The sequence below is a fragment of the Roseomonas alba genome (assembly GCF_019430885.1).
Lineage (GTDB): Bacteria > Pseudomonadota > Alphaproteobacteria > Acetobacterales > Acetobacteraceae > Neoroseomonas > Neoroseomonas alba.
Genome location: NZ_JAHYBZ010000002.1, coordinates 56,867 through 111,787, shown reverse-complemented (window position 1 = coordinate 111,787; position 54,921 = coordinate 56,867). Strand labels below are relative to the sequence as shown.

The following is a 54,921-nucleotide window of genomic DNA, read 5'->3' as shown; positions in this document are numbered from 1 at the left end:
GACCCGGATCGGCGATGCGGTGCTGTCCACCGGGGTCATCGACCATCTGATGCGCGCGCATCCCGACGCGCGCTTCACCATTGCCGTCGGCCGCGTCGCCGAGGGCGTCTTCGCCCGCATGCCCGCCCTCGACCGCCTGATCCCCATCGAGAAGAAGAAATACGGCCTGCACTGGCTCGGCCTGTGGCGCCAGGTCGCCTTCACCCGCTGGGACCTGGTGGTGGATCTGCGCGGATCCGCCATCGCCTGGCTGCTGCTCGCGCGGCGCCGCGCCGTGATGCGCGGCGGCCGCCGCCCCGGCCACCGCCTGCTGCACATCGCGCAGACCCTCGGCATCAGCCCCGCCCCGCGCCCGGTCGCCTGGTTCGGCCCCGAGGAATCCGCGAAGGCCGAGGCCCTGATCCCACCCGGCCCGCCCGTTCTCGCCCTCGGCCCGACCGCGAACTGGGTGCGCAAGGTCTGGCCGGCGGATCGCTTCCTCACCCTCGCCCGCCTCCTCACCGGCCCCGGCGGCGCGCTGGAAGGCGCCCGCATCGCGGTGCTCGGCGGCCCCGGCGCGCAGGAGCACGCCATGGCCGAACCCGTCCTGCACGGCCTGCCCGGCGCGATCGACCTGGTCGGCCAGCTCGATCTGCCCGAGGTCGCGGCCGTGATGAGCCGCTGCGCGCTGTTCGTCGGCAACGATTCCGGGCTGATGCACCTCTCCGCCGCCACCGGCACGCCCACGGTCGGGCTGTTCGGCCCGACGCCGGCCTCGGAATACGCTCCGATCGGGGCGCGCGCCCTCGCCGTGCTGGCGAAGGGTCCGCCGGGCAATGCGCCGATGGGCGCGCTGTCCGCGACACGGGTGGCCGAGGAAGCGACGGCCCTGCTGGCACGGCCGGCGGTAGAGGTGGCGGTCTGATGCCGGCGATGTTGCTGTTGGATGGGCGCTGCCTCGGCAAATCACCCCGGCAAAGGCTCGAAACCTCCGCTGGCGGACATCGGAGGGGCTCTGCCCCTCCGAACCACCCCGCCAAGTGCTTGGAGCACTTGGAACGCAGGAACTTGGCGCCGGGCAGAGCGGTCACCCCGTTCCCCTCGCAGCGACCTGCGGGCGCAAAGGCGGGTTTCGATGCTTTTCCTGCCGGCGGCGCACGGCGCCAGGTGATGGTTTCCAAAGGCCCTGTGGCCTTTGGCGGGGTGAGGTCTGGAGAGGGGCAGAGCCCCTCTCCATGTCCGTCACTGCGTCATCCCGGCGCCCGCCCATGACCCGCCTCTCCGCCCTCATCGTCGCCCGCAACGAGGAGCAGCGCCTCCCCGATTGCCTGGCTTCGGTGGCCTTCGCCGACGAGATCGTGGTGGTCCTCGACCGCAGCACCGACGCGTCCGCCGCCATCGCGACGGCGGCCGGCGCGACGATCATCGAGGGCGCCTGGGAACTGGAAGGCGACCGCCGCAACGCCGGCCTCGACGCCTGCACTGGCGACTGGATCATCGAAGTGGACGCCGACGAACGGGTGAACGAACCGCTCGCCCGCGCCATCCGCGCCACCATCGCGACCAGCACCCATGCCTGGCACCAGGTGCCGGTCGATAACTACGTCGGCGACCGGCTGCTCCGGTATGGCTGGGCGGGGTCCTTCGGGACGACCTCGGTGCCGCGGCTGTCGCGTAAGGGGGCGAAGCGCTGGCGCGCGCAGCGCGTGCATCCGGGGCTCGACTGGACGGGGAAGGAGGGCCCGAAGATCACCGAGGGCGCGCTGATCCACCTGGTGGATCGCGACATCTCCGACATGCTGCGCCGGCTCGACAAATACTCGAGTGCGAAGGCGGCGGATCTGCTGGCCTCGGGCAATATCGGCACGCTGCGGTCGAATGTGCGGCGCTTCTTCTCCCGCGGGTTCAAATCCTACGTCTCGCGCAAGGGGTATCGGGAGGGCGGCTGGGGCGTGCTGCTCGCCCTCTGCACCGGCGCCTTTCCGCTGCTGTCCTACCTGAAGGCGTCGCTGGAACCGGACCGGCACCGATGAGAATCGCCCAGGTCATGGCGGGCGCGCATCACGGCGGGGCCGAGGCTTTCTACGAACGGCTCTGCCTGTCCCTGCATGGTGCGGGCGAACAGGTGCTGCCCATCATCCGCCGCGATGCGGAACGCGCGGACCGGCTGCGGGCCGGTGGGCTCGCGCCGGTGGAACTCGGCTTCGGCGGCGTGCTCGACCTGCTGACCGGCCCGCGGCTGCGCGGTGTTCTGCGCGGCTTCGCGCCGGCCGTGGCGGTGGCCTGGATGAACCGCGCGGCGCGCTTCACGCCGAAGGGCGACTGGACGCTGGTGGGACGGCTCGGCGGCTATTACGACCTCAAATACTACCAGCGCTGCGATCACCTGGTGGGCAATACGCGCGACCTCGTCCGCTGGATCGTCGCGCAGGGCTGGCCGGAGGCGCGCGCGCACTACGTCCCGAATTTCGCGGCAGACCTGGCCGGTGCCACGCCAGCGGAGCTGCCGGGCACGACGCGCCTGCTCGCCATGGGGCGCCTGCATCGCAACAAGGGCTTCGACGTCGCGATCCGCGCTCTGGCGCGGCTCCCCGGCGCGCATCTGTCCGTCGCCGGCGAGGGACCGGATCGCGCGGCCCTGGAATCCGTGGCCCGCGATGCGGGCGTCGCGGATCGCGTCACCTTCCTCGGCTGGCGCAGCGACATCGGGGCGCTGCTCGCCGGCGCCGACATCTTCGTGTGTTCCTCCCGGCATGAACCCTTGGGCAATATTGTCCTCGAATCCTGGTCGGCGGGTCGCCCCGTGGTCGCCGCCGCCGCCCAGGGACCGAGTGAACTGATCGAGGACGGAGAGACCGGCCTGCTGGTGCCCATCGACGACGCAGACGCCCTGGCGCGCAACATCGCCGCCCTGATCGCCGACCCCCAGCGTGCCGCACGCATCGCGCAGCAGGGCCGCGCCGCCTTCGAACGCGACTTCACCGAGGCCGCCGTCACCGCGCGCTGGCAGGAATTCCTCGCCATCGTCGCGACGCCGCACAAGGTGGGCTGACGCCATGTGCGGCATCGCCGGACTCGCGCTGAAGCCCGGGGCGCGCCCCGATCCATCCGTGCTGGATGCGATGACGCGCGCCCTCGCCCATCGCGGGCCGGATGGGCACGGCCATCACGTGCAGGGCAATGTCGCGCTGTCGCACACGCGGCTCGCCATCATCGACCTCGTCACCGGCGACCAGCCGCTGCATGCGGGTCCGGCGAGCCTCGTCGGCAATGGCGAGGTCTACAATTACCGCGAGCTGCGCACCGACAACGTGCTGGCCTGCGCGACCGGGTCGGATTGCGAGCCCCCGCTGCATCTGTTCCGCCGCGACGGCGCCGCCTTCGCGGAGTCGCTGCGCGGCATGTATGCCCTGGCGATCCACGACCGAGCCTCGCGCCAGGTGGTGCTGGCGCGCGACCCCTTCGGTATCAAGCCGCTCTATCTCGCCGAGACCGAGCATGGCATCGCCTTCGCCTCCGAGGCGCAGGCGCTGATCGCTGCCGGCCTGGTCACGCCGAGGCTGCGCGAGACGGCCCTGCACGAACTGCTCCAACTGCAATTCACCACCGGCGCCGAGACCATCTTCGAAGGCATCAGCCGCCTGCTGCCCGGCGAGACGGTCGTGATCGCCGATGGCTGCATCGTCGAACGCCACCGCCGTACCGCCCTGCCCGAGGGCGGGCCGGAGACCATCACCGAACGCGACGCGCTGGCGCGGCTGGATGCGGCGCTGGAACAGTCGGTGGACCTGCACCAGCGATCCGACGTGCCTTACGGCATGTTCCTCTCGGGCGGCACGGATTCCGCGGTGGTGCTGGCGATGATGGCGCGGCTGAACGACCGGCCGGTGCTGGCCTTCACGGCCGGCTTCGACGTGGCGAGTGCCGCCGACGAGCGCGATGCCGCCGCGAGGGCCGCCGCCGCGGCCGGCGCGAAGCACGTCACTATCACCGTCAACCGCGACGACGTCTTCCGCCACCTGCCCGAGATCGTCGCCTGCATGGACGATCCGGCCGCCGACTACGCCATCATCCCGACCTGGTTCCTCGCCCGCCGCGCGGTGCAGGAGGTGAAGGTCGTGCTGTCCGGCGAGGGCGGCGACGAGATCTTCGGCGGCTATGGCCGCTACCGTTCCGCCATGAAGCCCTGGTGGCTCGGCGGCAAGGCGATGCGCGCCCATGGCGCCTTCGACCGCCTCGACGTGCTGCGCACCCCGCCCCGCTACTGGCGCGATGGCATCGAGGCCGCCTCCGCCGCCGCCGCGACCCCCGGCCGCACCCGGTTGCAGGCGGCCCAGGCGCTGGATGTCGCGGATTGGCTGCCCAACGACCTGCTGACCAAGCTCGACCGCTGCCTGATGGCCCATGCGGTGGAAGGCCGCACGCCCTTCCTCGACACCGGCATCGCGGCCGCCGCCTTCCGCCTGCCGGATGCGATGAAGGTGCGCGACGGCCAGGGCAAGTGGATCCTGCGGCAGTGGCTCGCCCAGCACTTCCCGGCCAGCGAGCCCTTCCGCAAGAAGCAGGGCTTCACCGTGCCGGTCGGCGCCTGGATCGCGGATGCCGCCGACAGGCTGGCGCCGCTGGTCGCCGCCCAGCCTGGCGTCGCTGCCATCGCCAAGCCCGACCGCATCCTGCCCCTGTTCCGCGCCGCGGCGAGCAAGCGGGAGGGTTTCGCCGCCTGGCACCTGCTGTTCCATGCGCTGTGGCACCGCCGACATGTGGAAGGGGTGAAGGCGGAAGGCGACGTCTTCGCCTTTCTGGCGGAACGCTGATGGCCAAGGACAAGACCCGTTTCGTCTGCCAGGCCTGCGGGGCCGTCTATCCGAAATGGCAGGGCCGCTGCGATGCCTGCGGCGAATGGAGCACCCTGGTCGAGGAAGCCCCCGTCCCGCGCGGCCCTGGCCCGGCGGGCAAGGCCGGCGGCGGGCGGCGCGTCGAATTCGTGGGTCTCAAGGGCGAATCCGCCCCGCCGCCGCGCATCCCGACCGGCATCGCGGAACTGGACCGCGTCCTCGGCGGCGGGCTGGTCGCGGCCTCCGCCGTGCTGGTGGGCGGCGATCCGGGCATCGGCAAATCCACCATCCTGCTCCAGGCCGCCGCGCGCATCGCCAAGGCCGGGCGCCGGGTTCTCTACATCAGCGGCGAGGAAGCGGTGGAGCAGGTCCGCCTACGCGCCGCCCGGCTCGGCCTGACCGACAGCCCGATGGCGCTCGCCGCGGCCACCGCCCTGCGCGACATCGTCGCCTCGCTGGAGGGCGAGTCCGACGCCGCGCTGGTGGTCATGGATTCCATCCAGACCGTCTGGCTAGACGCGCTTGATTCCGCCCCCGGCACGGTCGCCCAGGTGCGCGCCTGCGCCGCCGAGCTCATCCGCCTCGCCAAGGCGCGCGGTTTCGCGATCGTCCTGGTCGGCCATGTCACCAAGGAAGGCACGCTGGCGGGCCCCCGCGTGCTGGAGCACATGGTGGACGCGACGCTCTATTTCGAAGGCGATCGCGGCCACCAGTTCCGCATCCTGCGCGCGGTGAAGAACCGCTTCGGCGCCACCGACGAGATCGGCGTCTTCGAGATGACCGGCACCGGCCTGGTCGAGGTCGCCAACCCCTCCGCCCTCTTCCTTGCCGAACGGCGCGGCAATGTCTCAGGCTCCGCCGTCTTCGCCGGCATCGAGGGCACGCGGCCCGTGCTGGTCGAAATCCAGGCGCTGCTCTCGCCTTCCTCCGGCGGATCGCCCCGCCGGCAGGTGGTGGGGTGGGACTCCGGGCGGCTGTCCATGCTGCTGGCCGTGCTGGAATCCCGCTGCGGACTCAGCCTCGGGCAGAACGACGTCTATCTGAACATCGCGGGCGGGCTGCGCATCGCCGAACCGGCGGCGGATCTGGCCGTCGCCGCCGCGCTGGTTTCGGCCGCGACCGACCGCCCGACCGACCCCGACCGCGTCTATTTCGGGGAAGTCGGCCTCTCGGGCGAGGTCCGCCAGGTCTCCCAGGCCGAAGGCCGGCTGCGCGAGGCCGCCAAGCTCGGCTTCGCCGCGGCCACCCTGCCGCGCCGGGTCGCCCGCGGCGGCAAGGCGCCTGGCGCGCCCGACGGCATGGCCCTGACCGAGACGGGGCACCTTGCCGATCTCGTCGCCGTTTTCGCCGAACAGACCGTCAAGTCGAAGCGCTCGGGCGGGTGACGCGGCCGTGACCCGCCGCTATAGGGGGCAGCCATGAACTGGGTAGATGCCGTCCTCATCGGCGTGATCGTGGTCTCGGCCGCGGTCGCCTATTTCCGTGGACTGGTGCGGGAAGTGCTGAGCCTCGGTGCCTGGATCGGCGCGGCGGCGGCCGCCTTCTTCGCCCGGCCCGCCATCGTCCCGCATGTCCAGACCTGGATCGAACCACCCGTCGTCGCCGACATCGTCGGCACCGGCACGGTCTTCCTGGTCGTGCTGATCATCCTCAAGATCATCACCAATATGATCGCCGACCGGGTGCAGGATTCCATGCTCGGTGGCGTGGATCGCGTCCTAGGCCTGCTCTTCGGCGCCGCACGGGGTGCAGTCGTGCTGGTGGTTGCCTATATCCTCGCCGGGATGTTCGCACCGGATTCCAGCGCCTGGCCCGAGCCTGTGAAGCAGGCCCGCGGTATCGGCATTGTTGCCGAGACCGCAAGACAGGTGGTGGAGAATGTGCCCGCGGCCTATAGGCCGCGGCTTGTGGACGCCCCGGGGCCGGAAGGCCTGACCGTCGACGACCTGCTGCGTCCCCCCGCGCGCAGCCGAAACTGAGGACCGCAATGCTCCCCACCATCGACCAGGACGACGACAAGCCGCATGAGGAATGCGGCGTGTTCGGTGTGTGGAACGGGGGTGATGCCGCCGCGCTGACCGCCCTCGGCCTGCACGCCCTCCAGCATCGCGGGCAGGAAGCGGCCGGCATCGTCACCCTCGACGAATCCGGGCACTTCCACGCCCATAAGGGCCTCGGCCTGGTCGGCGACAATTTCGGCGAGGCCAAGGTCATCGCTTCCCTGCGCGGCGGGGCCGCGGTCGGTCACAACCGCTACGCCACCACCGGCGAGACGGCGCTGCGCAACGTCCAGCCGCTCTACGCCGATTTCGAGTTCGGCGGTTTCGCGGTGGGCCACAACGGCAACCTGACCAATGCCGCCGCGCTGAAGCGCGCCCTGGTCCGCCGCGGCTGCCTGTTCCAGTCCACCACGGACTCCGAGGTGTTCATCCACCTCATCGCCATCAGCCTCTACTCGACGGTGCTCGACCGGCTGATCGACGCGCTCAAGCAGGTCCAGGGCGCCTATTCGCTGGTCGCGCTCCACAACGGCGCGCTGATCGGGGCACGCGATCCGCTGGGCGTGCGGCCGCTGGTGCTCGGGCGCATGGCCAATGGCGGCTATGTCCTGGCGTCGGAAACCTGCGCGCTCGACATCGTCTCGGCCGAATTCGTCCGCGATATCGAGGCCGGTGAGATCATCGTCATCGACGACACCGGCGTGCGCAGCGTGAAGCCCTTCGGCAAGCACGCCAGCCGCTTCTGCATCTTCGAATACATCTACTTCGCGCGTCCCGATTCCGTGATGGAAGGCACGCCCGTCTACGAGACCCGCAAGCGCATCGGCGTGGAACTCGCCCGCGAATCCGGCGTCGAGGCCGATGTCGTGGTGCCGGTGCCCGATTCCGGCGTGCCCTCCGCCATGGGCTATGCTGCCGAGGCCGGCATCCCCTTCGAGCTCGGCATCATCCGCAACCATTATGTCGGCCGCACCTTCATCGAGCCGACCGACCAGATCCGCAATCTCGGCGTGAAGCTGAAGCATTCGGCGAACCGGCCGATGCTGGAAGGCAAGCGCGTCATCCTGGTGGATGATTCGATCGTGCGCGGCACCACCTCCCGCAAGATCGTGGAAATGGTCCGCGCCGCGGGGGCCAAGGAGGTGCACATGCGCATCTCCTCCCCACCCACGACCCACTCCTGCTACTACGGCATCGACACGCCGGAACGCGCGCAACTCATGGCCGCGAAGCACGATGTCGCCGAGATGGCGCGCATCATCGGGGCGGACAGCCTAGCGTTCATCTCGCTGGACGGTCTGTACCGGGCGCTGGGGCGGCCGGCGCGCGATGCCGCCAAGCCGGAATTCTGCGACGCCTGCTTTACCGGGGACTACGCCATTCCGCTGACGGACTGGCAGGACAACGCCGAGAAGCAACTCTCGCTGCTGCAGCCCGCCGGGCAGTGACGGACGGAGGGGCTCCGCCCCTCCAAGCCACCCCGCTACGGGATCCGGCGGACGTGGCCTGGCGCGGTCCTTAGGGCCCCACCGGCCACAGGGCCTTCGGAAACCGGGACTTGCTGCCGGCCGGATCGGTCTTCGCCCCGCATTCTGCCCAGCGAAACCGCCTCGCCCGGCCAGCCGCGCGGACGGTCAGCGCGCCCTGTCCCCGCCGCGGCACGACTCACGGCCTCCGAGAACCGCCGACCTCTGGCCGGGTGAGGTTCGGGGCGGCGCGGCGCTCCTCACCGATCTCCTTCGCCACCTCCAGCCATGCCCGCGCCGCGTGCGACAGAAACGCGCCGCGCCGCCAGATCATCGCCATGTCCCAGTCGATCGCCGGATCGTCCAGCATCAGCCGCGCGACCTGCGCCTGCGGCCGCTGCTCCGAGATGAGCTTCGGCAGGAAGGCCACGCCCAGCCCTGCCGCCGCCAGTTCGATGATGAAGTCGATCTGGCTGCTGCGCACCGCCACGGCCGGGTCGAACCCGATACGCCGGCAGGCGGCGAGGATGATGCGGTTCAGCGCGAAGCCGGCCTCGAACAGGATGAAGGGCTCCTCGCGCAGCGCGGCGAGGCCGATCCGCCCCCGGCCCGCCAGCGCGTGGTCCTGCGGCAGCAGGGCGACTAGCGGTTCGCAGCGCAGGGGTTGCGATTCGAAATCCTCCACGACTGGCAGCAGCGACGCGGCGAGTTCGATGTCGCCGGCGCGCAGCACCTCCTCGAGCCGGTCGGAGCCGTGCTCGACCAGGCGGATCTCGATGCCCGGATAGCGGCGGCGATAGGCGGCGAAGATCGGCGCGAAAACCGTCGCCGCCCCGATCGGCGGCAGGCCCAGGCGCAGCACGCCCCGCTGCAGCCCGCGAATCTCGGCGATCTCCGCGCCCAGGTCGTCGCGCTCGGCCAGCAGGCGCACGGCGCGGCGATATACCGCCTCCCCCGCCGCGGTCATGGTGCTGCGATGCCCGATGCGGTCGAGCAGCGGGACGCCGACCTCTTCCTCGAGCTGCTTCACCGCCTTGCTGACGGCCGATTGCGTCGCGAAGAGCGTCTTGGCGGCCTGCGAGAAGCCGCCCTGGCGGACGACCTCGACGAAGGCGCGCAGGGTACGGAATTCCATTCGATATTCCATACAGGAATGGAATTCAGTCGAACAAGTCGCTCACGGGATGCTGCGCTGCGGCATTAGGCTGCGTCCCGGAGCCACAGCCCATGTCCATCCCTGCCCTAACCATCCCCACCCGCCGCCTGCTCCATCGCAGCCGCATCGCGCAGATCGGCGTGATCACCCTGTTCTGGCTGGCCGGCGAGGCGGTGGTGCGGATCACCGGCCTCGCCCTGCCCGGCGGCATCGTGGGCCTGGCACTCGCCGTCGCCCTGCTGGCCTCGGGCCTTCTGTCCCTGCCGAGCCTGCGGCGCGGGTCCGACTGGCTGCTGGCGCAGATGCTGCTGTTCTTCGTCCCGGCCGTGCCGGCGGTGATGGACCATCGGGAGCTGTTCGGCCTGGTCGGCCTGAAGATCCTGGTGGTGATCCTGGCCGGCACCGCGGCGGTGATGGGCAGCACGGCACTGACCGTCGAAGTGTTCCACCGCTTCGCGGCGCGGCAGGCGCAGGGCCATGGTCATACGGCTTGAATCGGCCGGCTCGGCGCTGCTCTGGTCGGCCGCGACGATCGGCTTCTATGTCCTGGCGCGCAGCCTGTACCGGCGCTGGCCGCGCTGGTGGCTGATGCCGATCGGCCTGGCGCCGGCCCTGCTGATCCTGCTGGTCGTGACGCTGCACGCCTCCTATCGCGACTATATCAGCGGGGCGGGCTGGCTGTTGGCGGCGCTGGGGCCGGTCACCGTGGCCTTCGCCGTGCCGATCTGGGAACAGCGCGCCATGATCCGCCGGCACTGGCCGGTGCTGGTCGCCGGCATGGCAGCGGGCAGCATGACGGCCATCCTCACCGGATGGTTCTTCGCGACGCTGCTCGGGCTGGATGGCTCGCTGCGGCTATCGCTGCTGCCGCGCTCGCTCAGTACACCCTTCGCCATGGAGGTCTCGGGCGATATCGGCGGCGTGCCGGACCTCACGGCGGTCTTCGTCGTCCTCACCGGCCTGCTCGGCGCGGTGATCGGGGATGCGATGCTGGCCTGGCTGCCGATCCGGTCGTCGATGGCGCGGGGCGCGCTCTATGGCATGGCCGCGCATGGCATGGGGACCGCCAAGGCCCATGCGATCGGGCGCGAGGAGGGAACGGTCGCCGGCCTCGTCATGGTGCTGGTCGGCCTGCTGAACGTGCTTGTCGCGCCCGTGGTGGCGTACGTGCTGCGCTAACGCCGGCCGGGAGCCCCCTACGCCAGCCCCGCGTCGTTCTGCCCGGCCGGCGGCGGCGCCTCCAGCCCATGGTCCTCGCGCCCATCGTCACGGATCGGGGGATGCTCCCCGACCGGGATGGCTCCCTTCCCGACGGGCGATCGCCCGCCCCCCCCTGACATCGCGCCGACCCAGCCCCCGATGGGCGCCGGGCTGCGCCTTCCCGCCCCGCCGCCCCATGCCCGCGCAGCACCAGACGAAGGATTCCCCAGGCCATTCCGCCTGTGGCGGGTGGGTCCGGGGAGGCGGAGCCCATCCTCCCCACTCCCCTTCCACTCCCATCCGGCCCCGGTTGCGCAATCCGTCATTCGGGGGCAGAGCCGTCCCCCCATACCGCATCGCACCTTGAGGCTTCGATGACCCAGCACCCCACCCGCGTCGCCCTGATCACCGGCGCCTCCCGCGGCATCGGTGCCGCCGTTGCCGTGGAACTCGGCCGCCGCGGTGTGCATTGCGTGCTGGTCGCGCGGACCCAGGGCGCCCTTGAGGAAGTCGACGACGCCATCCGCGCCGCGGGCGGGGAGGCAGCGACGCTGCTACCGCTCGACCTCCAGCGCCGGGCGCAGGACATCGACATGCTGGGCCCGTCCATCGTGGCACGCTTCGGGCGGCTCGACATCCTGGTCCATGCCGCGGGCGCGCTGTCGAAGCTGACGCCGGTCGCGCATATCGAACCGCGCGACATGGAGGAATCCATCGCGGTGAACTTCTCCGCCTGCTGGCGGCTGATCCGCACCTGCGATCCGCCGCTGCGCGCCGCGCCGGCCGGCCGGGCGGTGATCCTGACGGATGCCGTGGTGCAGGCGCCGGCGGCCTATTGGGGCCTTTACGGCGCCGCCAAGGCGGGCATGGAGCACCTGGTCCGCACCTGGGCGCAGGAGACCGGCGATTCCCCTCTGCGGGTCAACCTGGTCGATCCGGGGGCGGTCGCGACGCAGCTACGCGCCACCGCCTTCCCGGGCGAGGACCGGTCGCTGCTGGCCGAACCCGCCGACGTCGCCCCCGCAATCGCCGCGCTGTGCGAGGAGGCGGAGACCCGGCAGGGCGCCCTAATCCACGCGTACAGCCGCGCCCATTGACGCCCCGGGATCGGGGATCAGCGCCCGCGCGGCGGCCTCGGCCGCGGCGGCACCGGCCTGGGGTGGCGCGGGAATGGGCGGCGCCGGGATGATGACCTCGACCGTCCCGGCCGGGGGTGCCGGTGGCGTGGGCGGTTCCGCCGCGCGCTCGATCGCCCGGCCGATGCGCCGCGCCCAACCGATGCGGTTGTTCTCCTGCGCCTCGGTCAGGGTGGACGGCCCGTCCGCGACGCCGCGATAGGGCGGATAGGCCCGCGGCGGCACCGTCCAGCAATCCACCGCCCCCAGGCTGCGGGTACACATGGGCGGCGCCGCCGGGGCCGGGTCCTGGCCGCAATAGGCCTCCCCTCGCCCGATGCGGGCGATGGAACAATCCTCCCCCGTAACCAGGGAAACGATCGAATCGCCCGTGGTCCGGCCGAAGGCGCGCAGGGACAGTCCTTCCACCGCCGCCGGGATGGCGAGCAGGGGCGCGCCGGGCGCGCCGATGGCCTCGCACCCGGCCAGAACCAGCAACAGGGGCAGCAGGAACCGGCGCATGCATGCAGGAAAGCCCGGACGGGCTTAACGCACCGCCAACGGGCGGCTATGGTCCGCCCCCTTTCAGAGGCCGGTCGAGCCGGCCCGCCAGCCAGGGGTGCTGCACTTTGCCCGACATCTTCGACGAGGTGGAGGAGGATCTCCGCGCCGAACGCGCCGCCCGCCTGTGGCGGCGCTTTGGCACGCCGGTCTTCGTCCTGCTGCTGCTGGCGCTCGCCGGCGTGGGCGGCTGGCAGGGCTGGACGTGGTACCAGACCCGCGAACGCGAAGCCTCCGCCACCACCTTCATGGAAGCCCACCGCGCTACCGAACAGCAGGGTGCCGACCTCGCCGCCATGGCGAACCGCTTCGAAGCCCTGGTCGCCAATGCGCCGGAAGGCTACCGCATCGTCGCCCGGCTCCGCGCCGCGGCGCTGAAGGCCGAGACCGGCGACATGCCCGCCGCCCTCGCTCTCTATGACCAGGTCGCGAATGACAGCGCGGCGGACCCGCTCTATCGCGGCCTCGCCTCGCTGATGTGGGTGTTGCGCTCGATGGATACCGCCGAACCCGCCGCGCTGCTCGCGCGCCTCGCCCCGCTCACCCAGCCCGGGCAACCCTGGCGCGCTTCGGCGCGCGAACTGCAGGGCTTGGTCGAACTGAAGGCCGGCCAGCGCGACATTGCGAAGCAGACGCTGGAGGCGCTGGCCAACGACGTCACCGCGCCGCAATCCATCCGCGACCGCGCCGGGCGCATCGCCTCGGGGCTCGCCTCCTGATGGCCGGCGGGATGACGCGCCGGGGCGCGCTGCTCGGGGCCGCCACGCTGCTCGGCGGCTGCGAGACCTTCGAGAACTGGTTCGGCGAGCGCCGGGAGAGCTTCCCCGGCGAGCGCCATTCGGTGATGGATCTGCCCGAGCGGAGCCTGCAGGCCGATCCCGCGGCCCAGGGCACGACCGTCGTGCTGCCGCCCGCCGATGCGCGGCCCGACTGGCCGGTCTCGGGCGGTGATCCTGCCCATGCGGGTGGCAACCTCGCCTTCGGCCCCGGCCTCGCCCGGGCCTGGAGCAGCAGCTTCGGCAGCGGCAGCGCCTATCGCCGGCGCCTGCTGAACGGCCCGATCGCCGCCGGCGGGACGGTCTATGTCTCGGATGCGCTGGGCACGGTCTCGGCCTTCGACGCCGCGACCGGCAGCCGCCGGTGGCGGCGCGAGACCGACCGGACCGACGAGGATCCCGCCACCATGGCGAGCGGCGTCGGCGTGTCCGGCGAGACGCTCTACGTCGCCTCGGGCCTCGCCGAGCTGATCGCGCTCAACATCGCCGACGGGTCGGTGCGCTGGCGCGTGGATCTGCCCGCCCCGGCGCGCGGCGCTCCGACGGTCGCCGGCGGGTCGGTCTTCGTGCCGACCGTGAACAGCCAGCTCGTCGCGCTGGCGGCCGATGACGGGCGCCGCATCTGGACCCATCGCGCCACGGCCATTCCCACCATCCCGCTCGGCCTCGGCAGTCCGGCGGTGGAGGGCGATGTCGTGATCGCCGGCTTCCCCTCAGGCGAACTGCTGGCCCTGCGCGCGGGCGACGGGCGGGTGATCTGGAGCGAAAGCCTTGCCGCCGCCGGCACCGGCACCTTGTCGGATATCGCCGCCGTGCGCGCACGCCCAGCGGTGGGCGGCGGGCGGGTCATCGCGATCGGCATGGGTGGGCTGACCATCTGCGTCGACCTGCGTTCCGGCCGCCGCCTGTGGGAACAGGAGGCCGGAGGCACCGAAGGCGCCTGGCTGGCCGGCGAATGGGTATTCATGAGCACCGATGCCGGCCAGGTCGCGGCGATCGGGCGCGACAGCGGGCAGGTGCGCTGGGCGACATCCCTGCGTCCGGCACCGCGCGGCAACCGCCGGCCGGATCCGGTGAACCTGTCAGGGCCGGTGCTGGCGGGCGGGCGCCTCCTCGTCGGCACCTCCCTGTCCGAACTCGTCGCCATCGACCCGGCGACTGGCGCGGTGCTGTCGCGCACGGAACTGCCCGCGGGCCTGACGCTGCAGCCGGCGGTGGCCGGCGGCCTGCTGCTGGCAGCGACGGACGACGCGACGCTCACCGCCTTTTCGGGCGGCTGAGATGCCGCGCAGCGTCGTCATTCTCGGCCGGCCGAATGTCGGCAAATCCACGCTGTTCAACCGGCTTGCGCAGCGCAAGATCGCGATCGTGGACGACACGCCCGGGGTGACGCGCGACCGCAAGGAAGTGCTCGCGCAGATCGGCGGCCACGAGGTGCTGCTGGTGGACACGGCGGGGCTGGAGGAAGCGCCGCCCGACACCGTGGCGGGCCGCATGCGCGCGAGCTCCGAGGCCGCGCTGCGCGCCGCCGACCTCGTGATCTTCGTGGTCGATGTGCGGGCCGGGCTGACGCCCGCCGACCGCGCCTTCGCGACCTGGCTGCGGCGCGCCAACCTGCCGGTGCTGCTGGTCGCCAACAAGGCCGAGGGACGCGGCGGCGCCGCGGCCGCGATGGAGACCTATGAGCTCGGCCTCGGCGATCCCATCGCCATCAGCGCCGAGCACAACGAGGGCGTCGGCGTGCTGCACGAGGCAGTGGCAGAGGCGCTCGGCGAGGCGCCCGAGGATGACGGCGAGCCGGTCGAGGACGATCCCGAGCGTCCGCTGCGCCTTGCCATCGTCGGCCGTCCCAATGCGGGCAAGTCCACGCTGCTGAACGCGCTGCTCGGCGAGGAGCGCATGATCACCGGCCCCGAGCCCGGCCTGACGCGCGATTCCATCGCCGTCGAATGGCGCGATGCGACGGGCGGGCGCGTGCGGCTGGTGGACACCGCGGGCATGCGCAAGAAGGCGCGCATCGAGGAACGGCTGGAGCAGATGTCGGTCGCCGCGACGCTCGGCGCGCTGAAGGAGGCCGAGGTCGTCATCCTGGTGGTCGATGCGCTGCTCGGGATGGACGAACAGGACCTGCGCATCGCGCGCCTCGCCGAGCGCGAGGGCCGCGCCGTCGTCATCGCCTTCAACAAGTGGGATGCGGTCGAGGATCGCGCGGCAGCGCGGCAGAAGCTCGACGATGTGCTGACCGCCTCGCTCGCGCAGTTGCGGGGCGTGCCCGTGGTCACGCTTTCGGCACAGACGGGGCGCGGGCTCGACCGGCTGATGCCCGCGGTGCGCGCGACCTATGCGCTGTGGAACAAGCGCATCTCGACCGGCGAGCTGAACCGCTGGTTCGAGGCGGCGCTGACACGACACCCGCCGCCCGCGGTGGATGGGCGCCGCGTGAAGCTGCGCTACGCGACGATGCCGAAGGCGCGGCCGCCGACCATCGCGGTATTCGGCACACGCGCTGAGGAACTGCCCGAGGAATACCGGCGCTATCTGGTGAACGCCTTCCGTGAGGCCTTCGCCATGCCCGGGGTGCCGATCCGCATGCAGATGCGCGGAACGCGCAATCCCTACGCGGAAGCCCCGTGATCCGAAGCATGGCATGGTGGTTTCCGGCATTGTATGTTTCGGTGACGTTGCCCGTGCAAAGGCCCGGGCCTTCCGACTGGGGACGATGAAGCTGACTCATGAGTGACCAACCCGGCCACCTCCTCGATTCCATCACGGGCCGGCAGCGGCTCATCGACCGCTTCGAACGCATCGAGAGGCTGCTCACCGAGCGGGCGGAGCAGACCGAGCAGCATCTTGGCCGCATCGACCAGCGACTGGACGTGATCGAGGAGCGCCTCCGTCAGCTGGAACAGGCGGGCCAGTCCAGCGGGCTGCCATACGCGACCGTCGCCCAGCTTCGCGAGCTCGACAACCGGGTCGTTGCGGAGGCGCTCATCCGCGCGCGCTGCATGGTCGTGCCGGTCGATGGAACGACAGCGCTCTGCCGCATCCTTGGCCGCTACAAGATGTATGTGGACCTCCGCGACAAGGGGTTCGCGCCGCATCTCATGTATGAGGGCTTCTGGGAGTACTGGCTGACCGAGTTCATCTGGCGCAACGTGAAGCCGGGACAGGTCGCGCTCGATGTCGGGGCGAACCACGGCTACTACGCGTTACTGATGGCCGACCTGGTGGGCCCCGAGGGTCAGGTCCATGCCTTCGAACCGAATCCGCGCATGGTCCAGTTGTTGCGCGACACCGCCGCGCTCAACGGATTCTGGCAGTCGATCCGCGTGCATCCCTGCGCGGTCGGCGAGCGGGCCGCGGCGGCGGTTCGCTTCCTCGCCAGCGTGGCCGAGCCCAAGAACGGACGGCTGCTGAGCGAGCGCGACGCGGCCGGGACCGGCGTGCTTGAGGTTCCGATCATCTCGCTCGACGAGGCGCTGCCCGGCCGGGTCGATTTCGTGAAGATCGACGTCGAGGGTGCCGAGGAACTGGTCTGGCGCGGCATGCAGGAGGTCATCGACCGGAATCCCGAGATCCAGATCGTGCTCGAATTCAATGCCTCGCGCTGCAGCTCGCCGCTTGGAACGCTGAACCACATCGCGTCGCGCTTCCCGCTCCGGGAGATCGGCTTCGACGGTCAGGTGCATGCCTGCGCCGCGGAGGAATTGCTCGGCCGAAGCGAGGATGCGCTGCTGTACCTTTCCACGCTGGACCCCGCCTGAAATGGACGATGAGAGCGACCCGGTGCCGGCGCGGCACCGGATCTACTACCTGCATATCCCGAAGACGGGCGGCCAGACCCTCGGGACGCGCCTGGCCAGCGCCTTCCCGACCGACAGAAGCTGGGTGCTGCAGGACGATCTCCGGTCGGCGGCACAGTTCGACAGGCTCTTCCAGGATCACGACTTCGTCGAAGGACACGCCGCGAGCGGGCTCCTGAAGCGCGCCGATCCCAGGATCGACATCCTGTGTACGGTGCGCCACCCGGTCTCGCATGTCCGGTCCCTGTTCCGCCACATCCTGCGCGAGCCCCTGCTGCGGCTTCACCCGCCGGCGAAGGCGCTCGGCTTCCACGGCTTCGCCGAGCACTACGGCGACATGCTGTTCAACCAGCAATCCAGGACGCTGGTCGAGACGATGGAGGGCCGGGACCATCAGTTCTATCGTGGGAATCGCAACGTGTGGCTGCTCGAGCGCCTCGCGCCCTCGATCAAGCGCGTCCGCTGGCTGGTGCCGACCGAGCAGATCGACGATTTCTGCCGTTGGTGGCCGCTGGAGACCGGCCACAGCACGGTGCCGGAGGAACTCCGCATCAACGTAGCGCCCGCCGCGGAGATGGATGACGAGATCGAGGCATTTGCGCGGGAAAACCCGGAACGCTTCGGCCTCGACTACACGCTGTGGCAGATCGCCAACCAGCACTATGCCGCCTGGCGCTCCACCGTGCTCCAGAAGGCGACGCCCCGGCCGGACACGAATGTCCCAAGCTGCGCCTTCGCCGATCCGGACCTCGGCGCAATCTGGATGCTCGACGGCTGGTATCCGCGCGGGGTGCGCGGCGACGGGATCGCCGAGTGGTGGGCCGGGCCGGCCGAGGTTTCCAGGATCCTCGTCCGCCGCTCGCCTGGCGTCGACCGGCTGCGCCTTGAGATTCCGGCCATGATCCGGCTCAGGCACGAGCAGTTCCACGTCTTCGCCGACGAAAGCACGAAGCGGCTGCCGGCGCGGGTGGCGCTCGTGGAAAAGGGACCGCTCAGCGAAATGGTGATCGACCTGCCGCAGGAACTGGGTGACAGCTTCCGGTTGCTCATCCAGGTCCCGCGCGTCGCAAGCCTGCTGGAGATCGATCCAGCCGCGCGGGATGGCAGGCGGCGGTCTTTCGCCTCGCAGAACTGGTCGCTCTCGCGCAGCGACAGTGCCGCCGCGGCGAAAGCGTGATGGCCTCCGGTGCGTACGCACCGGAGGTCTGAATCGCGCGATCAACCCATGGGCTGCGGTGTGATGGCCCGAGGCGCTCATGCGCCGAAGGCCTGAACCGCGCGATCAAACAATAGGCTAGAGCGTGATCGGTGAACGAAGGTAAGCCAATCAGGCTCTAGCCTCTTGTCTTGCGAGCATCGGCACGCGTTCAGATGATTTCCCTCTGAACGTGATCGGCCCTAGCCCGCCAGGAACTCCCGGGCGCTGGCAATGATGCGGGGGACATCCGCGGTCCAATACTCCCGCTGCTGGTCGCAATCCTCCAGCCAGATGCGATGGCGGTGGCCAAGCATGCGCGACATGCGGGCGAAGCACAGGCGGTTCCGCAGCGTGCCCGCCATATGGGGCAGGACCTCGAAGACAGGCGTGCCCGGCGGCGCCGCGAAAATCATGCAAAGGCCGGCGCCATGCTGGGAGACGATGGCGGTCGCCCCGCGCATCGCCACGATCCGATCGCGGAGGCTCATTTCCGTCAGGGTGATGGGGCGGATGCCCTCTGCCACGAGCGCATCCTCCAGCGCCTCGTCATTGGCCGCCTTGCGCCGCCTGGCATCGCGCCGCGAGATGTAGACGGGCCCGGTCCGCGGCGGTTCCCTCCCATCGAGCGCGGCCGCCACCATCTTGCGGAACAGCCCGCCTGCGGCGCCTTCGGGGTCGAGGCGCACACCCGGCCGACCGGTCACATAGAGCCGCCCGACCGCAACCGCATCGCCCACGGGAATGCAGGAAAGGGCGCTGCCGCCTGCCAGTTCGAGGCTCTCGGGGACGTAGGGTGGCGCATCGTCGCGGACCAGCACCGGCAGATCCGGTACGCCGTCGGCAAAGCGCCAGGCGATGGAGGTCATCCAGTCCGTGAACCAGTGATAGACGTTGTTCGGGCAGATCGCGAGCACCGCTTCCTCGACGCGCGGCGCCGTGGCGGAAGCGATCCGGGACGCCTCGGGCAGCACCCGCCATTCGCTCCGGATCATGCTGCCATCGGCACGCCACATCTGGCCTTCGCGGTTCACCAGCACGTCGCGATAGAGGCGCACTTCCGGCGTGCCCGCCTTCACGAGCGCATCCTCGATGCTGTGCAGGTGGCGCTCGATAGCGGGGCCTGCGCTGGGCGGGGCGCCCGGGGCGAGCAGGACCTCGCAGGGGTAGGCTGCCGGCAACAGCGGTGATTGCACCGGGAAGACGAAGCCCGTCCTTTCCCCGCCATCATCGCTGACGCGGCAAAGCCGCCGCCCCAGCATGCGCGCCACCTCCCTGATCCATTCCGGCGTGCCGTTGTTGAGCAGGATGAGACGGAGCGTGGAGACAGCCTCCCCCTTGGCCGCCTCTCCGGAGAATACGTCGGGATCGGCGAGGAGGACGCCGAAGGCGTCCTCGGCGCGCATCGCGTGGGCAAGCCTCAGCGCCAGGCGGACACGCCCCTCGGGCGGCAGCGACGCCCTGATGGCCGCCGTGACGACCCAGTCCCTGGCTTCGGCATGGCCCGACCGCATGGCCGCGGCCCATACGGCATTGAGCGATGCCGCATCATGCGTATGAATCGGCCTGCGCATCTGCTCGTCACAGAACCGCCGATGGTCCCGGGCCTCTGCCGGCGATTGCGGCTCGCTGTCCATGCCTGCCCTCCGGCGTTCGGCCGCCATCGCCGGCCCCGCCCAAGTGTCGCGGCTGCGGGCAAAACCGTCCAGCCTCCGATAGCCTGCGGATCGGCGCAGCACGACTTGCCGGTTGCAGCGCCGAGGCGGTAATGAATGCGAATGAGCGCCACACCAGAACAACCGCCGGTGGCTCGGCGGCTTGAGCTTCCGCACAAGATGTTCGTCGGTACCTTCCACAAGACAGGTACCATTCTGATGTGGTCGATCTTCCAGAAACTGTCGCAGCGCTTCCGCCTGCGGCTCTGGGTCCAGAACAGCCGCCCCGCACCGCCGCGCTGGGATGTCTGCTTCGACGCCCATTCGCATTTCCGCTACGGCGTGCGTGACCTGCCCCACAAGGGCATCATCGTCATCCGCGACCCCCGGGACATCGTCATCAGCGGGGCCTACTACCATGCGCGCCTCAAGCCCGGGACGCGCGACGGCTGGGTTCACCTGCCGGATGAGCGCTTCGGCGGGCTGAGCTACCAGGAGAAGATCCGCTCGCTCGGCAGCGACCATGAGAAGTTCGTCTTCGAGATGGACAACATGGCCGTCTGGACGATTCGCAAGATGCGCCGCTGGATCGTGCCGCCACCCGAATTCCTCGTCCTGCGCTTCGAGGATCTGGTGACCGACTCGGAAATGCGGGAGTTCGCCCGCGCCTTCGCTTGGCTCGGCGTGCCTCCGGACCGGATGGAGGAGGCGATGGAGATCGCGCGGGATGCGAGCATCTTCTCCGGCCCGCAGGACGTCGGCCATGTGCGCAGCGGAAAGCCGGAACAGTGGCGTGCTCATTTCACCCCGGAACTTCACCAGGAATTCCTCAAGCGGTTCGGCCACACCGCGGAGCGCCTCGGCTACCTCGCCGCCTGAGGGATTGTCCGGGAGCTCCGGCACGCGCCACATGAGGCGCCCACCCCACGGGCTGCGACCGCCACAGGAAGGCCACACAGGCACCGCAACAAGGCGAGCCCCATGACAGACCTCGCCTTCACGCTCTCGAAGCTGCTCTGGTTCCCGGCGCGCCCGGGCCATTTCGCCCTGATCCTGGGCTTCATCGGCCTGTTCATGATCTGGCGCGGCCGCCGCTCCGGGCGCTGGCTGATCCTGCTGTCCCTCGGCTTCTTCGCGCTGCTGGTGGTGACGCCGATGAACCAGTGGCTGCTGCTGCCGCTCGAGGACCGCTTCCCCCGCCCGGCCGCGGCGCCGGCGCATGTGGACGGCATCATCGTGCTGGGCGGCGCGGTCGAGCAGAACATCACCGAGGCGCGCGGCATCCCCTCCCTGAACGGCGCGGCCGAACGCATGACCGAGGGCGTGATCCTCGCCCGCCGATACCCCGATGCGCGCCTCGTCTTCACCGGCGGCCAGGGCTCCTTCGTGCATGGCGGGCTGACCGAGGCCGATGTCGCCCGCCAGCTCTGGACCGGCATGGGCGTCGATCCGACGCGCGTGATCTATGAGGACCAGGCCCGCAACACGCATGAGAATGCGGTCAACACCTACCGCTTGGTGCAACCCAAGCCGGGCCAGGTCTGGCTGCTCGTTACCTCGGCCTCCCACATGCCGCGCTCGGTCGCGGTGTTCCGGGCCGCGGGCTTCCGCGACATCGTCCCCTGGCCGGTCAATTATCGCACCGGGTACACATGGGCGGCGCAGTTCGACGCCCCCTTCCCCGAGCGCCTCGGTCAGTTCGAATGGGGCTTTCGCGAATGGCTCGGGCTTATCGCCTACCGGCTGATGGGCCGGACGGAGAGCGTGCTGCCGGACCGGACGCCGGCGGCGCCGTGACCTTGTCGGCCTCGCCGCGCTCGATGGCGCGCCAGCGGGCGACGTTGCGGTTGTGCTCGTCGAGCGTGCGGGCGAAGGCATGCCCGCCGGAGCCGTCGGCGACGAAATAGAGGAAGTCGTTGTCCTCCGGCCGCAACACCGCTGTGAGGGAGGCCTTGCCCGGGCTCGCGATCGGACCCGGCGGCAGGCCGCGCACGCGATAAGTGTTGAAGGGGTGGTCGCGGTCGAGGTCGGCGCGGGTGATCGGCCGATCCATCGGCGCGCCCCCCGTCGCGGCATAGGCAACGGTCGGATCGGATTGCAGCGGCATGCCCCGCCGCATGCGGTTGATGAAGACGCCGGCGACGCGCGGGCGTTCCTCGGGCTTGCCGGTCTCGCGCTCGACGATGGAGGCGAGGACCAGCGCCTCGCGTGGCGTGGTGAAGGGCAGGTCGGGCGCGCGGTTCGCCCAGGCCTCGGCAAGCGCCCGGTCCATCGCAGCGTCGGCGCGGCGGATGATGGCCGCTCGGCTCTCACCCCATTCATAGGAATAGGTTTCGGGCAGAATGTCGCCCTCGCTGAAGGTGGGCACTTCGCCGCTCAGGCCGTCGGTGCGTTCCAGCAGGGCGCGTATCTGGTGGGCCGTCAGGCCTTCGGGGATGGTCAGGCGGCGCTGGACGGGGCGCGCCTCGCGCAGGATGTGCAGGACCTGTTCCAGCGACACGCCGGCGGGAAACTGGAACTCGGCGGCGCGCAGGGGGCCAGCGCTGCGGGTCAGCCAGGAAGCAACGGCGAAGGCGCGGGGGTCGCGGATGACGTCCCGTTCGGCGAGCGCGGCCGCGATGCGTTCGGTGCCACCACGCGGTATGACGATCTGGGCCGGCTCGGCCAGCGGCCCCGGTCCGGCATAGGCGCGCCAGGCCGCCGAGGCCCCTAGGCCCCCGGCCACCAGCAGGACGAGAAGGAAGATCAGGAGGAGAAGGCGCAGACGCATGCAAAGGCCGGATATGGGGGGAGAGCGGCCCCTTCAACCCCTGACGTGGGAGGATTGGGACTGCGCCGATGCTTCCACCGTCGCTGTTGGAGGGGCTCTGCCCTTCCAAACGACCCCACCACCGGGTTCCCATTGACCTTGCTTCGCAACGCTACTGGGTGCCGCTGGTGCCTGGAGCACTTGGAACGCAATCTTCTGGACCGGGCACGACGGACGTGCTGCCCCCGCCAAACGCGCTTGGTGCGCGAATGCGGATTCTGTCACCATTCCAGCAATGGCGGACAGCGCCAAGTTGGGGTTTCCAAAGGCCTTTCGGCCTTTGGTGGGGTGAGCCCGAGAGGGGCAAAGCCCCTCTCGGTTCCACAGTGGCAGAGCGGGGACGCTCAAAACCCGCCCCCTCGTCGCCAATGTCCGGAGAGAGGCCAAAGCCCCTCCCTGGCGCACCATCCTCAGGGCGCCGCCTTGAAGACGATGCTGGCGTTCGTCCCGCCGAAGCCGAAGGAGTTCGACAGCGCCACGTCGATCCTGCGCGGCTGCGCCTGCAGGGCCACGCGGTCGATCACGCTCTCGCGCGACGGCTTTTCCAGATTCAGCGTCGGTGGCGCAACATTGTCCCGGATGGCGAGGATCGAGAAGATTCCCTCCACCGCGCCGGCCGCCCCCAGCAGATGCCCGATCGCCGACTTGGTCGAGGACATGGCGACGCCGCGCGCGTCGTCCCCGAACAGCCGCTCCACCGCCTCCAGTTCCAGGTCGTCGCCGAGCGGCGTCGAAGTGCCGTGGGCATTGACGTACTGGATATCGCCCGGCGCGAGGCCGGCCGAGGCCAGCGCCGCCTTCATGGCGCGGAAGGCGCCTTCATGGCCCTCGGCCGGGGCGGTGATGTGATAGGCATCGCCCGACATGCCGTAGCCGATGACCTCGGCATAGATCTTCGCGCCACGGGCCTTGGCGTGCTCCAACTCCTCGAGCACCAGCACGCCCGCGCCCTCGCCCATCACGAAGCCGTCGCGGCCCTCGTCCCAGGGACGGGACGCCGCGGTCGGCGTGTCGTTGAAGGCGGTGGACAGGGCCCGCGCCGCGCAGAAGCCGGCGACGCCGAGTTCGCAGACGGCGGCCTCGGCCCCGCCGGCGACCATCACATCCGCATCGCCGAGGGCGATGAGACGCGCCGCGTCACCCAGCGCATGCACGCCGGTCGCGCAGGCCGTCACCACGGAGTGGTTCGGGCCCTTGAAGCCGTACTTGATCGAGACCTGACCGGAAGCGAGGTTGATCAGCGCCGAGGGGATGAAGAAGGGCGAGATGCGCCGCGACTTCCCCTGGGCGGCGAGCCGCGCCGATTCATCGATCGTCTCGAGCCCGCCGATGCCCGAGCCGATCATCACGCCGGTGCGGCAGCGCTCCTCCTCGTCGTCGGGATGCCAGCCGGAATCCTCGACCGCTTCCGCAGCCGCGACGAGCGCGAACTGGATGAAGCGGTCCATCTTCTTCTGGTCCTTGATCGGGATCCATTCGGAGAGGTCGAGCCGCCCATCCGCCTTGGTGCCGGCCGGAATCTGGCCGGCGATCTTGGCCGGCAGGGCGGAGACATCGAAGGACTGGATGCTGCCGATGCCGGACTCGCCTTCCAGCATCTTTTTCCATACGCGCTCGACCCCGAGGCCGAGCGGGCAGGCGATGCCCATGCCGGTGACGACGACACGTCGCGGCGAGAAGCCGTTCTGGAACACGCGCTCTACCCCCCAGCCAGTCGCAGGCTTTACTCGCCCTTCTGCTTCTCGATGTAGTCGATCGCGTCCTTCACGGTCGTGATCTTCTCGGCCGCATCGTCGGGGATCTCGACGCCGAAGGCCTCCTCGAAGGCCATGACCAGCTCGACCGTGTCGAGGCTGTCCGCGCCCAGGTCGTCGATGAACGACGCTTCCGGCGTCACCTTGGCCTCTTCGACGCCCAGGTGCTCGACGACGATCTTCTTCACCTTCTCGGCGGTGTCGCTCATCGCGTTTACTCTCTCCGTTCTGCCGGGCCTGGCCCGTGCGAAAATGCCGATTGCGGGTTCCGCCCGGTGCCGGCCGGACTCGCCCCCGGGCCCCCGCGGAGCCCGGCGCTTATCATGGAAGCGTCGCGCGGCCTAGGCGTTCCAGGCAGGGCCGGTCAAGGGCCGAGCCCCCGACCGGGCGGTTGGACCGTGGCCGGCGGGCTGCGCCTGTAGCGGCCGGGCCACACATGGGCCCGGCCGGCGGAAGCTCAATCCACCGTTATGCTGGCCTGGCGGATCACCTGGGCCCAGCGCTCGCGTTCCCAGCGAATCAGCTCGGCGAAGCCCTTGCCGTCCATGGTCGAGGGCTCCGCGCCCTCGTCGCGCAGGCGGCGGATCACGTCGGGATTGGCCAGGGCCTGGCGCATGGCGCCATAGAGCTTGGCCTGGATGTCGGCCGGCGTGCCGCGCGGCACCAGCAGCCCGTACCAGGCCGTCGCCTTGTAGCCGGGGATGGTGTCCGCCACGGGCGGCACATCGGGCAGGACGGCGATCCGGCCCTCGCCGGTCACCGCCAGCGGGCGCACCTGCCCGCCGCTGATCAGCCCGACCACCGACGGCAGGGTGGTGATCATGAAGTCGAGGTTGCCGGCAACGACATCCGTCAGTGCCGGGGCGGCGCCGCGGAACGGGACGTGCTCGGCCCGCAGCCCGGCCATCTGCAGCATCAGTGCGGCCGCGAGGTGGCTTGCCGACCCATTGGAGGCCGACCCATAGGTCGACGCCCCGTTGGCCGCGCGGATCTCCGCCAGCAGTTCCGGCAGGGTCCGCGCACGGGATTTCGGGCCCACCACGACCACCAGCGGCGCGTCCGCCACGAGGCCGATCGGTTCCAGCACCTGTTCCGGATCGATGCGCATGTTGCGGAACAGCGAGACGTTCACGCTCATCGGGCCGTGATTGCCCATCAGGACCGTGTAGCCGTCCGGGCGGGCGGTCGCGGCGGCCTCGGTCGCGATGTTGCCGCCGGCGCCGGGGCGGTTCTCGACCACCACGGGCTGGCCCAGCACGCCCTGCATGGCGCTCGCCACCGTGCGGGCGATCAGGTCCGTGCCGCCGCCCGGCGCGAAGGCCAGCAGGATGCGGATAGGGCGGTTCGGGAAGGCGGCGTCCTGGGCGGCGGCCGGCAGGCTCAGCAGCGCCGGCGCAGCCAGGGCGCCCAGCAGGCTTCGACGGGTGTTTTTCATAAGAGCCATCTTTCGTTTTGTTTGCGAAGGCCGGCGTATCCTCGGGGCCTTTAGTCCCATCCGGGTTGCGCGAAAAGCGGGGCTGCGACTCCAGGGCGGGGGATTGATCCCGCGCGCGGTGCGCAGTCCCCTGTCACGGCATGACCGACCCCGACCCGCCGCGCCCCACCCCGACCGTGCTCGACCTCTTCCTCGTCTACGGGAAGATCGGGCTGATCGGGTTCGGGGGCATCAACGCCTGGGCCCGGCGCGTCCTCGTCGAGGAAAAGCGTTGGCTGACCGACCAGGAATACGCCGAGACACTCGGCCTGGGGCAGGTGCTGCCCGGCCCGAACGCCCTGAACGCGGCGATCATGGTAGGCGACCGCTTCCACGGCACGGCCGGCGCCATCGCCGCCCCCGTCGCCATGTTCGGTGGGCCGCTGGTGCTGCTGGCGGGCCTCGCGACCTTCTACGACGCCTACGGCCAAGTGCCGCTGGTCAAGGGCATCCTCGCCGGCATCGCCGCAGCCGCGGCGGGGATGGTGATGGGCACCGCGGCCAAGATGACCGGGAAGATCCGCCCGCCCCCGTCCCTGCTTGCTGTCGGGCTCTGTTCCCTGGTCGCGGCGGGCATCTTCCGCGTGCCGCTGCCCTGGGTGGTGCTCGGCCTCGGGCCGGTCGGCGTTGCCTGCGCCTGGCGGGTGCTGCGGTCGTGACGCCGACCATATTCTGGCAACTCGTCTTCGGCTTCGGAGCGATTTCCCTGGTCTCGGTCGGCGGCGGCATCGCCGTGCTGCCTGAGATGCACCGCCTGGTGGTCGAGGTGCATGGCTGGATGTCGGATGCCGACTTCGCCCGCCGGTTCGCCCTCGCCCAGGCCGCGCCGGGACCGAACGTATTGGTCGTCGGGCTGTTCGGCTGGCATGTCGGTGGCGTCCTCGGGATGCTCACCGCGGTAATGGCCATGACGCTGCCGACCTCGCTGATGGCCTTCGGCTTCTCCCGGCTGCGCACGCGCCTCGCCGGCCGCTTCTGGCTGCGGGTCTTCGAACGCGGGCTGGTGCCCGTCGCGGTCGGGCTGATCGCGGCCTCGGGCCTCATCCTCGCGCAGGGTGCGGCCATCAGCTGGATCGCCGTCACGCTGACGGTCTGTTCGACGCTGTTCGTCTGGCGCACCGACTATTCGCCACTCTGGATACTAATCGGCGGGGCCATCGTCGGCGCGCTGGTGCTGTAGATGGCGCGCAGCGGCCGGCTGCTCGCCCTGATGCAGTCCCTGCGCCGCCGCCGCCGGCCGGTCAGCGCCGCGACGCTCGCCGAGGAACTCGGCATCTCGCCGCGCACCGTCTATCGCGACATCGCCACGCTGATCGCCCAGGGCGCGCCGATCGAAGGCGAGGCCGGAATCGGCTACGTCCTGCGCGCAGGCTTCTTCCTGCCGCCCCTGATGTTCGACGCCGAGGAGACGGACGCCCTGATGCTCGGGCTGCGCCTGGCCGCCGGCCGCGGCGACGCAGCCCTCGCCGAGGCCGCCGAGAACGCCCTCGCCAAGATCGCCGCCGTCCTCCCCTCCCCCCAGCAGGAGGCCGCGGAGGACAGCGGCCTGGTCGTCGCCCGCCACAGCGGCGCCGGCGCGCCCCTCACCGCCATCCGCCAGGCGCTGCGGGAGGAACGCAAGCTCCGCCTATCCTACAGCGACAAGAAGGCCAGCGCGACGGAGCGCGTGGTCTGGCCGGTCCTCATCGGCTTCTTCGAAGCCAGCGAAGTGCTCGCCGCCTGGTGCGAGCTGCGCAGCGACTTCCGGCACTTCCGGCTGGACCGGATCGCGACGGCCACCGCGCTGCCCGAGCGCATGCCGCGGCGCCGGCGCGTGCTGTTGGCGGAATGGCGGGCGCTGCAGGAGGATTGATGGCCGGAATGGAGGCCGACTCATCTCTGCGGTTCCCCGGCCGATAGCTTGCCCTGTCCTGCGCTGTGGAGTTGGAGGGGCGTTGCCCCATGCGCGCGACGATTAAGGCGCGGCGGGCGATCGGAGAGGGGCGCCGCCCCTCTCCGAACCACACCCCGCCAAGTGCTTGGAGCACTGGGAACGCAATCTTCTGGCGCCGGGCGCAACGGGTATTTGGCCCCCGCCGAATGCCCTTTGGTGCGCAGGAGCGGGTCTCGGCACCATTCTGCCGGCGGCGCCTGGCGCCAGGTGACGGTTCCCAAAGGCCTTGGGCCTTTGGCGGGTGGGGGTTCGGGGGAAGGCAGAGCCCTTCCCCGATGCACCATTGCCCCACTCTTCGCGCGCCTGGCAGAAGCGACGCCGAAGCCCGCATTTGCGCCCGCAAGGTGTTTCGATGGGGAACACGACCCTGCCGCCCGGCGCCTATAGTCTGCGGTCCAGGTGCTCGAAGCACCTGGCGGGGTGGTCCGGAGGGGCATCGCCCCTCCGGTTCCTACCGGGGGGTTATCAGCGGGCCCTTCGTGTCCATGCAGGCACCATACCGGGGTAACAGCACGCCCCCTCCATTGACCCGCTCGGCCCCATGATGGTTCCTCATGCCATGCGCGTCCCGGATCTCGACCTCGACCTGCTACGCGGCTTCGTGACCGTCGCCGAGCGGGGCGGCTTCACCGCCGCCGGCACGGCGCTCGGCCTGACGCAGTCCGCCATCAGCCTGAAGGTGAAGCGGCTCGAGGAGATCCTCGGCAAGCGCGTGCTGGACCGTGGCGGTCGCGGCGTCGCGCTGACGCGGGAGGGCGAGACCCTGCTCGCCTACGCACGGCGCATGCTGGCGCTGAATGACGAGGCCGTGCGGCGGATGATCGCGCCACCCGTCACCGGGCGGCTGCGGCTCGGCGTCGCGGACCATTTCATCCCGCGCAACCTGGCGCCGGTGCTGGCGCGCTTCACGCAGGCCTATCCCGAGGTGCGGCTGGAAGTCGAGGTCGGCCGCAGCCATGAATTGCGCGCGGCCATGGCGGATGGCGCGCTCGACCTGGTGCTCGGCAAACGGCGCGACGGGGAAACCGAGGGCCGCCCACTCTTCACCGAAACCATCGTCTGGGTCGCCGCCCCGGGCTGGGAGCCGCCGACCGACCGACCATTGCCCATCGCGATGCTGCCGCAGGGCTGCATGTTCCGCGACCGCGCGCTGGCCGCCCTGGCACGCGCGGGCTTGGCCTTCGAGGTGGTGTTCACCTCGGCCTCCCTGCCCGGCGTCGCGGCGGCGGCGCAGGCGGGCTTCGCGACGACGGTGCTGGGCCGCACGGGGCTGCCGCCGGGGCTGGAGGAACGGCCCGGCCTGCCGGACTGCGGCACGGCGGAAATGTGCCTGTTCGGCGATGCTGAGGGGCGCTCGGCGCTGGTCGATCCGCTGATCGGCTTCATCCGCGACAGCGTCGCGCTGGCAGGGTAGTCGCGGCGGCGGGACGCATCCCGCCGCCGAAAGCGCACAGCGTCAGTGCTGCGCCCAGGGGGTCCGTTCCCACAGGGTGCGGTAGCCCTCCTGCAACCCGCGCAGGCGGGTGAACCAGGCCTCGCCATCCTCGAAGCCGGGTTCGGTGAAGCGGGTCTGCAGGATGCGGGCGAATTCCGGGTCCTTCGCCGCATCGGCCATGGCCTCGCGCAGCTTGGCGAGGACCGCTGGCGGCGTCGCCGCCGGCGCCACCACGCCGCGTTCCGACCCCATCACCACGTCGATTCCAAGTTCCTTCAGCGTCGGCACCTCGGGGCGGAAACGGCTGCGCGTCGCGCCCGCCATGGCCACCGTGCGCAGCTTGTCCGGATTGGCGGAGACGGGGCCGAGATTGAGCCCCAGCACATCCACCTGCTTGCCGAGGATCGCGGTGAAGAGCTGCGGATCCCCCTGGAAGACGACGTGGATGAAGCTGGTGTTGGTCGCCTTCTGCATCAGCACCAACAGCAGGTGGTCGTCCGTGCCGACGCCGGTCGAGGCGAAGGTCACCTGGTCCGGCCGTGCCCGCGCGGCGCCGAGGATGTCCTCCATGCTCCGCCACGGGCTGTCCTGATGCACCGTGATGGCATTCGGATCGGTGACGAGATTCGCCACGCCCGCGAAATCCGTCACGTTGAACTGCGCGCGGCGCTCGATGGGGATGGTCAGCAGCCCCGGCATGTTCGTCGTGCCGAGCGTATGCCCATCCGGCCGCGCCCGCGCGACGGAAGCGAGCGCGACTTCGCCACCGGCACCGGGCCGGTTCACCACCACGACGGTGCCGCCCAGGCGCTTTTCCAACAGCGGCGCGATCGCCCGCGCATCGAGATCCGTCGCACCGCCCGGCGTGAAGCCGACGACGAGTTCGACCGGCCGATCCGGGAACCGGTTGGTCTGGGCCAGCGCCGGCGCGATCCCGGGCGCGGCGAGGGTTGCGGCAATCAGGCTGCGGCGGGTGATGGTCACGACGTCTTCCCTTCGTTGCTTTCGATCCACGCCATCAGGCGCTTCAGCCCTTCTTCCATCTCGACCTGCGGCTTCCAGCCGATGGCCTTGAAGGCTTGTTCGTGCGCGATGCGGAAGGCGCCGCCCGAGGTCAGGCGCACCTTGCCCGGCGTGTCGCCGACGAATTCCGGTTCGATGCCGCTGCCCGCGAGCGCGGTGACCATCTTCACCAGTTCGAGCGTCGTCACCGGCCTGGGGCCCGAGGTGTTGACCGCGACATCGGTCGCATCGGCCTCGAAGGCCATGCGGTTCGCGCGTGCCAGGTCACCGACATAGACGAAGTGCTTGGTCTCCGACCCGTCGCCATAGACCTGCGGGCGTTCGCCCTTCTTCACCTTGTCCCAGGTCTCGATGATGTAGAGCGCGTTCGCCGCGCGGTAGTGCTGCCGCTCACCATAGACGGTCGAGTAGCGCAGCACGACATAGTCCAGCCCGAAGCGGCGCTTGGCGTCACGGCAGAGCTGCTCGCCGATGATCTTGGTCGCGCCATAGAGGATCGCCGCCGGCGGTGCGCCCACCGAGAAGAACGGCGTCTCCTCCACCAGATCGCCCTTCACGCCGGGTCCATAGCCATAGACGGCATTCGACGACGCGAAGACGACCTTCTTCACCTTGTTCGCCCGCGCCGCCTCCAGCGCGTTCTGTACGCCGCGGACATTGACGTCCAACCCGCCCCAGGGATCGCGATCCATGTTCAGCGTCATGTAGGCGGCGAGCAGCAGCGCCCCGTCGCAGCCTTCCATCGCGCGCAGCAGGTCCGGCAGGCGCATCACGTCGCCGCGCACGGTCTTCAGCCGCGGATTGTCCCTGATATGCGCGATGGCCTGTTCGGAGCCCATCGAGAAATTGTCGAAGAGCACGACCTCGGACGCGCCGGCATCGAGCAACTCGGCGGCGGTGGCGGAGCCCACGAGGCTCGCCCCGCCCACGATAATGAATTTATGGCCGGCGACCGGCACCGCGGCAGTCATGCGCGTTCGAATCCCTCTCTCGGACGATTTCCCGGCCGGGATGATCGCGCGGGATCGCCTGCCCGGCTAGGGGGCCACCGGGCCTCTCCCATTCCCGGCCTTGCCACTGGATGCCAGCCCGCGCAGGCTTGGCCGCATGCGTCTCGCAGTTCTCGGGGCCGGGGCGATCGGCCCGGCGACAGCGGCCCTTGCGGTCAGCCGTGGCCACGCGGCGGTCCTGTGGTCGCCCTCCGGCGCCGGCACGCGGGGCCTGGATGGTATCTTGCATGCCGAGGGCGTGCTGGAGGGAACCTTTCCGGTCACCGTGGCGGCGACGTTGGAGCAGGCCTTCGCCGGTGCCGATGCCGCCCTGCTGACAGTGCCGGCCTATGCCTTCCCCGTGGTGCTGCCCCGCATCGCCGCGGCGATCCCGAAGGATCTCCCGCTGCTGATCGCACCGGCAGCGTCGCTGGCGCCGCTTGCCGTCGCACGACTGCGCGGGCCCGGCGCGCCGGTGGGCGCCATGGCGACCACGCCGCTGACCGGGCGCCGGCTGGCGCCGGACCGGGTGCGCGTCGCCGCCATCCGCGCCGAGGCCGAGATGGGCGCCCTGCCCGGCCCCGCGGCGCCACAGATGGCCGCACTGGCCGAGGCGCTGTTCGGCAATCGCTGGCCGACCGTGCCGGATGCGCTGGCCGCCGCCTTCATCAACGCCAATCCCATCGCCCATGCCGCGCTGGCGCTGGGCAATGTCACCCGCATCGAGAAGCAGGAGTCCTGGGGCCAGTATGGGCTGATGACGCCTGCGGTCTGCCGGCTGATGGAGGCGCTGGGCGCGGAGCGTGACGCGCTCGCCGCACGCTTCGGCCACAGCCCGCCGAGCGTCGCCGAGAACCTGCATCGCACGAACGGCGTGCCGCACGGCCCGCTGCACGAGATGACCGCGGCGATCGAGCGCGGCCGCGGCTCCGTCGCCGGCCCGACCAGCATGGAGACGCGCTACGTCACCGAGGACGTGCCCTATGGCCTGGCCTTCTACCTCGCGGTCGCCGCGGCCATCGGCCAACCCATGCCCGTGACCGAGGGCACGGTCACGGTGCTGGAAACCCTGTGGGGCCGCGGCCTGCGCGAGAATCCGCTGCTCGATGGCCTCGATCTCGCGCGGCTGCCGGACCTGCTCAGTCGAGGCTGATGTTCAGCGGCGCGACGACACGCTGCCAGCGTGCCAGGTCATCGCGCATCAGCGCCCCGAAGGCGGCGGGATCGCTTGGCGCCGGCGTGGCGCCGAGGCCATCCAGCCGTTCCCGCAGCGCGGGTTCCGCCAGCGCCCGGGTGAAGGCCTGCTGCCAGAAGGCGATGGCGGCCGGCGGCGTGCCGGCGCGCACGGAAAGCCCGGTCCAGATGCTGGCGGTGAAGCCGGGCACCGCCCCCTCGGTCAGGGTCGGCACGTCGGGCAGGCTGGGGAAGCGTGTCGCGCCCGTCGTCGCCACCACCTTCAGCGCTCCGCCGGAGAAGCCCAGCACCGAGGGCACCGAGACGAACATCAGCGCGATGCGCCCCGCCAGCAGGTCGTTGAAGGCCGCCGCCGCGCCGCGATAGGGCACGTGCTCGACGTTCAGCCGCTCGCGCGCTTTCAGGTCCTCCATGATCAGGTGCGTGTTCGTACCGATGCCCGTGGAGGCATAGGGCAGCGGAGCCGGCGCGGCCCGGGCATAGGCGATCAGCCCCGCGGCATCGCTCACCGGCAGGTTCGGGCCGGCCAGCAGCGCGACGGGGCTGTCCAGCAACTGCGTTACCGGGGTGAGATCCGTGTCGGGGTCATACGGCATGCGCCGGCCGATCGCCTTCGGGATGGTGGTCTGCCCGGCGGTGGCGAGCAGCAGCGACAGCCCGTCCGCCGGGCCGCGCGCCACCGCCTCCCCGCCCAGGATGCCGCCGGCGCCGGCACGGTTCTCGACCACCACTTGCTGGCCGGCGGCCTGGACGGATTGGGCAAACAGCCGCCCCAGCACGTCCTGCGATCCGCCAGGCGCGAACGGCACCACGAGGCGGACGGGACGGTCCGGCGTCCAGGCGCCCTGCGCGCGGGCAATGGCAGGCAGGGCGAGGCAGCCCAGCAGGGCGCGGCGGAACATCGGCATCGGCGGTCTCTCCGGTGGGGCGGCCATGCTTCCGTGCCACGGGGTCGACGGCAAGGATTCACGCGCCCGACGCGAAGGCTTCATTGCCCCGCCATGATGCGCGCGCTACCTGGGGCGCTTATGGAAGCCGTAGCCCGCGCCCCCGAGGAAGCCCTGAAGCCCCGCCGGCTGCGTCGGCGGTCGCCGCTGAACTTCCAACCCTGGATCCCCGGCGCCGCCTGGGCGGATGTGATGGAGCCCCGGCCGCTCGGCGGGCGCTTCCGGGCGGTGCGCCGCATCGCCGCCGCCTTCCTCTGGACGCTGATCGCGGTGCCGATCCAGGTCGTGCTGATCCGCATCCCGGGCCGCAGTTCGATCCGCTTCGCGCGGACCTACCACGCGATCCTCTGCCGGCTGATCGGGCTGAAGGTGCAGGTGGTGGGCAAGCCCGCGCCGGGAAGTTCGGTGCTGTTCGTATCGAACCATTCCTCCTGGCTCGACGTGCTGGTGCTGGGCTCGGTGCTGGAAGCGGCCTTCGTCGCCAAGGCCGAGGTCGGCCAATGGCCGATCGCCGGCACCATCGCGACCCTCGGCCGCACCATCTTCGTCAGCCGCACCCGTGGCGCGACCGGCAAGGAAGCCGAGGCGATCCGCGAGCGCCTGACCTCCGGCGGCAGCATCATCCTGTTCCCCGAGGGCACCTCGAATGACGGGACGCGGGTGCTGCCCTTCCGGTCCTCCTTCCTCGCCGTGGCGCAGGACGCACAACAGGTGCAGCCGGTCTCGCTGGTCTATGACCGGCTCGGCGGCCTGCCGGCCTGCCGGCGCGACCGGCCGCTGTTCGCCTGGTACGGCGACATGGACATCGCCTCCCATTTCTGGCGCATCGCGCGACGCACCGGCGCGCGGGCGACGGTGCTGCTGCACGAGCCGGCCGACCCGAAGGCCTTCCCGGATCGCAAGGCGCTGACGGCGGCGACCAGCGACGTGGTGGCCGAAGGGGCCGCCCTGCTGCGGCAGAACCGGCCGGTGGCGCCGCTGCGGATGAACATGCCGGGGTGACGGCGGAAAGGGCCCGCAGGCGGGATTTTGTGCCGACGGCGTTCAGAACTGCATGGTGAGGTTGGGCAATGGGAGGGGCCCTGCCCCTCCAAACCACGCCGCCAAGGGCCCAAGGCCTTTGGAAACCGTCACTTGGCGCCGGGCAGAACGGGCAATCCATGCTTTCCCGGCGCGTTCTCTGTGCATGGGCTGCTTTCGGCACTGGGCCCGCCAGTCGCATCCGGCGCCAGGTCGAGGTTTGCAAAGGCCTTTCGGCCTTTGCCGGGATGGGTTCGGGAGAGGCAAAGTCCCTCCCGAGGCGCCATCCCGCCATGCCCGGCCGCGCGTGACCCGACGCTCACCCGCCCCGCGCGACATCACCCGGGATGTCACGCAGGAATGCTTGACCCGGGCTCGACCGGCCGGTCACGCTTCAGCTCATGAAGACCCGCTTCGGAGTCCCCGTCGCTTGACCCGCGTCGCTGCGGTGCGCATCTCCCCCGCCAGCCATGGCCGCCCTGTTGGCGGCCAGGCCGGCGGAGCCTGACCCGAATGACCGACAGCACGACCCCTCGGAAGCGCCTTCTGATCCGCACCTGGGGCTGCCAGATGAATGTCTATGACAGCGCCCGGATGGCGGATGTCCTGGCCCCGCTCGGCTATGCGCCCACCGAGGAGGCGGAGGAGGCCGACATGGTCATCCTCAACACCTGCCACATCCGGGAAAAGGCGACGGAGAAGGTGTTCTCCGACCTCGGCCGGCTGCGCGAGGCCAAGCAGGCCCGCGGCGGCGACATGGTCATCGCCGTCGCCGGCTGCGTCGCCCAGGCCGAAGGCGCCGAGATCACCGCCCGCGCCCCCTGGGTGGACATCGTGCTCGGCCCGCAATCCTATCACCGCCTGCCGGAGATGGTCGCCCGCGCCTCCCGCGCCGCCGGCGCGGTGATCGAGACCGAGTTCCCGCCCGAGGACAAGTTCGACCACCTGCCCGAGACCACGGCGCCCCAGGGCGTGACGGCCTTCCTGACAGTGCAGGAGGGCTGCGACAAGTTCTGTTCCTTCTGCGTCGTGCCCTACACACGGGGATCGGAATATTCCCGCCCCGTCGCGGCCCTGGTCGCCGAGGCCGAACGGTTGGTGTCCCTGGGCGCGCGGGAGATCACCCTGCTCGGCCAGAACGTGAATGCCTGGCATGGCGAAGGGCCGGATGGGGGCCCCTGGACGCTTGGCCGCCTGATCCGCCGGCTGGCGGAAATCGAGGGCCTCGCCCGCATCCGCTACACCACGTCCCATCCGCGCGACATGGATGACGACCTGATCGCCGCCCATGGCGATACCCCGGCGCTCATGCCCTTCCTGCACCTGCCCGTCCAATCGGGCTCCGACCGCGTGCTCAAGATGATGAACCGCGGCCATACGGCCGACGACTACCGCCGGCTGGTGGACCGCCTGCGCGCGGCGCGACCGGACCTCGCCCTGTCCACCGACATTATCGCCGGCCACCCCGGCGAATCCGATGCCGACCACGCCGCAACCTTGGCGCTGATCCGCGATATCGGCTTCGCTCAGGCCTTCTCCTTCAAGTATTCCGCCCGCCCCGGCACGCCCGCCTCGACCATGGCCGGACAGGTGGACGAGGCGGTCAAGGACACGCGCCTCGCCGAAATCCAGGCCCTGCTGCGCGACCAGCAGACCGCCTTCAACCGCTCCCGCGCCGGCATGCTGGCCGAGGTGCTGGTCACCGGCCCGGGGCGCCATCCCGGCCAGATGGCGGGGCGCACCCCCTGGCTGAACCCGGTGCATTTCGATGGGCCCGCCGATCTCGCCGGACAGGTCGTGCCGGTGCGGATCCTCGCCGGGCACCCCAATTCTCTGACCGGGGCGCTTGCCGCCCCCCACAACGCCGAGCCCAGGGAGAGACCGGCCGCTTGAGCAACACCCAGACCATCGCCCTTCGCGCCACCGATACCCGCAGCGACGCCGAGCGACGCTCCGTCACGCTGCAATTCGACGACAACGTCCTGTTGCCCCTGCTCCATGGCGAGCATGACCGGCACCTGGCCCGGATCGAACAGGTCCTCGGCGTCAGGCTCTCGTCACGGGGCAACCGCATCGCCATCTCCGGTGGCGCGGATCGGACCGAGATGGCAGAGGCGGCGCTGCTGGCGCTGTGGAAACGGCTGGAACGAGGACAACACGTGGGAACAGCGGAGGTCGAAGCGGCGCTGCGCCTGGCCGAGGGCGGCGCCGAGCAGGGCGAACCCCGCCTGCCGCTGCGCGACCTGCCGGCCATCCGCACCCGCAAGGGAGCGATCGCCCCGCGCTCCCCGGCCCAGGGCGCCTATATCGAGATGCTTGCCCAGCGCGAGATGGTCTTCGGTGTCGGCCCGGCCGGCACCGGCAAGACCTATCTGGCCGTCGCGCAGGGCGTCGCGCTGCTGCAGACCGGGCGGGTCGATCGCATCGTGCTGTCGCGCCCGGCGGTCGAGGCCGGCGAGCGCCTCGGCTTCCTGCCCGGCGACATGAAGGAGAAGGTCGATCCCTATCTCCGCCCGCTCTACGACGCGTTGAACGACATGCTGCCACCCGACCAGGTGGCCAAGCGCATCGAGCGAGGCGAGATCGAGATCGCCCCCCTCGCCTTCATGCGCGGCCGCACGCTCGCCCATTGCTACGCCATCCTGGACGAGGCGCAGAACACCACCCCCGCCCAGATGAAGATGTTCCTCACCCGCATGGGCGAGGGGTCGCGCATGGTCGTGACCGGCGACCCGACCCAGGTGGACCTGCCCGCCGGACAGCCTTCGGGGCTGATCGAGGCGCTGCGCATTCTCAATGGCGTGGATGGGATCGGTGTCACGCGATTTGCGGAGCGGGATGTGGTAAGGCATCCGCTGGTGGCCCGGATCGTCGCCGCCTATGGGCAGGCCGACGAGCAGAGTCGGGCGAAGAAGGAGAAGTATGGAACCGGGAAGTAGCCGTCCCGGCCGTGGTCGTGTTGCGCATGATCAGGCTGGGCTTCGGAATGGGTCACAGGAGGTGTCGGACATCTCCGTGATCCTGGCGGCGCCGGGCTGGCGCGCCGCCGTCAGGCAGCCCGAGGCGCTCGTGCGCCGGGCCGCGGAGGCCGCCCTGCGCGAAGCAGGCGCGACCGGCATGGTCACCGTGCTGCTCACCGACGACCGGTCGGTCAAGCAGTTGAACGGGCAGCACCGTGCCAAGGCCAAGCCAACCAACGTCCTGTCCTTCCCCGCGGGCGTACCCGGCCAGCTCGGCGATGTCGCGCTGGCGTTGGGGGTCGTGCGCCGGGAGGCCCGCGATGCCGGCCGGCGGACCGCCGATCACCTCGCGCATCTGGTCGCCCATGGCGCCCTGCACCTGGCCGGGCATGACCACATCCTCGCCGGCGAGGCCCGCCGCATGGAGCGCGCCGAGGCCCGCGTGATGCGCCGCCTCGGCCTGCCCAATCCGTGGCGAGGTGTGACGTGACCCCTTGCCATCCTTCCCCTGGCGGATCGCGGCCCCGCCGCGATCCGGGAGCGCACAGCGCGACCGCGCCCAACCCGCCCGTTGCCGCCGATGCAGCAGTGCATGGCGCGAAGCCAAGCCGCACGGATATGCGGCGCCCGGCGTCCGAAGGCATGAACACGTGAGCGATCCGGGTCACAAATCCGGGCTGTTCTGGAAGCTGCACAGCCTGCTGCGCCGCAAGGAGGCGGAATCCGTCCGCGACCGCGTCGGCGAACTGATCGAACGCGGCGAGGATCACGGCGCCACCGACGAGGACGAGGATGGCGACCTCGACACCCATGAGCGTGCCCTGCTGTCCAACGTGCTGCGGCTGCAGGGCACCACGGCCTACGACGTCATGGTCCCGCGCGCCGACATCATGGCGATGCCGGAGGACTTCACCCTGGAGCAGGCGATAGGCCTGATCCAGAAGGACGGGCACAGCCGCTACCCTGTCTATCGCGAAAGCCTCGACGACATCGTCGGCATGGTTCACATCAAGGACGTCTTCGCCGCGGTGGGCAGCGCGGAACCCTTCAACCTGAAGGCGATCCTGCGCAAGCCGCTCTTCGTCGTGCCGTCCATCCCGGTGCTCGACCTGCTGCTGCAGATGCGCCAGCAGCGCACGCACATGGCGCTCGTGGTGGACGAATACGGCGGCATCGACGGTCTCATCACCATCGAGGACCTGGTCGAGACTATCGTCGGCGACATCTCCGACGAGCATGACGAGGACGCCGCGCCGCACATGACGGACCGGCCGGACGGGACGATCGAGCTCGATGCCCGCACGCCGATCAAGGCCTTCGAGGAAAAGCTCGGCCCGGTGCTGACCGACGAGGAACGCGCCGCCGACATCGACACGGTGGGCGGGCTGGTCTTCACCCTCGCGGGCCGCGTGCCGGCGAAGGGGGAGCTGATCTCCCATCCCTCGGGGCTCGAGTTCCGCATCCTCGACGCCGACCCGCGCCGCATCCGCCTGCTACGGGTGCGGCGGCCGGGGAGCGAACCGCAGCGGGCGGCGGCGGAATAGGCGGCCGGGGCCGCCGTTTCCGGCTCGAGGAGGGAAGTTGGAGGGGCGCTGCCCCTCCCAACTACCTCCCCATCGGGGTTCCGTTGACCTTGCTCTGCAATGCCAACGGGTGCCGCTGGTGCTGGAGCACCTGGAGCGCCGTCCTTGGGCATGCGGCACGACAGGCGCTTTCAACCCACCAGGCGCGCTTTGCGCACCAGTGCAGGTCGCGGTGCCATCCCGCCAGCGACGCACGACGCCAAGGTGAAGATTGCAAGGGCGCTACAGCCCTTGCGGAGAAGAGTCCGAGAGGGGCCGAGCCCCCCCTCGCGACCAACGCGGAGCAGGCCGTACTCAAGACGACGCTGGTCGGTGATGGTGCTGAGAATGGCGCGGGCATCACACACCTTTCGGCCCTACGACCTGCCTGTCGCGCCCAGCACCAAGTGGAGGTTTCCAAAGGCCTGTCGGCCTTTGGTGGGGTCCGGGGAGGGGCAAAGCCCCTCTCCGGTCTGCCTCCGCCAGAACGGACACGCCTTCACCGCGTCATTGTTCACGCCTTGCGCCCTTGAGCCCCTCCCCCAAACCAGCCATCAAACACTCCCCGGTTCCGGGGGCGTCGTCCTGGCTGACGTCCTGCCCCCTCCCCGCCACCCTCCGCCAGTTCAGGACCGCCGCCACATGTGGGAACGCTTCCTTGCTCATCTCGCCACGCGGCGCGGATGGCGGTTGTGGGTGACGGCGGCCGGGCTGGGGGTGCTCGCGGCGCTCGCCCTGCCGCCGGTGCATGCGGTGCCGGTGCTGCTGGTCTCGATGCCGGGGCTGCTCGCGCAGATCGGGGCCGCGGCATCCTGGAAGCGAGCCTTCTGGGTCGGCTTCGCCTGGGGCTGGGGGTTCTTCGCGGCCGGGCTCTACTGGGTCACCTATGCCATCCTGACCGATGTGGCGCAGTTCTGGTGGCTGGTGCCGATCGCGGTGCCGGCCATGGCATTGCCGCTCGCGCTGTTCGTGGCGGGGCCGGCGGCGCTCGCCTGGACCGTGCGGCCGGGCTGGCCGCGCGTGCTGGCCTTCGCCGGCGCCTTCGTGCTGTTCGAGATGCTGCGCGGCTTCGCCTTCACCGGCTTCCCCTGGAACCTGCTGGGCACGGTCTGGGCCTTCGGCGCCCTGCCGATCCAGGCCGCGGCCTGGATCGGGGTGCATGGGCTGTCGCTGGCGACGGTCATCATCGCGGCGACGCCGTTGCTGGGGCGGCGGGCGATGCTGGGCGGGGTTGCCGCCCTGACCGGTTTCGCGCTGTTCGGGCTGGTGCGCCTGTGGCCGGCCGAACCGGCGCCGCAGCCGGTCGGGCTGCTGATCGTCCAGGCCAATGTGGCACAGGAGGTGAAGTGGCGGCAGGACCAGCGCGTGCCGATCCTGCGGCGCTACATCGACACGACCCGGGAGGCCGCCCTCGCGGCGCTGCGCGAATTACCGGAGGACCAGACCCTGGTCGTCATCTGGCCGGAGACGGCAGTGCCGTTTCTCGTCGCCGATGACCCGGATGTGCGCCAGCTCATAGCGGGCGCATTGCCCCAGCGCGCCATATTGCTGACCGGAACGGTGCGGGCGGAGTTCGGGCCCGACCGCCGCGTGGCGCGCGTCTTCAACAGTCTGGTCGCAATCGACCCGGCCGGTGAGGTGCTGGGTATCTCGGACAAGGTTCATCTGGTGCCCTTCGGCGAATACATGCCCCTGTCGGGGCTGCTGCCGATCCGATTGGTGCAGGGCGGCATGGATTTCACGCCCGGCGAAGCCCTGCGGGCGGTCCGTGCAGGCCCCTTGCCGCCCTACGGAGGGTTGATTTGCTACGAAGTCATATTTCCCGCTGCGGTTGTGCCGTCGGAACGACCGGCCTGGCTGGTCAATGTGACCAACGATGGCTGGTTCGGAATCTCGGCGGGCCCCTGGCAGCATCTGGCGGCGGCACGGTTGCGCGCGGTCGAGGAAGGTCTTCCGCTCGCCCGCGCCGCCCAGACCGGAATTTCCGCGGTTTTCGATGCCAGAGGGCGGGAAGTGGGGAGCGTCGGGCTGGGTGAGACGGGCGTGTTGCGGGCGCCGCTTCCGGCACCGCGCGCGCCAACGCCGTTCGCCCACTTTGGGTTGTGGATCGCGATAATTCTATCGGCCGGCACCTTCGCGTCCGGGTGGTGGAAGCGGAAGATCTAGGTTAGCGGAACGTTAAAATTCATATTCGACCACATGCACAGGGCGTCTCAAAAAATGAGAATAAGAAAAAGAGTTGACGAAAAGTGAATGAGAGCCTACTCGTGCGACAGGTTGGGGCTGCAACCGGCGCAATCGCGACGGGAGAAGGTTAATGACGGACGCAGCAGCGGAGGTTGTCATGTCGAGCAATGAGACGATGGAGCGGGTCGAACGCGAACACCGCGCAAGCCCGATCGACGTCCATGTCGGCACGCGCGTGCGGCTGCGCCGCACCCTTCTCGGCATGAGCCAGGAGAAGCTCGGTGAGGCGCTGGGCCTGACATTTCAGCAGATTCAGAAATACGAGCGTGGCGTGAACCGGATCGGCGCGAGCCGCCTGTTCGACCTCGCCCGCGTGCTGGATGTGCCGATCGGATTCTTCTTCGACGACATGTCGCCCGAGCTCGGCGGCAATGCCGCGACCCGGTCGCGCGCCGCGGCCTTCGGCTTCGCCGAGGGCCAGGAAGGCTTCGAGGACGACACGCTGCATCGTCGCGAGACGCTGGAGCTGGTCCGCGCCTACTACCGCATCACCGATCCTTCGGTGCGCAAGCGCGTCTTCGACCTGATCAAGACGCTCTCGCCGAACGAATAATCGCCGACGGCGCCTGTCGGATCGCGGCCTCGCCGCGACCCGGAGCGGAAGGTGGGTCGCATCCAGGCGTCCGGCAGTCCCCGGCGCCTTCCAGTGCCCGTCCTCCGAGGGGATCAGGCCAGAAGGCCATCCACCATCGCGCGGTCGGGCGTGGCCCCATCCCGCGCACGCAGCGCCCCAGCCGCAGAGGCGAAGCGCATCGCCCTTTCGACCGGCATGCGCTCGGCCATGGCCAGTGCATAGGCACCGTGGAACACGTCCCCTGCCCCGGTGGTGTTGGTCGCCTCGACCGGAAAGGCGGGCGTCCGCTCCGCCTTGGCTGCACCCCGGGTCAGCCACAGCACGCCCTTTTCGCCCTGGGTCACCGCGGCGACCGTGACGGGTCCCGAAGCCAGGGCGCGGCGCAGCCCCTCCTCCGGCTCGCAGCCTGGTGCGAAGTTGGCAAGGCCGGGGACCGAGAAGATCGCGTGGTCCACCCGCGGCACCAGATCGACCAGGATGCGAGTCTCGCTGCGTTCGCCATCCAGCACCACCGGCACGCCGGCTTGCCGCGCCGCAGCCGCGGCGGCCGCGACGCCTTCCTGCCAGCGCGGGTCGCAGCACAGCGCCCCGGCGTCCTTCAGCCGGTCGAGCGGCAGCCATGACGGATCGGTCCCGAGTCCCGCCCCGCGGAAGGAAATGATGGTCCGCTCCCCGCGCGGATCGACCAGCACCGCGCCGACCGGCGTCCGCCCGCCCGGCACGCGCCGCAATCCGGTCACGTCCACGCCTTCCGCCGCCAGCGCCTCGGCGAGCGGCTCGCCATTCAGGTCATCCCCGATGCGGCCCCAGAAGGCGGCGCGCCCGCCGAGGCGCAGCGCGGCGATGGCCGCATTGGCCGCCATGCCCCCGGGCCCGATGCTGTAGGATCGCGCAGCGATCTTGGCGGGCGGTTCGGGTATGTGCTCGACCCGGAAGGTATGGTCAGCGACGACGTTGCCGAGGCAGATGACGAGAGGTGGTACCGACATGATGCGTGGCAGACTCCCACGCCCACCCCTCCCCCGCCAAGCACCCCCCGACATCGCCGCCCGCATCCTGCTGCTGCGCGATGACCTGATGGTGCTCAACAAGCCGGCGGGGCTACCCGTGCATCGCGGCCCACGCGGCGGCGCCTCGCTCGAGGACTGGCTGGAACCGCTGCGCATGGGCAAGCGTCACCTGCCGCAGCCGGCGCATCGGCTCGACACCGACACGGCGGGCTGCCTGGTGCTCGGGCGCACCAAGCCGGCCCTGGCGACGCTCGGCGCGGCCTTCGCCGGCGGCCGCGCGCACAAGACCTACTGGGCTGTCGTACGCGGCGCGCCGACCGAGGATGCCGGCCTGATCGACCGGCCGTTGCGCAAGGTCTCCACCCGCGCCGCCGGGTGGCGGATGGAGGTGCATCCCGAGGGCCAGCGCGCCGTCACACGGTTTCGCGTGCTGGGGCGCGGCGATGGGGTGACCTGGCTCGAACTGCGCCCGGAGACCGGGCGGACCCATCAGCTCCGTGTGCATTGCGCCGCGATGGGCTGGCCGATCCTGGGCGACCCGCTCTACGGCCAGGCCGCGTCGGGGGGGCTGCATCTGCTGGCGCGGGCGATCCGGCTGGACATCGACCCGCCGGCGGAGGCAGAGGCGCCCGTGCCGGATGCCATGACAGCGGCCCTGTCAGCGATCAGTGGGGCGCCCGCCCGGCCGAAGTCGTGACGGGCCATGGGACCCGAAGGCCTTCGTGACCAGGCGCTTCGGGCAAAGGATTGGAGGGACGCTGCCCCTCCAATCCACCCCGGCAAAAGCCGAAGGGACTTTGCAAACCTCCCTTTGGTGCCGTGCGCCGCGGGCAGACGGAACGCCGAAGCCCGCCCTTGCGCCCGAAACGCGCCGGGAGGGCCTGGAGCGGCTCTCCCGCCCGGAACCAGCAGATTGCGGTCCAGGATGCCCCGCATCCTGGCGGGGTGGCTCGGAGGGCAAGCGCCCGCCCCGATCTTCGCCCACGGAAGCAGACGGGTCGTCAGGGCCGCCTGTGCGGGGCGCCATGCACGTTGCCTTGCATCGGTGACGCAGAGCACGGCCCCTCACGATTCCACGCCGCGGCACCAGGGTTTGCGACGCGGAGAAGGCGAACCTCTCACTCGCTCGCCTGCGCCACCTCCGCCGGATGCCGCTCCATCCCCTTCTCCAACACCAGCTTCTGGTGCGGATACGGGATTTCGATGCCCAGTTCGTCGAAGCGGCGCTTGATCCGCCGGTTCAGCTCGCGGGCGATCGCCCAGCGCTGGGAGGGGTCGGTCTTCAGCCGCACGCGGATCACCACGCCCGAATCCGCCAGCCGCTCGACGCCGAGGATGTCGAGATCATCGCGGATCACCGGCCGCCACTTCACATCCTCGCGCAGTTCGGCGGCGATGCCCTTCAGCACCTCTGAAACGCGGTCGGTGTCCTCGCCATAGGCGATCGACACGTCGACTACCGCGAAGGCGAAGTCGCGGGTCATGTTCGTCACCGTCGTCACGGCGCTGAAGGGAATGATGTGCAGGCTGCCATCCATCGCCCGCAGCTTGATGGAGCGGATCGACAATTGCTCGACCACGCCGGACAGCCCACCGACCTGCACCACGTCGCCGACCGCGACTGCATCCTCGAACAGCAGGAAGACGCCGGTGATGACGTCGCGCACCAGCGTCTGCGATCCGAAGCCGATGGCGATACCGACGACACCGGCACCGGCGATCAGCGGCGCGACGTTCACCCCGATCTCGGTCAGGATGATGAAGGCGACGATCACCAGGATGGTGATCAGCAGCGCCGTGCGCAGCATCGGCAGCAGCGTGCGCACGCGCGCGCTGCGCGCCGCCTTGGCGTCGCGGGACAATTGCAGCAGGTGGCGCTGGATCGCCGCATTGGCAGCCTCCCATGCCGCCATGGCCGCAAGGATGGTGAAGCCGATCGACGCCAGCGATCCCATCAACCGGCTGCCGAGCTTGCCCTGGCCGAACCAGGAGAAGGCCTCAAGCCCCCAGACTTCGAGCAGCAGCAGCACCGCGATGAAGCCAATGAAGGCCGACAGCATGCCCTTCAGCACGGGCAGGTAGCGGTTGGCCCGCTCCTCCAGCCCCGGATAGCGGCGGGACAGATCGGGGCTGATGCGGAAGGCGCGCTGCAATGCCCGCCGCATGCCCATATCCACCAGGCGCGATCCGACCAGCACCAGCAGCGTCAGCAGGGAAACCCGGGCGAGCCGCCAGAAGCCGCCCTGCACTTCCAGCGCCCAGACGCCCCAGGCCGCGATCAGCCAGGCGATGGCGAGGAAGTGCCAGATCTCGGCCGCGCGGTCGCGCAGGTTGCGCAGCAGGCGGCGGCCCGGTTCGACCTCCTGACCTTCCGGCAACGGCGGGGCGCGCAGGGCATCCGACACATGCGTGCGGTTCTGCAGGATGACGATGACGAGGAAGAGCGTCACCAGCAGCGCGCAGACGCGCAGGATCGAATCATAGGCCGACCAGGGCAGGCCGAATTGCAGCCCGGCTTCCGCGACCGCGTAGCCGAACACCATGACCAGGGTGATGCGGCGCAGCCAGACGGTGATGTAGGCGGCCGTCTCATCGCCCACCGGCAACAGGCGCAGCATCGGCGAGGCCGGCGAGAGTGCCATGCGCGACGCCACCATCACGGCCCGCGATGCCATGTAGGCGTTGTTCACCGTCAGCATGACGAGCTCGGTGGTGGGCAGCGGCTGCACCGCCCCAATCAGCCCGTAGGAGACGACGGCGAAGGCCCCGATCGGCAGCAGGTCGAGCCCGAGCCGCGCAATGACCAGCGGCACCTTGCGCAACCAGGACCAGGCTTCGCCTTCTTCCGGGGCGCGGGAATCGAGCTTCTCCCGGGTCCGGGTCAGGGCCCGCGACACGCCCCACTCGCACAGCAGGCCGAGGCCGAGCACCAGGGCAAGCTTCCAGGCGGCGTCGATGACGCGGAACTGCGTGACCGGATCGCGCGCCATGGAGGACAGCCAGGCGAAGAGCGAGGGCAGGTCGGCGACGGCGCGCACCGTTGCGACCATCTGCTCGGACAGCGCGGTGAGGCGTTGTGAGGCGCCCTGCAACAGCTGCGCCCCAAGGGTGTTCGGCGCGAGCAGTGCCTCCACCGCCTGGGCCGGCGATGCCGGCGCTGCCGGGGTCGCGGGCGCGGCCGGCGCGGGGGCGGGAGAACCCGCCGAAGCGGGGGCGGCGGCCGTAGAGCCTGTCTCCGCGGCCGGCGCGACGGTGCCCGAGGCCGCGGTCAGCGCCTGCAAGGTGCGGATCAGTTCAGCGCGCCGCGCGTCGTCCTGCAGCAATCGCAACAGGCGTTCGGCCTCGCCGCCCGTGGGGGCTGCGGCGGCGGGGGCCGCAGGGGTCGGACGAGACGCGGCCGGTTGCGCCTGGGCCGGCTGTGGCGTCCCGGCCGCGCTGCGCGGCGGTGTCGGCTGGCGGGCCGGACGGGGCGGGGCGGGTGTGGCGGGAGCCTCGACAGCCGGTAGCGGCTCGGGCTCCTCGACAGGCGCACCCTGCGCGGCGAGCCGCGCCGCCGGCAGCAACAGAAGCACACACAGGATCGGGAGGAGGCAGCGCCGGATGCCAGTCATGCGCGCAGGGACCCCAGAGTGACGCTCCGGGTCAAGTCGTCCCTGCCCGGTTGCCGATCCTTCGGCCCCGGTCCAGCATTGCAGCGCAGCATGACCCAATCCCCTTCCGTCTGGACCGTGATGTTCGCCCTGCTCGGCGTGCATCTTGCCGGCATGGGCGTCTTTCTCGCCGTCCCCGTCCTGGCCCCTGCGATAGCGATCGAAGCAGGCATTCCTGCGGCACTGGCCGGGGTGCATACCGCCCTCGTCTACGCCGGCGCCCTGGTGTCGGGGCCGCTGACCGGGGCCTTCATCCACCGTTTCGGCGGGATTCGCGTGCTCCAGGCGGGGCTGACCGTCTGCGGCCTGGCACTGGTTCTTTCGATTCTGGCGCATCCGGTAGCGCTGGTGGTCTCGGCATTCGCCTGCGGCATGGGTCATGGCCCGGTAACGCCGGCAGGGAGCCATCTGTTGGCGCAGAAGGCACCTGCCAACCGGCGCTCCCTGATTTTCAGCCTGAAACAGTGCGGCGTGCCGGCCGGGTCCATGCTGGTCGCCGCCATCACGCCAGTGATCGCGGCCGTCTTCGGTTGGCGCGCGGGTATCCTTGCCGTCGCGGCGCTGCTGGTTGCAATGGCGCTGGCCTTGCAGCCGTTGCGCCGGCCACTCGATGCGGAACGTGACCGATCCGCGCGCCTGGGCAGTCTCGGCGCGGCCTGGGGCGCGGCGCTGGGCAGCCTCGCCATCCTGCGGGAGGTGGCGGCGTTGCGCCGGATCACCGTCATGGCGGCGCTCTACGGCGTGTCGCAATTCTGCTTCTCGGCCTTTTTCGTCGTGTTCCAGGTGGAAGCGCTCGGCGTGGGACTGACCGAAGCCGGATTCCGCCTGGCCCTCGCCCAGGGGGCCGGGGTGGCGGGACGCGTCGGTTGGGGGTTGCTTGCCGACCGGATAGGGGCCTGGCCGGTGCTGATCGGGTTAGGCCTGGCCACGGCTGCGTCGGGCGTCGCGCTGCTGCTGGCCGGGCCGGACTGGCCGGGGGTGCTGGTGGCGCTCGCCGGCATGGCCATGGGGGCGACGGCGATCGGCTGGAACGGCGTCTTCCTGGCCGAGACGGCCCGACTCGCCCCTACCGGCAGGGTCGGGGCGACCACGGCGGCGACAGGCTTCGTCTTCGGGGCCTGCATGCTGGTCGGGCCGCCCGCCTTTTCGGCGCTGGTGCAGGCCTCGGGCGGCTATGGTCTGGGATTCGGGCTCTGCGCGCTCACGGCCCTGGCCGGCGCGGCCCTGGCGCATGGTGGCAGGGCTGTTGCAAGGCCGTGAAAGGGCCTAGGTAAAGGCCATGATCACGGTGCTCACCATCCTGGTCGGGCTGGCCATGCTGGCCACGCTCGGCGTGCTTCTCGCTGGCGTGCTGGGCATGTCGGGGGGGAAGGACGGGTCGCGGCGGTCCAACCTGCTGATGCGATGGCGCATCGGCCTGCAGTTCCTGGCCCTGGCCCTCTTCGTCATCCTGCTGAGCCTTACGAGACATTAGCGTGCCGCGTGTGGCGATGGCGCTGGCCCGCACCCCCACCCGGCGGCCCGGTTCAGTGTACCGTTATCGGGCGGCCGGGCGGGGATGCTGGCCGGCATCGCCCGAATCCGCGGGGAACCAACCAGTCCCAGCCTTGCCCTGACCTCGCGGCCCCCGTATTTTCCGGCCCTACCGCACGGTCGGTTTTCACGCTCTATCCAAGAAGGCACACGGTCGAACGATGAAGGTCCTCGTCCCCGTCAAGCGGGTGGTCGACTACAATGTTAAGGTTCGCGTGAAGGCGGACGGCACGGGCGTCGAGACGGCCAACGTCAAGATGTCCATGAACCCGTTCGACGAGATCGCGGTGGAAGAAGCCGTGCGCCTGAAGGAGAAGGGCGTCGCCACGGAGATCATCGCCGTCTCCGCCGGCCCGACCGCGGCGCAGGAGCAGATCCGCACCGCGCTCGCCATGGGGGCCGATCGCGGCATCCTGGTCGAGCATGACGGCGTGCTGGAACCGCTCGCGGTCGCCAAGCTGCTCAAGGCGATTGTGGACAAGGAAGGCCCGACGCTGGTCATCCTCGGCAAGCAGGCGATCGACGACGACATGAACGCGACCGGCCAGATGCTGGCCGCGCTGCTCGGCTGGGGCCAGGGCACCTTCGCCTCCAAGATCGAGAAGGACGGCGAGACCCTGAAGGTGACGCGCGAGGTCGATGGCGGCCTCGAGACCGTCTCGCTCAAGCTGCCGGCGATCGTCACGACCGACCTGCGCCTGAACGAGCCGCGCTACGCGTCCCTGCCCAACATCATGAAGGCGCGCAAGAAGCCGATCGAGACGGTGAAGCCGGCCGATCTCGGCGTCGACGTCACCCCGCGCCTGACCGTGCTGAAGGTCGAGGAACCGCCGAAGCGCGTGGCGGGCAAGAAGGTCGGCTCCGTGCAGGAGCTGGTGGAGAAGCTGCGCACCGAAGCGAAGGTGATCTGATCATGGCCGTGCTCGTTCTCGCCGACCACAAGGACGGCGCCGTCACCCAGCCGACCCGCTCCGCCGTCGCCGCCGCGTCCAAGCTGGGCGAGGTGCATGTGCTCGTCGTCGGCGAAGGGGTGGCCGCCGGCGCTGCCGCCGCCGCCAAGCTGCCGGGCGTGGCAAAGGTGCTGACCGGGCCGGAAGGGCCGGTGCTCGCCGAGCCGCTCTCCGCGCTGCTGGTCGCCCTCGCGCCGGGCTATTCGCATCTGCTCGCGCCGGCCTCGGCGCAGGGCAAGAACGTGATGCCGCGCGTCGCGGCGCTGCTCGACGTGCAGGTGCTGTCCGACATCTCGGGCGTGGTCGATGCCGATACCTTCGTGCGGCCGATCTATGCCGGCAACGCGATGGCGACGGTGAAGTCGGCCGATGCGAAGAAGGTGATCACGGTCCGCGCCGCCTCCTTCGACCCCGTGGCCGCCGAGGGCGGGTCCGCCCCGGTCGAGGCCGCCGCCACCGCGGCCGATCCGGGCCTGTCCACCTTCCTCGGCGCCGAAATCGTGAAGTCGGAGCGCCCGGAACTGACCGCCGCGCGCATCGTCATCTCGGGCGGCCGCGCAATGGCCAATGCCGAGAACTTCAAGATCCTCGAAGCCGTGGCGGACAAGCTGGGTGCGGCCGTCGGTGCGTCCCGCGCCGCGGTCGATGCGGGCTATGCGCCGAACGACATGCAGGTCGGCCAGACCGGCAAGATCGTGGCCCCCGAGCTCTACATTGCCGTCGGTATCTCCGGTGCCATCCAGCACCTGGCCGGCATGAAGGACAGCAAGGTCATCGTCGCCATCAACAAGGACGAGGAAGCGCCGATCTTCCAGGTCGCCGACTACGGCCTGGTGGCCGACCTGTTCAAGGCGGTGCCGGAACTCGAAGCCGAACTGTCGAAGTGATGTCTTGAAGACCGGCTTTCGCGGCCGGTCTTCCAGTGCCAAAGAAACTATCGGAACGGGGGGAGAAGGCACCTTCTCCCCCCGTCTTTCATGTCCACCGAGGAGGTCCCATGGCTGAAATCGCGAAGGTCGGCATCATCGGCGCCGGTCTGATGGGCAACGGCATTGCGCATGTCTCCGCGCTCGCCGGGCTGCCCGTGGTGCTGATGGATGTGCAGCAGGCGGCCCTCGACAAGGCGCTCGCCACCATGTCCGGCAACATGGACCGGCAGGTGAAGAAGGCCATCATCACCGCGGAGGACAAGACCGCCGCGTTGGGCCGCATCACCACGGTCACGACGAACGACGCCTTCGGCGATTGCGACATCGTCATCGAGGCCGCGACCGAGAACGAGGCGCTGAAGCGCAAGATCTACGACGCGCTGCTGCCGAAGATGAAGGCGGACGCGATCCTGGCGTCGAACACCTCCTCCATCCCCATCACGCGCCTGGCCGCCGCGACCGACCGCCCGGCCCGCTTCATCGGCATGCACTTCTTCAATCCCGTGCCGATGATGAAGCTGGTGGAGATCATCCGGGGCCTCGCCACCGACGACGCGACCTGCGCGGCGGTCGAGGCACTGGCGCGCAAGCTCGGCAAGACGCCGGTTCCCGCCGGCGACTGGCCGGGCTTCGTCGTGAACCGCATCCTCTGCCCCATGCTGAACGAGGCGATCCAGGCGCTGATGGAAGGCGTCGGCGATGTGAAGGCGATCGACGAGGGGATGAAGCTCGGCGCCAACCACCCGATGGGGCCGCTGGAACTGTCGGATTTCGTCGGCCTCGACACGTTGCTCAGCGTGATGAAGGTGCTGCACGAGGGGCTGGGCGATCCGAAGTACCGCCCCTCGCCGCTGCTCGCGAAGTATGTGGAAGCCGGTTGGCTCGGGCGGAAGTCCGGGCGCGGCTTCTACGACTACTCGACCAGCCCGCCCACGCCCACGCGCTGACGATGCTGCGGCGGGGAAGGCAGGCGCCCTCCCCGCTCGCCGCTCAATGGGCCGCGGCCAGGGTCAGCTCGGCGACGCCCGCAGCGATGTTGAGACCGACATTGCCCTCGACGCTCAGCGGCTGGAGCGTGATGCCGCGGCCATTGCCACCCGTGAGGATGTTCGCATCCACCCCCACGCCGACCGTCGCACCAGCGGCCACGCCGGCATAGGTGCCGGCGAGCGCGGCCACAGCCGGCGCATTGTCCGACGCCAGCACACTCCAGAGCATCACGGCCGAATGGGTGAAGCCGAGATCGACGCCGTAGCGCTTGATCTCGCCGGTGTAGCGCTCGGCCTGGCCCCGCACCGGGCTGTAGACGCAGCTGACGTTGCGGGTGGATCCGAAGACGAAGCTGACGCCGGGACCGACGTCGCAGCGCAGCGTTCCCGCGCGCAGCCTGCCGGTCAGCGTGTCCTGGAGGTTCGGCCCGTTCGGCGATTGGGCGAAGGCCGGGGCGCCTGCGATCAGGCTGAGGCCGATCAGCGAGGCGAAGCGGAATCTGGTGGTCATCGGAGAGGTCCTCATGCGGTGGTCAGGGCGGCCCGTGGGCCTGCGCCTGGGTAGCGCCGAGGAAAGCCGCGCTCTTTCGCGAAGCCACGCGTGACCGCGGCGGCGCCATGAGGAAGAGGGCACCGCCGCGGCCGTTCCGCCGATCAGCGTACCGGGGTCAGTGTCAGCTCGCCGACTCCCAGCGCGATGTTGAGGCCGGTATTGCCCTCGACGCTGACCGGCTGCAGGGCGATGCCACGATTGCTGCCGCCCACCAGGACATTGGCGCCCACGCCGACGCCGGCGGTCGCCCCCGCCGACACGCCGGCGAAGGTCCCGCCCAGCGAGCCCGGCTGGATGTCGCCCGTGGAGGACACCACGCCCCAGAGCATCACCGCCGAACCGGTGAAGCCCACATCGACGCCATAGCGCTTGATCTCGCCGGTATAGCGCTCGGTCCGGTTGCCACCGGCGGCGGTGAAGACGCAATTCACCTCGCGGGTCGAGCCGAAGATGAAGCTGGTGCCGGCCTGCACGTCGCAGCGCAGCGTGCCGACCCGGACATGGCCCGCCTGGTTCTGGGCGGTCGCGGGATTCTGGGCGAAAGCCGGGACCGCGGCGAGCAGCCCGAGGCCGAGCATCGCGGCCAGGGCGGCGCGGGGATGACGCATGGTGGCATTCCTTCCTTGCAGACAGCGGGCCCAAGGCCCGGCGGCGAAGATAACACCGTCGCGCGGCCAAGGTTTCGTGAAGCTTATGCAGGGATCGCCATGGCGCGCAGCGCCGCGGCCGTTTCGCCATCTGCCGGGAAGAAGGTCTCCAGGGTCAGTTCGGCGAGTTGCACCTCGGTCGCCGTGCCGAAGACGGTGGTGGTGGAGATCAGCGCAAGCTCCCCGCCGGGGACGCGCAGGCGCAGCGGCGTCGCGATCATGCCGGCCTCCCGCGCCGCCCGGTTGGGCGGGGCGTCGCTGCCGCCCGGATAGCGGGCGATCTCCTCCATCAGCGCGATCAGACCGGCATCGGCCGACACCGCCGCATCGCGTCGTAGCCGATCCAGGACATGGGTCTTCCAGGCCCGAAGATTGGCGATGCGCGGGGCAAGGCCGTCGGGATGCAGGCTTGCCCGCAGAACATTGGCGGGCGGGGCCAGCAAGGCTGGGCTGACGCCGTCCATCAGCCGCAGGGCCATGCCGTTCGCCACCACCAGATTCCAGTGCCGGTCCACCGCCAGGGCCGGCCAGGGCTCATGCGCGGCGAGGATGGCGCGGACTGCCGCCATGGCCGGCTCCAGCGCCACCAGCCCGCTTTCCCCATATGCCGGCGCATGGCCCGCCGCGACCAGCAGCGCGTTGCGGGCACGCAGCGGCACGGTGAGGTGCTCGGCGAGGCGCAGCACCATCTCCCGGCTCGGCCGCGCCTTGCCGGACTCGACGAAGGACAGGTGCCGCTGCGACACCTCCGCCTCCATGGCGAGATCGAGCTGGCTGAGCCGCCGGCGCTGGCGCCATTCGCGCAGCATGGGTCCGAAATTCGTCATGGCGGCATCCTATCGTGCCGGCGCGCGGCGTTCCGATGACCTCCGAGGTCATCGCTTCGCCTCGCCGGCCGGGTCATCCCTGGGGTCACTGCCACCCCGAACGGAGGATCCCGATGATCACCATGACCCGCTTCCTGCGCATCGCCCTGGCCGCCGACGCGACCGCGAGCGGCGCGATGGGCCTTGCCCTGGCCGTCGCGCCGGGCGCGATCGGCACCATCACGCATCTGCCGCCGGCCCTGCTGTCCGGCGCCGGGCTGTTCCTGCTGGCCTATGCCGCGCTGCTCGGCTGGCTGGCCTCGCGACCCGCCCTGCCGAGGCCGATGCTGTGGCTGCTCGTCGCCGGCAACCTGGTCTGGGCGATCGAGAGCGCGGCGCTGCCCCTGCTCGGCTTCGTCGCGCCGAATGGCTGGGGCATCGCCTTCCTCGCCGTGCAGGCCATCGCGGTGGCGGGTTTCGCGGAACTCTACATCATCGCCCTGCGGCGGGCGCCCCGCGCAGCATAGCCGCATGGCGCGGATCGCAGCCGCAATCGACGGTGCTGGGGCGACCCAGCGCCGTCTCCACCGCCTGTACCATCTCCGGGCCTTCCGGTTCGACCGGCGTCGCGAAGCCCCGCACCGTCCGCCCGTCCCGCGCCACCAGATATTTGTGGAAGTTCCAGCGCGGCTCCCCACCGCCCTCGGCGGCGAGCCAGCGGAAGAGCGGGATCGCCTCGGCGCCCTTCACATGCGACAGCGCCGCCATCGGGAAGGTGATGCCGAACTGGGCGTCGCAGAATTCCCGGATCTGGCGGTTGTCCGAACTCTCCTGGTTGAAGTCGTTGGACGGCACGCCGAGCACGGTCAGCCCCTGCGCCGCGAAGCGGTCCTGCAGCCGCTGCAGCGCCGCATATTGCGGGGTGAAACCGCAGAAGGAGGCGGTGTTCACCACCAGCAGCACCCGTCCCCGCCAGGCGGCGAGGTCATGCTCCCCGCCTTCCAGCGAAGGCACACGGAAGGACCAGGCCTCGGTCGGCGCGGGGGCGGCGGCCATCAGCAGCGGCGCGGCGAGGATGGCGCGGCGGGGGACATCAGCCATAACGCTCCTCCATCCAGGGATCACCGTGGTTGTGGTAGCCGCGGACCTCCCAGAAGCCCGGCCGGTCGGCGGCGAGCAGTTCGATCCGCGTCACCCATTTCGGGCTCTTCCAGAAATACAGCTTGGGCAGCACCAGCCGCACCGGGCCGCCATGCTGACGCGCCAGGGGCTGGCCTTCCCAGGCATGGGCAAACATTACGTCGGCGTCGGCGAATTCCGCGAGCGTCAGGTTCGTCGTGTAGCCGTCATAGCAGGTCAGCGAGACGAAGCCGGCCTCCGGCTTGGGCTGCGCGATCTCCAGCAGGTCGCGCACCATCACGCCGGTGAAGCGGTTGTCGTAGCGGGACCATTGGGTGACGCAGTGGATGTCCACCACCATCTCGGACTGCGGCAGGGCCATGAAGCCATCCCAGTCGAGGGCGATGCGGTTCTCCACCAGCCCCTCGACGCGCAGCCGGAAACGGTCCTTCGCGACATCGGGCTGGACGCCCAGGTCGAGCACCGGCCAGTCCTTCACCAGGGTCTGGCCGGGCGGCAGGCGGTCACGGGTCGGGTCGCCATGGGTGCCGGTCAGCAGCCGGCCTTCCTCGGCCCAGCGCTCCTTGGTGCGGATCAGCTTGTCCTTGATCGCGCCGGATCGGGGAACGTCGTCATCCTCGGCCATGGGCTCTCCTGCCTGGTCCTGCCGTAGGGCGGATCCGGTTCCGCGGCAGGCAGCGACGCGCCTATGACGTGGCACGATGCCGTGCCGATGCAAGAGGCCGCGTGCACCGGTGCCCTCCGGCGGGAATGGTTCTAGAAGGCGGGGGACTCCGCCTCCCGCTGAAAGGCTGCGCCCGTTGGGCCATCCGCTTCCCCTCGGTCCCGACCATGGCGGGGCCTTGGCCGCTTTCGCGCAGCGCCTGCGCCGGGCCGCCAGCGCGACGCGGCTCCTCGCCGCCTGGTGCGCCGAACGTGGCATTGGCGAGGGCCCGATCCGCATCGAGCGCCACGCCTCCCCCCTCGCGGACATCCCGGCGGCCGAGGTGGCCGCGCTGCTCGACGCCGAGGCGACGGCGGAGATCCGCCATCGCTGCGTCACCCTGCGCCGC

General features: G+C 70.4%; 54 protein-coding genes (2 of these 54 only partly in view). 37 read left to right on the top strand and 17 right to left on the bottom strand.

Going from position 1 to position 54,921, the window contains the following annotated elements:
• The 7 genes from KPL78_RS04950 to purF all read left to right on the top strand — a co-directional run.
• A protein-coding gene (locus tag KPL78_RS04950; protein WP_219761813.1) for a glycosyltransferase family 9 protein crosses the window boundary here: on the top strand, positions 1-904 show its 3' portion. Its footprint begins 23 nt before the window's first position; 904 of the gene's 927 nt are visible here — the last part of the coding sequence; its start codon lies beyond the left edge, outside the window; its stop codon occupies positions 902-904.
• Between the two features lie 343 nt (positions 905-1,247).
• Positions 1,248-2,012, top strand: coding sequence for a glycosyltransferase family 2 protein (locus tag KPL78_RS04945; protein WP_219761812.1), 765 nt, complete (start codon positions 1,248-1,250; stop codon positions 2,010-2,012).
• Positions 2,009-3,031, top strand: coding sequence for a glycosyltransferase (locus KPL78_RS04940; protein ID WP_219761811.1), 1,023 nt, complete (start codon positions 2,009-2,011; stop codon positions 3,029-3,031). The genes KPL78_RS04945 and KPL78_RS04940 overlap by 4 nt, the downstream gene beginning before the upstream one ends.
• 4 nt (positions 3,032-3,035) lie before the next feature.
• Positions 3,036-4,793, top strand: a complete 1,758-nt coding sequence (gene asnB, locus KPL78_RS04935) for an asparagine synthase (glutamine-hydrolyzing) (protein ID WP_219761810.1) — start codon at positions 3,036-3,038, stop codon at positions 4,791-4,793.
• Complete coding sequence (gene radA / locus KPL78_RS04930; RefSeq protein ID WP_219761809.1) at positions 4,793-6,199, top strand: DNA repair protein RadA; 1,407 nt, start codon at positions 4,793-4,795, stop codon at positions 6,197-6,199. Before asnB ends, radA begins: the two co-directional genes overlap by 1 nt.
• 33 nt (positions 6,200-6,232) lie before the next feature.
• Complete coding sequence (locus KPL78_RS04925) at positions 6,233-6,793, top strand: CvpA family protein (RefSeq protein ID WP_219761808.1); 561 nt, start codon at positions 6,233-6,235, stop codon at positions 6,791-6,793.
• Positions 6,794-6,801: 8 nt separating this feature from the next.
• On the top strand, positions 6,802-8,262 hold the full coding sequence (purF, locus tag KPL78_RS04920; protein WP_219761807.1) for an amidophosphoribosyltransferase: 1,461 nt from the start codon (positions 6,802-6,804) through the stop codon (positions 8,260-8,262).
• 217 nt (positions 8,263-8,479) lie between these two features.
• Here the strand turns inward: purF and KPL78_RS04915 are convergent, their stop codons facing one another.
• The gene (locus KPL78_RS04915) at positions 8,480-9,415 is read right to left on the bottom strand and encodes a LysR family transcriptional regulator (protein ID WP_219761806.1); all 936 of its coding nucleotides are present in this window, start codon (positions 9,413-9,415) and stop codon (positions 8,480-8,482) included.
• A 92-nt stretch (positions 9,416-9,507) separates the two neighbouring features.
• Between KPL78_RS04915 and KPL78_RS04910 the strand changes: the two genes are divergently transcribed.
• From KPL78_RS04910 to KPL78_RS04900, 3 genes are all read left to right on the top strand, one after another.
• Positions 9,508-9,930 (top strand): CidA/LrgA family protein, encoded by a 423-nt coding sequence (locus KPL78_RS04910; protein WP_219761805.1) that lies wholly within the window; start codon positions 9,508-9,510, stop codon positions 9,928-9,930.
• Positions 9,914-10,615 carry an LrgB family protein gene (locus KPL78_RS04905; RefSeq protein WP_219761804.1) on the top strand — a complete coding sequence of 234 codons (702 nt, stop codon included), beginning with the start codon at positions 9,914-9,916 and terminating at the stop codon, positions 10,613-10,615. Before KPL78_RS04910 ends, KPL78_RS04905 begins: the two co-directional genes overlap by 17 nt.
• Before the next feature lie 395 nt (positions 10,616-11,010).
• A complete protein-coding gene (locus tag KPL78_RS04900; protein WP_219761803.1) occupies positions 11,011-11,733 on the top strand; it encodes an SDR family NAD(P)-dependent oxidoreductase in 723 nt (240 codons plus the stop codon).
• Here the strand turns inward: KPL78_RS04900 and KPL78_RS04895 are convergent.
• Positions 11,704-12,273, bottom strand: coding sequence for a hypothetical protein (locus KPL78_RS04895; protein WP_219761802.1), 570 nt, complete (start codon positions 12,271-12,273; stop codon positions 11,704-11,706). The two genes, KPL78_RS04900 and KPL78_RS04895, sit on opposite strands and share 30 nt — an antisense overlap.
• Positions 12,274-12,380: 107 nt before the next feature.
• Here KPL78_RS04895 and KPL78_RS04890 point away from each other — a divergent pair, with 107 nt between their 5' ends.
• The 5 genes from KPL78_RS04890 to KPL78_RS04870 all read left to right on the top strand — a co-directional run bounded on the left by KPL78_RS04890 (position 12,381) and on the right by KPL78_RS04870 (position 18,068).
• Entirely contained in the window at positions 12,381-13,031 is a 651-nt protein-coding gene (locus KPL78_RS04890; protein WP_219761801.1) for a tetratricopeptide repeat protein, read from the top strand.
• Positions 13,032-13,042: 11 nt separating this feature from the next.
• A complete protein-coding gene (locus tag KPL78_RS04885) occupies positions 13,043-14,368 on the top strand; it encodes an outer membrane protein assembly factor BamB family protein (protein WP_255568646.1) in 1,326 nt (441 codons plus the stop codon).
• A 1-nt stretch (position 14,369) separates the two neighbouring features.
• On the top strand, positions 14,370-15,722 hold the full coding sequence (gene der / locus KPL78_RS04880; RefSeq protein WP_219761799.1) for a ribosome biogenesis GTPase Der: 1,353 nt from the start codon (positions 14,370-14,372) through the stop codon (positions 15,720-15,722).
• 98 nt (positions 15,723-15,820) lie between these two features.
• On the top strand, positions 15,821-16,852 hold the full coding sequence (locus tag KPL78_RS04875; protein ID WP_219761798.1) for an FkbM family methyltransferase: 1,032 nt from the start codon (positions 15,821-15,823) through the stop codon (positions 16,850-16,852).
• Position 16,853: 1 nt separating this feature from the next.
• On the top strand, positions 16,854-18,068 hold the full coding sequence (locus tag KPL78_RS04870; protein ID WP_219761797.1) for a hypothetical protein: 1,215 nt from the start codon (positions 16,854-16,856) through the stop codon (positions 18,066-18,068).
• Positions 18,069-18,289: 221 nt separating this feature from the next.
• Here the strand turns inward: KPL78_RS04870 and KPL78_RS04865 are convergent, their stop codons facing one another.
• Positions 18,290-19,723, bottom strand: coding sequence for a glycosyltransferase family 61 protein (locus KPL78_RS04865; RefSeq protein WP_219761796.1), 1,434 nt, complete (start codon positions 19,721-19,723; stop codon positions 18,290-18,292).
• Between the two features lie 141 nt (positions 19,724-19,864).
• Here KPL78_RS04865 and KPL78_RS04860 point away from each other — a divergent pair, with 141 nt between their 5' ends.
• Together KPL78_RS04860 and KPL78_RS04855 are read left to right on the top strand one after the other, a co-directional pair.
• On the top strand, positions 19,865-20,620 hold the full coding sequence (locus KPL78_RS04860; protein ID WP_219761795.1) for a sulfotransferase domain-containing protein: 756 nt from the start codon (positions 19,865-19,867) through the stop codon (positions 20,618-20,620).
• 102 nt (positions 20,621-20,722) lie between these two features.
• Positions 20,723-21,538, top strand: a complete 816-nt coding sequence (locus tag KPL78_RS04855; RefSeq protein ID WP_219761794.1) for a YdcF family protein — start codon at positions 20,723-20,725, stop codon at positions 21,536-21,538.
• On the opposite strand, the gene mltG is transcribed toward KPL78_RS04855, so the two are convergent.
• The 4 genes from mltG to KPL78_RS04835 form a co-directional block, all read right to left on the bottom strand.
• The gene (mltG, locus tag KPL78_RS04850) at positions 21,471-22,511 is read right to left on the bottom strand and encodes an endolytic transglycosylase MltG (RefSeq protein ID WP_219761793.1); all 1,041 of its coding nucleotides are present in this window, start codon (positions 22,509-22,511) and stop codon (positions 21,471-21,473) included. The two genes, KPL78_RS04855 and mltG, sit on opposite strands and share 68 nt — an antisense overlap.
• 449 nt (positions 22,512-22,960) lie before the next feature.
• Positions 22,961-24,244, bottom strand: a complete 1,284-nt coding sequence (gene fabF, locus KPL78_RS04845) for a beta-ketoacyl-ACP synthase II (RefSeq protein WP_219761792.1) — start codon at positions 24,242-24,244, stop codon at positions 22,961-22,963.
• 29 nt (positions 24,245-24,273) lie between these two features.
• Positions 24,274-24,513 carry an acyl carrier protein gene (locus tag KPL78_RS04840; protein ID WP_168040410.1) on the bottom strand — a complete coding sequence of 80 codons (240 nt, stop codon included), beginning with the start codon at positions 24,511-24,513 and terminating at the stop codon, positions 24,274-24,276.
• A gap of 248 nt (positions 24,514-24,761) precedes the next feature.
• Complete coding sequence (locus tag KPL78_RS04835) at positions 24,762-25,739, bottom strand: Bug family tripartite tricarboxylate transporter substrate binding protein (RefSeq protein ID WP_219761791.1); 978 nt, start codon at positions 25,737-25,739, stop codon at positions 24,762-24,764.
• Positions 25,740-25,879: 140 nt separating this feature from the next.
• Between KPL78_RS04835 and KPL78_RS04830 the strand changes: the two genes are divergently transcribed.
• The 4 genes from KPL78_RS04830 to KPL78_RS04815 all read left to right on the top strand — a co-directional run bounded on the left by KPL78_RS04830 (position 25,880) and on the right by KPL78_RS04815 (position 29,125).
• Positions 25,880-26,437, top strand: coding sequence for a chromate transporter (locus KPL78_RS04830; protein WP_219761790.1), 558 nt, complete (start codon positions 25,880-25,882; stop codon positions 26,435-26,437).
• Positions 26,434-26,958: a chromate transporter gene (locus tag KPL78_RS04825; protein WP_219761789.1), complete on the top strand. Its 525-nt coding sequence runs from the start codon at positions 26,434-26,436 to the stop codon at positions 26,956-26,958. The genes KPL78_RS04830 and KPL78_RS04825 overlap by 4 nt, the downstream gene beginning before the upstream one ends.
• The gene (locus KPL78_RS04820; protein WP_219761788.1) at positions 26,959-27,630 is read left to right on the top strand and encodes a helix-turn-helix transcriptional regulator; all 672 of its coding nucleotides are present in this window, start codon (positions 26,959-26,961) and stop codon (positions 27,628-27,630) included. It abuts the gene before it with no gap.
• Positions 27,631-28,270: 640 nt separating this feature from the next.
• Positions 28,271-29,125 (top strand): LysR family transcriptional regulator, encoded by an 855-nt coding sequence (locus KPL78_RS04815; RefSeq protein WP_219761787.1) that lies wholly within the window; start codon positions 28,271-28,273, stop codon positions 29,123-29,125.
• 42 nt (positions 29,126-29,167) lie between these two features.
• Here the strand turns inward: KPL78_RS04815 and KPL78_RS04810 are convergent, their stop codons facing one another.
• Both KPL78_RS04810 and KPL78_RS04805 read right to left on the bottom strand, forming a co-directional pair.
• Entirely contained in the window at positions 29,168-30,130 is a 963-nt protein-coding gene (locus tag KPL78_RS04810; RefSeq protein WP_219761786.1) for a Bug family tripartite tricarboxylate transporter substrate binding protein, read from the bottom strand.
• Entirely contained in the window at positions 30,127-31,140 is a 1,014-nt protein-coding gene (locus KPL78_RS04805; protein WP_219761785.1) for an NAD-dependent epimerase/dehydratase family protein, read from the bottom strand. The genes KPL78_RS04810 and KPL78_RS04805 overlap by 4 nt, the downstream gene beginning before the upstream one ends.
• A 136-nt stretch (positions 31,141-31,276) precedes the next feature.
• On the opposite strand from KPL78_RS04805, the gene KPL78_RS04800 reads away from it, so the two are divergent.
• On the top strand, positions 31,277-32,311 hold the full coding sequence (locus tag KPL78_RS04800) for an NAD/NADP-dependent octopine/nopaline dehydrogenase family protein (RefSeq protein WP_219761784.1): 1,035 nt from the start codon (positions 31,277-31,279) through the stop codon (positions 32,309-32,311).
• On the opposite strand, the gene KPL78_RS04795 is transcribed toward KPL78_RS04800, so the two are convergent.
• Entirely contained in the window at positions 32,298-33,260 is a 963-nt protein-coding gene (locus KPL78_RS04795; protein WP_219761783.1) for a Bug family tripartite tricarboxylate transporter substrate binding protein, read from the bottom strand. The two genes, KPL78_RS04800 and KPL78_RS04795, sit on opposite strands and share 14 nt — an antisense overlap.
• Before the next feature lie 120 nt (positions 33,261-33,380).
• On the opposite strand from KPL78_RS04795, the gene KPL78_RS04790 reads away from it, so the two are divergent.
• The 7 genes from KPL78_RS04790 to KPL78_RS04760 all read left to right on the top strand — a co-directional run bounded on the left by KPL78_RS04790 (position 33,381) and on the right by KPL78_RS04760 (position 41,641).
• Positions 33,381-34,301 (top strand): lysophospholipid acyltransferase family protein, encoded by a 921-nt coding sequence (locus tag KPL78_RS04790; RefSeq protein WP_219761782.1) that lies wholly within the window; start codon positions 33,381-33,383, stop codon positions 34,299-34,301.
• Between the two features lie 531 nt (positions 34,302-34,832).
• Positions 34,833-36,212 carry a tRNA (N6-isopentenyl adenosine(37)-C2)-methylthiotransferase MiaB gene (miaB, locus tag KPL78_RS04785; protein WP_219761781.1) on the top strand — a complete coding sequence of 460 codons (1,380 nt, stop codon included), beginning with the start codon at positions 34,833-34,835 and terminating at the stop codon, positions 36,210-36,212.
• Positions 36,213-36,226: 14 nt separating this feature from the next.
• Positions 36,227-37,258 (top strand): PhoH family protein, encoded by a 1,032-nt coding sequence (locus tag KPL78_RS04780; RefSeq protein ID WP_219762516.1) that lies wholly within the window; start codon positions 36,227-36,229, stop codon positions 37,256-37,258.
• Positions 37,259-37,319: 61 nt separating this feature from the next.
• Positions 37,320-37,769, top strand: coding sequence for an rRNA maturation RNase YbeY (gene ybeY / locus KPL78_RS04775; protein WP_369412635.1), 450 nt, complete (start codon positions 37,320-37,322; stop codon positions 37,767-37,769).
• 160 nt (positions 37,770-37,929) lie between these two features.
• On the top strand, positions 37,930-38,823 hold the full coding sequence (locus tag KPL78_RS04770; RefSeq protein WP_369412634.1) for a hemolysin family protein: 894 nt from the start codon (positions 37,930-37,932) through the stop codon (positions 38,821-38,823).
• Between the two features lie 660 nt (positions 38,824-39,483).
• Positions 39,484-41,007, top strand: a complete 1,524-nt coding sequence (lnt, locus tag KPL78_RS04765) for an apolipoprotein N-acyltransferase (RefSeq protein ID WP_219761779.1) — start codon at positions 39,484-39,486, stop codon at positions 41,005-41,007.
• Positions 41,008-41,185: 178 nt separating this feature from the next.
• A complete protein-coding gene (locus KPL78_RS04760) occupies positions 41,186-41,641 on the top strand; it encodes a helix-turn-helix domain-containing protein (protein ID WP_219762514.1) in 456 nt (151 codons plus the stop codon).
• A gap of 113 nt (positions 41,642-41,754) precedes the next feature.
• Here the strand turns inward: KPL78_RS04760 and KPL78_RS04755 are convergent, their stop codons facing one another.
• A complete protein-coding gene (locus tag KPL78_RS04755; RefSeq protein WP_219761778.1) occupies positions 41,755-42,651 on the bottom strand; it encodes a PfkB family carbohydrate kinase in 897 nt (298 codons plus the stop codon).
• Between KPL78_RS04755 and KPL78_RS04750 the strand changes: the two genes are divergently transcribed.
• Positions 42,650-43,369, top strand: a complete 720-nt coding sequence (locus tag KPL78_RS04750; RefSeq protein WP_369412633.1) for an RluA family pseudouridine synthase — start codon at positions 42,650-42,652, stop codon at positions 43,367-43,369. The two genes, KPL78_RS04755 and KPL78_RS04750, sit on opposite strands and share 2 nt — an antisense overlap.
• Before the next feature lie 421 nt (positions 43,370-43,790).
• On the opposite strand, the gene KPL78_RS04745 is transcribed toward KPL78_RS04750, so the two are convergent.
• Positions 43,791-46,283, bottom strand: a complete 2,493-nt coding sequence (locus tag KPL78_RS04745; RefSeq protein WP_219761777.1) for a mechanosensitive ion channel family protein — start codon at positions 46,281-46,283, stop codon at positions 43,791-43,793.
• Between the two features lie 90 nt (positions 46,284-46,373).
• On the opposite strand from KPL78_RS04745, the gene KPL78_RS04740 reads away from it, so the two are divergent.
• The 5 genes from KPL78_RS04740 (at position 46,374) to KPL78_RS04720 (ending at position 50,681) form a co-directional block, all read left to right on the top strand.
• Positions 46,374-47,582: an MFS transporter gene (locus KPL78_RS04740; protein WP_219761776.1), complete on the top strand. Its 1,209-nt coding sequence runs from the start codon at positions 46,374-46,376 to the stop codon at positions 47,580-47,582.
• 19 nt (positions 47,583-47,601) lie between these two features.
• Positions 47,602-47,796: a twin transmembrane helix small protein gene (locus KPL78_RS04735; protein WP_219761775.1), complete on the top strand. Its 195-nt coding sequence runs from the start codon at positions 47,602-47,604 to the stop codon at positions 47,794-47,796.
• Between the two features lie 220 nt (positions 47,797-48,016).
• Complete coding sequence (locus tag KPL78_RS04730; RefSeq protein ID WP_219761774.1) at positions 48,017-48,766, top strand: electron transfer flavoprotein subunit beta/FixA family protein; 750 nt, start codon at positions 48,017-48,019, stop codon at positions 48,764-48,766.
• 2 nt (positions 48,767-48,768) lie between these two features.
• Entirely contained in the window at positions 48,769-49,692 is a 924-nt protein-coding gene (locus KPL78_RS04725; RefSeq protein WP_219761773.1) for an electron transfer flavoprotein subunit alpha/FixB family protein, read from the top strand.
• A 110-nt stretch (positions 49,693-49,802) separates the two neighbouring features.
• On the top strand, positions 49,803-50,681 hold the full coding sequence (locus tag KPL78_RS04720) for a 3-hydroxybutyryl-CoA dehydrogenase (RefSeq protein ID WP_219761772.1): 879 nt from the start codon (positions 49,803-49,805) through the stop codon (positions 50,679-50,681).
• Between the two features lie 43 nt (positions 50,682-50,724).
• On the opposite strand, the gene KPL78_RS04715 is transcribed toward KPL78_RS04720, so the two are convergent.
• The 3 genes from KPL78_RS04715 to KPL78_RS04705 form a co-directional block, all read right to left on the bottom strand.
• Positions 50,725-51,234, bottom strand: coding sequence for a DUF992 domain-containing protein (locus tag KPL78_RS04715; RefSeq protein ID WP_219761771.1), 510 nt, complete (start codon positions 51,232-51,234; stop codon positions 50,725-50,727).
• A 143-nt stretch (positions 51,235-51,377) separates the two neighbouring features.
• Positions 51,378-51,884 carry a DUF992 domain-containing protein gene (locus KPL78_RS04710; RefSeq protein ID WP_219761770.1) on the bottom strand — a complete coding sequence of 169 codons (507 nt, stop codon included), beginning with the start codon at positions 51,882-51,884 and terminating at the stop codon, positions 51,378-51,380.
• Positions 51,885-51,967: 83 nt separating this feature from the next.
• Positions 51,968-52,750, bottom strand: coding sequence for a helix-turn-helix domain-containing protein (locus KPL78_RS04705; RefSeq protein ID WP_219761769.1), 783 nt, complete (start codon positions 52,748-52,750; stop codon positions 51,968-51,970).
• 113 nt (positions 52,751-52,863) lie between these two features.
• Between KPL78_RS04705 and KPL78_RS04700 the strand changes: the two genes are divergently transcribed.
• Positions 52,864-53,256 (top strand): hypothetical protein, encoded by a 393-nt coding sequence (locus KPL78_RS04700; protein WP_219761768.1) that lies wholly within the window; start codon positions 52,864-52,866, stop codon positions 53,254-53,256.
• On the opposite strand, the gene KPL78_RS04695 is transcribed toward KPL78_RS04700, so the two are convergent.
• Positions 53,222-53,785 (bottom strand): glutathione peroxidase, encoded by a 564-nt coding sequence (locus KPL78_RS04695; RefSeq protein ID WP_408904480.1) that lies wholly within the window; start codon positions 53,783-53,785, stop codon positions 53,222-53,224. The two genes, KPL78_RS04700 and KPL78_RS04695, sit on opposite strands and share 35 nt — an antisense overlap.
• A gap of 37 nt (positions 53,786-53,822) precedes the next feature.
• Positions 53,823-54,494: a sulfite oxidase-like oxidoreductase gene (locus KPL78_RS04690; protein ID WP_219761766.1), complete on the bottom strand. Its 672-nt coding sequence runs from the start codon at positions 54,492-54,494 to the stop codon at positions 53,823-53,825.
• Between the two features lie 175 nt (positions 54,495-54,669).
• On the opposite strand from KPL78_RS04690, the gene KPL78_RS04685 reads away from it, so the two are divergent.
• Positions 54,670-54,921 carry the 5' portion of a hypothetical protein gene (locus KPL78_RS04685; protein WP_219761765.1) on the top strand. Its footprint extends 267 nt past the window's final position, so the window shows 252 of its 519 coding nt (coding positions 1-252); it begins with the start codon at positions 54,670-54,672; the stop codon falls past the right edge of the window.

Excerpts from the sequence above, each read along its gene's own strand:
- KPL78_RS04945 (WP_219761812.1), top strand. The coding sequence starts at position 1,248 with ATGACCCGCCTCTCCGCCCTCATCGTCGCCCGCAACGAGGAGCAGCGC.
- KPL78_RS04940 (WP_219761811.1), top strand. The coding sequence starts at position 2,009 with ATGAGAATCGCCCAGGTCATGGCGGGCGCGCATCACGGCGGGGCCGAG.
- asnB (WP_219761810.1), top strand. The coding sequence starts at position 3,036 with ATGTGCGGCATCGCCGGACTCGCGCTGAAGCCCGGGGCGCGCCCCGAT.
- radA (WP_219761809.1), top strand. The coding sequence starts at position 4,793 with ATGGCCAAGGACAAGACCCGTTTCGTCTGCCAGGCCTGCGGGGCCGTC.
- KPL78_RS04925 (WP_219761808.1), top strand. The coding sequence starts at position 6,233 with ATGAACTGGGTAGATGCCGTCCTCATCGGCGTGATCGTGGTCTCGGCC.
- purF (WP_219761807.1), top strand. The coding sequence starts at position 6,802 with ATGCTCCCCACCATCGACCAGGACGACGACAAGCCGCATGAGGAATGC.
- KPL78_RS04915 (WP_219761806.1), bottom strand. The coding sequence starts at position 9,415 with ATGGAATTCCGTACCCTGCGCGCCTTCGTCGAGGTCGTCCGCCAGGGC.
- KPL78_RS04910 (WP_219761805.1), top strand. The coding sequence starts at position 9,508 with ATGTCCATCCCTGCCCTAACCATCCCCACCCGCCGCCTGCTCCATCGC.
- KPL78_RS04905 (WP_219761804.1), top strand. The coding sequence starts at position 9,914 with ATGGTCATACGGCTTGAATCGGCCGGCTCGGCGCTGCTCTGGTCGGCC.
- KPL78_RS04900 (WP_219761803.1), top strand. The coding sequence starts at position 11,011 with ATGACCCAGCACCCCACCCGCGTCGCCCTGATCACCGGCGCCTCCCGC.
- KPL78_RS04895 (WP_219761802.1), bottom strand. The coding sequence starts at position 12,273 with ATGCGCCGGTTCCTGCTGCCCCTGTTGCTGGTTCTGGCCGGGTGCGAG.
- KPL78_RS04885 (WP_255568646.1), top strand. The coding sequence starts at position 13,043 with ATGACGCGCCGGGGCGCGCTGCTCGGGGCCGCCACGCTGCTCGGCGGC.
- der (WP_219761799.1), top strand. The coding sequence starts at position 14,370 with ATGCCGCGCAGCGTCGTCATTCTCGGCCGGCCGAATGTCGGCAAATCC.
- KPL78_RS04875 (WP_219761798.1), top strand. The coding sequence starts at position 15,821 with ATGAGTGACCAACCCGGCCACCTCCTCGATTCCATCACGGGCCGGCAG.
- KPL78_RS04870 (WP_219761797.1), top strand. The coding sequence starts at position 16,854 with ATGGACGATGAGAGCGACCCGGTGCCGGCGCGGCACCGGATCTACTAC.
- KPL78_RS04865 (WP_219761796.1), bottom strand. The coding sequence starts at position 19,723 with ATGGACAGCGAGCCGCAATCGCCGGCAGAGGCCCGGGACCATCGGCGG.
- KPL78_RS04860 (WP_219761795.1), top strand. The coding sequence starts at position 19,865 with ATGAGCGCCACACCAGAACAACCGCCGGTGGCTCGGCGGCTTGAGCTT.
- KPL78_RS04855 (WP_219761794.1), top strand. The coding sequence starts at position 20,723 with ATGACAGACCTCGCCTTCACGCTCTCGAAGCTGCTCTGGTTCCCGGCG.
- mltG (WP_219761793.1), bottom strand. The coding sequence starts at position 22,511 with ATGCGTCTGCGCCTTCTCCTCCTGATCTTCCTTCTCGTCCTGCTGGTG.
- KPL78_RS04840 (WP_168040410.1), bottom strand. The coding sequence starts at position 24,513 with ATGAGCGACACCGCCGAGAAGGTGAAGAAGATCGTCGTCGAGCACCTG.
- KPL78_RS04835 (WP_219761791.1), bottom strand. The coding sequence starts at position 25,739 with ATGAAAAACACCCGTCGAAGCCTGCTGGGCGCCCTGGCTGCGCCGGCG.
- KPL78_RS04830 (WP_219761790.1), top strand. The coding sequence starts at position 25,880 with ATGACCGACCCCGACCCGCCGCGCCCCACCCCGACCGTGCTCGACCTC.
- KPL78_RS04820 (WP_219761788.1), top strand. The coding sequence starts at position 26,959 with ATGGCGCGCAGCGGCCGGCTGCTCGCCCTGATGCAGTCCCTGCGCCGC.
- KPL78_RS04815 (WP_219761787.1), top strand. The coding sequence starts at position 28,271 with ATGCGCGTCCCGGATCTCGACCTCGACCTGCTACGCGGCTTCGTGACC.
- KPL78_RS04805 (WP_219761785.1), bottom strand. The coding sequence starts at position 31,140 with ATGACTGCCGCGGTGCCGGTCGCCGGCCATAAATTCATTATCGTGGGC.
- KPL78_RS04800 (WP_219761784.1), top strand. The coding sequence starts at position 31,277 with ATGCGTCTCGCAGTTCTCGGGGCCGGGGCGATCGGCCCGGCGACAGCG.
- KPL78_RS04795 (WP_219761783.1), bottom strand. The coding sequence starts at position 33,260 with ATGCCGATGTTCCGCCGCGCCCTGCTGGGCTGCCTCGCCCTGCCTGCC.
- KPL78_RS04790 (WP_219761782.1), top strand. The coding sequence starts at position 33,381 with ATGGAAGCCGTAGCCCGCGCCCCCGAGGAAGCCCTGAAGCCCCGCCGG.
- miaB (WP_219761781.1), top strand. The coding sequence starts at position 34,833 with ATGACCGACAGCACGACCCCTCGGAAGCGCCTTCTGATCCGCACCTGG.
- lnt (WP_219761779.1), top strand. The coding sequence starts at position 39,484 with ATGTGGGAACGCTTCCTTGCTCATCTCGCCACGCGGCGCGGATGGCGG.
- KPL78_RS04760 (WP_219762514.1), top strand. The coding sequence starts at position 41,186 with ATGTCGAGCAATGAGACGATGGAGCGGGTCGAACGCGAACACCGCGCA.
- KPL78_RS04750 (WP_369412633.1), top strand. The coding sequence starts at position 42,650 with ATGATGCGTGGCAGACTCCCACGCCCACCCCTCCCCCGCCAAGCACCC.
- KPL78_RS04755 (WP_219761778.1), bottom strand. The coding sequence starts at position 42,651 with ATGTCGGTACCACCTCTCGTCATCTGCCTCGGCAACGTCGTCGCTGAC.
- KPL78_RS04745 (WP_219761777.1), bottom strand. The coding sequence starts at position 46,283 with ATGACTGGCATCCGGCGCTGCCTCCTCCCGATCCTGTGTGTGCTTCTG.
- KPL78_RS04740 (WP_219761776.1), top strand. The coding sequence starts at position 46,374 with ATGACCCAATCCCCTTCCGTCTGGACCGTGATGTTCGCCCTGCTCGGC.
- KPL78_RS04735 (WP_219761775.1), top strand. The coding sequence starts at position 47,602 with ATGATCACGGTGCTCACCATCCTGGTCGGGCTGGCCATGCTGGCCACG.
- KPL78_RS04730 (WP_219761774.1), top strand. The coding sequence starts at position 48,017 with ATGAAGGTCCTCGTCCCCGTCAAGCGGGTGGTCGACTACAATGTTAAG.
- KPL78_RS04725 (WP_219761773.1), top strand. The coding sequence starts at position 48,769 with ATGGCCGTGCTCGTTCTCGCCGACCACAAGGACGGCGCCGTCACCCAG.
- KPL78_RS04720 (WP_219761772.1), top strand. The coding sequence starts at position 49,803 with ATGGCTGAAATCGCGAAGGTCGGCATCATCGGCGCCGGTCTGATGGGC.
- KPL78_RS04715 (WP_219761771.1), bottom strand. The coding sequence starts at position 51,234 with ATGACCACCAGATTCCGCTTCGCCTCGCTGATCGGCCTCAGCCTGATC.
- KPL78_RS04710 (WP_219761770.1), bottom strand. The coding sequence starts at position 51,884 with ATGCGTCATCCCCGCGCCGCCCTGGCCGCGATGCTCGGCCTCGGGCTG.
- KPL78_RS04705 (WP_219761769.1), bottom strand. The coding sequence starts at position 52,750 with ATGACGAATTTCGGACCCATGCTGCGCGAATGGCGCCAGCGCCGGCGG.
- KPL78_RS04700 (WP_219761768.1), top strand. The coding sequence starts at position 52,864 with ATGATCACCATGACCCGCTTCCTGCGCATCGCCCTGGCCGCCGACGCG.
- KPL78_RS04695 (WP_408904480.1), bottom strand. The coding sequence starts at position 53,785 with ATGGCCGCCGCCCCCGCGCCGACCGAGGCCTGGTCCTTCCGTGTGCCT.
- KPL78_RS04690 (WP_219761766.1), bottom strand. The coding sequence starts at position 54,494 with ATGGCCGAGGATGACGACGTTCCCCGATCCGGCGCGATCAAGGACAAG.